The sequence below is a fragment of the Nocardiopsis sp. KDC1DS13DA1 genome, from assembly GCF_055632325.1.
In genome coordinates this window covers 1-56,828 of the sequence record NZ_JBVMUY010000030.1, presented here as the reverse complement: position 1 = coordinate 56,828, position 56,828 = coordinate 1, and the positions used below count along the sequence as shown (strand labels likewise).

Genomic DNA, 56,828 nt, shown 5'->3' with positions numbered 1-56,828 from the left:
GTCAGACGCCGGTGGATCCACGGCACCAGGAACTCGCGGGCCCAGTGCAGGTCCTCCTGGCGGGCGGTGCGCCAGTCGCGCGGCTCGGCCGGGGGCCAGGGTTCGTTCCAGTCACCCTCCACCGGGACACCGAGAACCTCGCACACACGCAGCGCGATGCGGCGGTGGCCCTCCGGGGAGAAGTGCAGCCGGTCCCAGCTCCACGCGCGCGGATCGGCGAGCGTGCGCATGCTCCATATGTCCACGACGTCGCAGCCGTACTGGTCCGCCACGTGGCGCATGTGCATGTTGTAGGTGGAGACCTTGCCCCGCAGGTGGCGCATGACCGGCAGCGCGCCGGTGTCGAAGCCCGTGAAGACGACGATCCGGGCGTCCGAGCGGCTGAGCTCGGCGACCATGGACTCGAAGACCTCGGCGGTGGCGTCCGGGTCCCCGCCGGGCCGGATGATGTCGTTGCCGCCCGCGCACAGGGTGATCAGGTCCGGCGCGAGTTCGACCGCCCGCTCCACCTGGTCCTCCTTGATCTGGCGGACGAGCTTGCCGCGCACGGCCAGGTTGGCGTAGCGCACCTCGCCCACGTGGTCGGCCAGGTGCTCGGCCACGCGGTCCGCCCAGCCGCGGTAGCGGCCGTCGGGCACGCTGCCGCTGTCCGGGTACGGGTCGCTCATGCCCTCGGTGAAGCTGTCACCGAGGGCCACGTAGGACAGGATGTCCCGGTTCGTGAGGTCACTGTTCCCAAAGCCGCTCATGGTGCACGATGATGCAACTTTGAGCCATGGTTACGCGACAGTAGGTTCATGGTTTGTCCGTTTTTGCGGGGTACGTCACACCGAACCGTGTTCCGCCCGCCCGGCCCTGTCCCGGGTGACCGGGGTCAGTTCGGGTCGCTTGGCGGTGACGTCGTCGCCGGAGGACCGGCCGGTCAGGCGGCGGCCGATCCAGGGCACCAGGGACTCGCGGGCCCAGGTCAGGTCGTCCCGGCGGGCCTGGCTCCAACTGACCTCCTCCCGCTCCGGCCACGGTTCGTCCCAGCGCCGGTCGGTGGGCACCCCGAGGACCTCGGCCACGCGCAGCGCCAGCCTGCGGTGCCCCTCCGGGGACATGTGCAGGCGGTCGGCGTCCCAGGCACGGGAGTCGGTCAGGACACGCATCGACCACTGGTCGACGAGGTGGCAGCCGTGGGCGTCGGCGATCGCGCGCACGTTCATGTAGTACCGGGCGAACAGGCCGATGCCGCCGCGCATGTACCCCGTGGAGACGTTGACGCCGGTGAACAGGACCACCTGGCTTCCGGCGGCGCGCAACCGGCCCACCGTGTGGTCCAGGATCCGCGCCATGCGCTCGGGGTCGCCGCCGGGGCGCAGCAGGTCGTTGCCGCCCGCACACAGCGAGACCAGGTCAGGCGCCATGTCCAGGGCGACGGGCAGCTGGTCCGTGACGATCTGGCGCATGAGCTTGCCGCGCACGGCCAGGTTGGCGTAGCGCACCTCGCCCACGTGGTCGGCCAGGTGCTCGGCCACGCGGTCCGCCCAGCCCCGGAAGACCGCGTCCGCCCCCGGGTAGGGGTCGCCCACACCCTCGGTGAAGCTGTCGCCCAACGCCACGTAGGACATGCCCGGCCGCACGGGCGGGGCGCCGTCCGCGTCCGTCACCGCGCTCACTCCGCCTCCCCCGGAACCGGGTTGGGCACGGCGCCTCCGTAGCGGCGGTCGCGCCGGGCGTAGATCTCGCAGGCCCGCCACAGGTCGCGGCGGTCGAAGTCGGGCCAGAGCGTGTCGAGGAAGACGAACTCGGCGTAGGCGGACTGCCAGAGGAGGAAGTTCGAGGTCCGCTGCTCGCCGGAGGAGCGCACGAACAGGTCGACGTCGGGGACCTCCGGCGCGTACAGCTCCCGCGCGATGGCGTCCTCGCTGATCTTCTCCGGGGAGATCCGCCCGTCGGCCGCCTTGCGGGCGAGCGCGCGCACGGCGTCGGTGATCTCGGCCCGGCCACCGTAGTTCACGCAGAACTGGAGGGTGAGCCGGTCGTTGTCGCGCGTCATCTCCTCGGCCTCCTGGAGCTCCTTGATGACGCTCTTCCAGAGCCGACCGGAGCGACCGGCCCACTTCACGCGGACCCCGCGGGCGTGCAGTTCGTCACGGCGGCGGCGGATGGTGTCGCGGTTGAAGCCCATGAGGAAGCGGACCTCGTCGGGTGAGCGCTTCCAGTTCTCCGTGGAGAAGGCGTAGGCCGACAGGTGGGAGACGCCCAGCTCCAGGGCCCCCTCGATGACGTCGAAGAGGGAGGACTCACCCGCCTTGTGCCCCTCGGTGCGGGGCAGGCCCCGCTCCTTGGCCCAGCGCCCGTTGCCGTCCATGACCACGGCCACGTGCTTGGGTACCAGGTCCGCGGGCAGCTCCGGCGGGCGCGCCCCGCTCGGGTGCGGGACGGGCCGGGTGTACTCCCGCCGGTTTCCGGTGTCGAAGCTGAACAGACTCAAGAACGCTCCACGTGCCGCAGTGATCGGATTCCGTTCTCCAGGTGCCACTGTAGGTAGGCCGCGACCAACCCGCTGCACTCGGAACGGTGCCCTCCCGCGCTGGCGTCCGCGCTCTCCCAGTCGCCCTCGAGCAGCGCCGTCATCAGGCGGAGCGTCTCGACGGAGGGGTGCACGGTGCCGTGGGGACGGCACACCGAGCAGACCATACCGCCTGCGTGGACCGCGAACGCGCGGTGCTCGCCCCGGCTCCCGCAGCGGGCGCACTCGCCCAGCGCCGGGGCGTACCCGGCCACGGCCAGTGACCGGAGCAGATAGGCGTCCAACACCAGCCTGGCGTCGTGCGTTCCCTCACCCAGGGCGCGCAGGGCGCCGATGAGCAGCAGGAACTGGCGCAGGGCCGGGTCCTTCTCCACGGCGACGACCTTCTCGGCGGTCTCCAGCATCGCGGCGGCCGCGGTGTAGCGGGCGTAGTCGTGCACGACCGCCTCACCGTAGGCGCGCACGGTCTCGGCCTGGGTGATCACGTCCAGGGTGCGGCCGGTGTAGAGCTGCACGTCGACGTGGGTACACGGTTCGAGGCGGGCACCGAAGCGTGACTTGGTGCGGCGCACCCCCTTGCCCACGGCGCGCACCAGTCCGGTGCGCCGGGTCAGCAGGGTGACGATCCGGTCGGCCTCGCCCAGTTTCTGGTTGCGCAGGACGACACCCTCGTCGCGGTAGAGACTCACCCTCCCATTGTCACGGATGGCACCGACCGACCGTACGCGCGGGCTCCCCGGGAGGACGGTCACGACCAGCTTTATTACGGTTTGGATTCCCTTTTCGAGACATTTGCTCTACTCTCACGCGCTAAGCGCTCCGCGACGGGCACCCCACGCCCGAGAGTGGCGCCCGGTGTCGGACACGAGGACCCGGGCGGCCCCGAGAGGCGGAGCGGCAGGACCCGGCCACACACGCACAGGTGCGGCCGAGGGGATCCCCCGGTGACCGTCCACAGGACACAACGGCCACCCCCATCCGCACCCGCACGGAAGGTACAGAGCGACATGGCACGAGGCCGCCGAGGCAGGCGCAGAGCGAACGCTCACGAACGGGGATCGGCGCGCGAAGGGCGACGGAACCCGCTTCCGCTGGTGGCGGGTCTGACCGCGGTACCGGTCGGTCTGACACTGGCCGGAGCCCTCCTGGTCACCGACCTGGGCGATCGGCTGGACCCGTCGGGGGCGGCCGACGCCGCCCCGTCCGCCGCCGGGCAGGTCGGGAGCGCCGTCGCGGACGACTCCGCCGTCCCCGACACCGCGACCGACGACGACTTCTTCGAGACCCCGACCGCGGCTCCGGAGGAGGCCGAGCGGAGCGCCTCGGCCGAGACCGCCACCGCCCAGGCCACGGCCCCCGCCGCGGCCGACGGGTCCGACTCCGGGAGCGACACGGACGCGTCGGGCGGCTCGGGAGGCGGTTCCCGGGAGGAGGAGGCCGACAGCGGGAGCGGGGGGTCCGGCTCACCGCAGGCGCCCGTGGGCGGCCCCGTGGTGAACCAGGTCGTCCAGCTGGTCAACACCGAGCGGGCCGACGCCGGATGCGGCCCGCTGCGCGTGGACGACCGCCTGGCCGCCGCCGCGCAGGAGCACAGCGAGGACATGGACGCCCGCGACTACATGGCCCACGAGAGCCCGGAGGGCGAGGGTCCCGGCGACCGGGCCGAGCGCCACGGGTACGACTCGTGGGGCGCGGAGAACGTCGCCAAGGGCCAGACCAGCGCCGAGCAGGTGATGGAGGCCTGGATGAACAGTCCGGGGCACCGCAGGAACATCCTCAACTGCGACCTGGTCGCGATCGGGGTCGGTGAGTCCGGCAACGCCTGGACGCAGCTCTTCGGCTGGGAGTAACGGCCGGACACGCGACGATCGGGCCGCGCCCCCGTGGGGTGCGGCCCGATCGCGTGTGGGCGGGAGAGCGCGGAGACTGGTGGTCCCAAGCCAGAAGGAAGCCGCCGCAGTGCCCGCCCCGGTGCGAGGAGAGCGGAACGGCTACATCCTTATGTGTGGAACGAAGAAGGAAGCCGCTCCGGTGCCTCACCGGGCCGCCAGACTAACGCACCGCCGCGACACGGTTCACGGGGTTTTCTCCGGGCTTTGCGCCGCCTCGCCCACGACGTCCGGAAGCAGGCCGGGCAGCTCCGCCCGGGTGAGCACCTCGACCCCCTCGGGCAGCCCCTCCGGGCGCTCCAGACCGACATAGGCGACCCGCCGTCCGTCGACCTCCTCCGGCACGGGCGGTTCCCGGTACTCGCGCACCTCGGAGCCGGTCTGCGCCATCAGGTCCAGCAGGTCGCCGACGGTGAGGTAGCACCGCTCGACGACGGCGCGCGCCATCAGCCGCGCGGGGGCGCCCGTGGTCTCGACCTCGTTGAACAGCTCCTCCCCCGGCAGGGACAGGTGCGTCCAGCGGGCGCTCCACGTGCCGTCCCCGCCCCGGCTGAACACCAGTGGGACCACGACCCGGGCGGTTGCCTCCAGGTCCGACTTCGTCCGCACGGTGCCCGGTTCGAAGGGCATGCCCCTCTGCTCGACGTCGCGGTCCATGTACCCGAAGTACGCCTCGGGCAGGAAGGCGAACCGGTCGCCGCCGTACACCAGCACCTCGGGCACCACGTGCCGGGCCTCGACCCGGTTCAGGTCCAGGTCGATCATCTCGGTGGCGCCGTCGGGACCGGAAGCCTCGACGATGTCCCCGGAATGGACGGCCCCCACCGACTCCAGGTTGCTCCAGGACACCTGACCGACCGGGGCGAAGTCGTCGTCGAGCAGCATCACCGACAGGTCGAGGTCGGTCTCGTCGATGCCGTCCCTCCAGTGGACGAAGAAGCGGAGGCGGTCGCCCTCCACCGGCGTGACGGTGCCGCGCGGCAGCACCCCCATGCCCCTGGCCGTGCCCTTGCCCGAGCGGGGCACGGCGACGGAGCGGACGGCCGGGTCGACCAGGACCAGGTCGAAGTACCGGAGCCGCTCGGCGATGAGGTCGTCCAGGGCCGTGACCACGGCGGCCGCGTCCTCCTTCGGCAGCGGCGGGCGGTCGTCCGCCTCGGTCCAACCGCGCGCGGTCTGGTTGGCGAACAGGCGTACCACTCCGGGGACGTCCCGGTTGGCGAGCTGCTCGCGGGCCGAGACCAGGACCCGTCCGGCGACCCTCCCGCAGCGCTGGCGGACCACCGGCGCGAGGCGTGCCCCGAACCCGGGACCGCCCGCGACCAGGAGCCGGTCCAGGGTCCGCACGAGCACGCCGGGCTGTCCGGACAGCAGGGCGAGGGCCCGCTCGACGTTCCCGTTCAGGAAGGCGGACTCGACCCTGGCGTTGAACGTGCGCACGCGTCGGTCGCCCCGCGCGACGGCGAACACCTCACGGGCGTGCTTCCACCGGGGGTACTCGTGCGGGTGCAGGCCCTCGCCGAGGCGCTTCCACGCCTCGGTGTGCCGACCGACGTCGGTGAGCTTGTCGGGGTTGTCCCCGATCACACCGTCCAGCGCGGCCAGCAGCGCCCTGCGTTCACGGCGGCGGAAGGAGCGCAGGCGTCCGGGTGCGGACAGCGTGGGGTCGCCCTCGGACAGGGCCTGGGCGAGCCGCAGCACATCCGTGGCGGTGTCGACGTCGGGGGCGCGCCCGGCCCGGACACGGGCGGCGTTGACCAGGGCGCGGTTCTCGCGCACGGGGACGCTCGGCGGCTCCCCCTCGGCGTGCTCCTGCGCGAGCCCGGCCAGGAGGGATCGGTCGGTGTCGCTCAACGGGACCGGGCTGCCCGCCAGCTCCTCGTAGAGTGCCCGGGTCTCCTCCGCCAGCGTGCGGCCCAGGTGCAGGAGGGTGAACCGGTCCTTGGCCGAGGCGACGAAGGCGTCGCGCGAGGCGGCGAGCTCGGCGTAGGTGTGCTGGTAGCGGCCGTAGCTCGGCAGGTCCAGGAGGTTGACCGAGCCGTCGGGCCGCATGACCGGCCCCCCGCGGTCGGGGTCGGTGAGCGCCTCGACCAGGCACCCGGTCCAGAACTCCAGGGTGTCGGGAACGTTGTCGGGGAAGTCGCGGAAGTAGACGTTGTGCCTCACGTGCGCGCCGACCAGCTCGCGGACCGCCCCCAGGACGATACGGGCCGTGCGCGTGACGGCGTCCGGTTCGAGTCCGACCAGGTGCGCGCGCAGTTCGGCGGTGAGTCCGAAGCCGGCCGACAGCAGAGCGGCGTCGAGCTGGCGCGTGGCCGCGGAGCCGTCGCCGGGGTCGCCCCCGGGCACGGGGACGCGGAGGGTTCGCTGGATGATCTCGGTGTGCGCCATGTCCGGAGATGGTGCCACCGGCCCCCGACATCCACCACGGGTTTTCCGGCCAGGGACGGCCGTCGGTCCCGGACACGCGTCCGCCCCGGACACCCACCGTGTGGCGGGTGTCCGGGGCGGACGCCGGTGGGTCAGGCGCGGCCGATGGCGCTGCACACGGCCTTCAGGGAGGCCGTGGTGATGCTGTTGTGGATGCCCACACCCCACACCACGTTCCCGTCGATCTCGGCCTCCACGTAGGCGGCGGCCCGGGCGTCGCCGTCCCCGCCCAGCGAGTGCTCGACGTAGTCCATGACGCGGACCTTGACGTCCACGTCGGTCAGGGCGTCGCAGAACGCCGAGATCGGGCCGTTGCCGGTGCCGGTCAGCTCGCGGATCTCGCCGTTGACGCGGGCGTCGGCCTCGATCCGGTAGGTGCCGTCCTCGGCGGTGGTGGACCGGTGGGCCAGGACCGCGACCGGCCCGGACTCGGCCAGGTAGGTGTCGGAGAAGATCTCCCAGATCCGCTCGCCCGCGAACTCGCCGCCCTCGGCGTCGGTGTGCTCCTGGATGACGCGGGAGAACTCGATCTGCAGGCGGCGCGGCAGGTCCAGGGCGTGGTCGCGCTGCATGATGTAGGACACGCCGCCCTTGCCGGACTGGCTGTTGACCCGGATGACCGCCTCGTAGTTGCGGCCCACGTCCTTGGGGTCGATGGGCAGGTAGGGCACGTCCCACGGGTACTCGTCGACCGGGGTCGAGGCCGCGTCCGCCTCGGCCTCCAGGGCCGCGAAGCCCTTCTTGATCGCGTCCTGGTGGGAGCCGGAGAAGGCGGTGTAGACCAGGTCGCCGCCGTAGGGGTGGCGCGGGGCCACGGGCAGCTGGGTGCAGTGCTCGACCGTGCGGCGGATCTCGTCGATCTCGGAGAAGTCGATCCGGGGGTCCACGCCCTGGCTGAACAGGTTCAGGCCCAGGGTGACCAGGCAGACGTTGCCGGTGCGCTCACCGTGCCCGAACAGGCAGCCCTCGACGCGGTCGGCCCCGGCCATGACGGCCAGCTCGGCGGAGGCGACCCCGGTGCCGCGGTCGTTGTGCGGGTGCACCGACACCACCACGTGCTCGCGGCGGGTCAGGGTGCGGCTCATCCACTCGATCTGGTCGGCGTAGACGTTGGGGGTGGCGCGCTCGACCGTGGCGGGCAGGTTCAGGATGATCTCGCGGCCCGGGCCGGGCTGCCAGACGTCCATGACGGCCTCGCAGACCTCCAGGGCGAAGTCCAGCTCGGTGTCGATGAAGATCTCGGGCGAGTACTCGTAGCCGAAGTACTCGGTCTCGCCCAGGTACTGCTCGGCGAAGCGCATGACGTGCCGGGTGCCCTCGACGGCGATGTCCTTGCACTGGTCGCGGTCGACCTTGAAGACCACGCGGCGGAAGGTCGGGGCGGTGGCGTTGTACAGGTGCACGGTGGAGCGTTTGGCGCCGACCAGACTCTGCACGGTGCGCTCGATCAGGTCCTCGCGGGCCTGGGTCAGGACGGAGATCTGGACGTCGTCGGGGATCAGGTCGTCCTCGATCAGGGACCGGACGAAGTCGAAGTCGGTCTGGCTGGCGGCGGGGAAGCCGACCTCGATCTCCTTGTAGCCCATCTTCACCAGCAGCAGGAACATCTCGCGCTTGCGCGCGGGGTCCATCGGCTCGATCAGCGCCTGGTTGCCGTCGCGCAGGTCGGTGGACAGCCAGCGGGGCGCCTCGGTGATGGTCCTGGACGGCCACGTGCGGTCGGGCAGGTCGACCGGAGCGAAGGGCTGGTAGCGCTGGAAGGGCATGGAGCTGGGCTGCTGCTGCGGCACCATCGGGTGTCTCCTGACAGGGTGTGCTGGCGTGAGGTCAGTGGCCGACCAGGGCAAGCCGAAGTCCCGCGGCGAGGGAGCCGACCGTCTAACGACCCCCGCCGCGGCCACTAAGGAGAAGCAGCTCGCGCAGCATAGTGGTCGTCACGCTAGCAGAGTGTTCCGGAATGCTGGTACTCAGCGTCCACATTCTGGGACACGTGTCGCGTGACCTGGTCCCCTCCGTCACATGGAAACAGCGGTACCGCCCGGGAATGGCGGCGTCGCGGCCGTACCCGTTCACTACGACCGCGACGCCCGTCTGTTCATTCCCCGGAGGGAACGGACCCCCTGGGGGCTCAGGCCTCCGGCAGGGGCTCGAACTCCTTGACCGCGTCGATCGCGGGACCGTGCGGCGTGTTGGCCTCGCGCTCGATCATGATCTCGACCAGCACCGGACGCGAGGTGGCCCTGGCCTCCTTGCGCGCCCACTCCAGGGTGTCCCGGATCTCGTTCGGGTCGGCGACCCGGCGGCCGGAGCAGCCGTAGGCCTCCATGATCTTGACGTTGTCGGTGCCGAACTCGTCGTAGTGGATGTCGACCTGGTAGTTCATCTCGTACGGGAGCGAGGCCTGGCGGATGAGGCCCAGGTACTCGTTGTTGATCATGATGATCACGTACGGGACGTCGTACTGGGCGGCGACGGCCAGTTCCTCGACCATGTACTGGAAGCCGTAGTCGCCGACGATGCCGACGACCTCGGCGTCCGGCTCGGTGTTCTTGAGCGCCTTCTTGACACCGATGGCGGCCGGGATCTCCCAGCCCAGCGGGCCCGCCTGGCCGCAGATCTGGTAGTGGCGCGGCTTGTAGGCCTTCTGGTGCTGGCCGCCCCAGATCTGGTAGAGGCCGATCGCGGTGACGAAGTAGGTGTCGGCGTCGAAGACCTCGTTGATCTCCTTGTAGACGCGCGGCGCCTTGATCGGCACGCTGTCGAAGTCCTCGCGGCGGGTCATGGTCCGCTTGAGTTCGCCGACGCGGTCCACCCACGGCTGGACCTGGGCCTTCTTGCCCCGGGCCCTGGCCGCCTCCAGCAGCGCGGACAGGAACAGCTTGGCGTCGGAGACCACGCCCAGGTCCGGCTCGAAGACCCTGCCGATCTGGGTGGGCTCGATGTCGACGTGGATGAACCTGCGGTCGCCCCGGTAGACGTCGATCTGGCCGGTGTGGCGGTCGCCGAAGCGCGCGCCGACCGCCAGGACCAGGTCCGACTCCAGGAAGGAGGCGTTGCCGTAGCGCTGGGAGGTCTGGACACCGGTCATGCCGGAGTACAGCGGGCTGTCCTCGTCGAAGGAGCCCTTGCCCATGAGCGTGACCTGGACGGGGACGTTCAGGTACTCGGCGAGCTCCTTGAGCTCCTCGGAGGCCTCGGACAGGATCACACCGCCGCCGGCCAGCAGCAGCGGGCGCTCGGCGGCCAGGAGCATGTCCAGGGCGCGCTCGACGCGGGGCTGGTGGGGCTCGACCGCGTTGATCTTCAGCGGTGCGTCGATGGCGGGGTCGTACTCGATGACCTGCTTGGCGACGTCCAGCGGGATGTCGATCAGCACGGGGCCGGGACGGCCCTCCTGGGCGACGCGGAAGGCCTCGCGGAAGATCCAGGGGGCGGTGGCCGCCTCCCTGATCTGCACGGCCCACTTGGTGACGGGCTTGGCGATCTCGACGATGTCGACCGCCTGGAAGCCCTCCTTGTCCAGCAGGGAGGTCATGGCCTGGCCGGTGATGCAGACGATCGGGACGGAGTCCGCCATCGCCGTGTACAGGCCGGTGATCATGTTGGTGCCGGCGGGGCCGGAGGTGCCGATGGCCACACCCACCTTGCCGGTGGTGCGCGACCACCCGTCCGCCATGTGGGTGGCGCCCTCCTCGTGGCGGACGGTCAGGTGCTCGATGCCGCCGACGTCCTCCATCGCCTTGTAGAGGGGCAGGATGGCGGCGCCGGGGCAGCCGAAGGCGGTGTCCACGCCCTCGTCCTTGAGGACCTCGATGACAGCGTTCATCGCGGGCATCTGTACCATTTGAAGTGAACCCTTCAGTGCTAGGGGGGTTGAACGGATTCCGCCGGCGGGACCCAGGGTGCGGCCAACACCCGAGGCCGCCGTCAGCCACGCGGATCACACGTAAGACGTGGGTACGGCAGGCCGGTACCGCCGGCGGAAGCCCTTGTGCCAGGTGGCCGTTACTCGGTGCGGCCGGAGAGCTGCTCGACGATCTTCAGCAGCGCGGAGTGGTCGAGCCCGCCGTGGCCCTGGTGCTTGAGGGCGCCGACGAACTGGGCCACCTGGGCGCCCAGCGGAATCGCCACGCCGGCCTCGCGGGCGGCGGTGGTCACGATCTTCATGTCCTTGTCGTGCAGGGCGATGCGGAAGCCCGGCTGGAACTCGCGCTTGCGCATGGCCTCGCCCTTGCGCGCCATGACGGTGCTGCCCGCGAGCCCGCCCCCGAGGACCTCCAGGCCCGCCTCGGTGTCGACGCCGTGCGCCTCCAGGAAGACGAGGGCCTCGGCCACGAGCTGGATGTTGCCCGCGACGATGAGCTGGTTGGCGGCCTTGACCGTCTGGCCGGCGCCGTTGGGGCCGACCAGGACCGGGGTGGTGCCGAGGACGTCGAAGATCGGCTTGGCCGTGTCGAAGTCCTCCTGCTTGCCGCCGACCATGATGGACAGCTTGGCCTCGATGGCGCCGGCCTCACCGCCGGAGACGGGGGCGTCCAGGACGCGGAAGCCGCGCTCGGCACCGGCCTCGGCGAGGGTGCGGGTGACGTCGGGGCGGATGCTGCTCATGTCGATGACCAGGGCGCCGGCCTTGGCGTTGTCGTAGACGCCGCCCTCACCGGCGAGGACCTCCTCGACGTGCGGGGAGTCCGGGACCATCGTGATGACGACGTCGGCGTCGGCCACGGCCTCGGCGATGCTGCCCGCGCCCTTGCCGCCGCCCGCGACGAGCTTGTCGATGGCGGCCTGGTCGAGGTTGTAGCCGGTGACGCCGTACCCGGCCCTGACCAGGTTGACGGCCATGGGCAGACCCATGATGCCGAGTCCGATGAAGGCGATGGTGCTGTTGGCGGGCATGTCCGCCCCTTTCGTGGTCTGTGGTTGGCGGGTTGTCGGAAGCGTCCTTGGGTGGCGGCCGCCCGCCCCGAGGGCGTACGGGGCGGACGGCCCGCCGGCGGTCACCGTTGGCCGGCGACCGCCCGTCTGGAACGCGCTGGTCAGCGCTTGAGCCAGCCGAAGCTCTCCGCGGAGGGCACGGTCGGCTTGTACTCCAGGCCGACCAGGCCGCGGTAGCCGCGGGCCTCGGCGTCGGTGAGGAGCTCGTCGAGGGGCAGCGACCCGGTGCCGGGCTCGCCGCGACCGGGGGCGTCGGCGATCTGGATGTGGCCGAACTCGGCGGCGTGGTCGCGCACGACCGCGGCCACGTCGTCGCCGTTGACCGCCAGGTGGAAGAAGTCGGCGAGGAGCGCGACGTTGGCGGCCCCGGCCTCCTTCACCTTGGCCACGAACGCGAGGGCGTCGGCGGCCGTCTTGAGCGGGTAGTCCTCGGAGCCGCTGATCGGCTCGACGAGGACGGTCCCGCCGACCTTGGCCACGCCGTTGGCCGCCGCGACCGTGTTCTCCAGGGCCAGGCGGTCCTGCTCGGCCGGGTCGACACCCTCCTGGCGCAGACCGTAGAGGGCGTTGAAGCCGGTGGTGCCGGTCCGCTCGGCGATGTGGGCCACGACCTCGATGTTGGCCGTGAACTCGTCACTGCGCGAGGGCTGGGACAGGACGCCGCGGTCCGGGCCGGGCAGGGCCCCGGCGAAGAAGTTGAGGCCGCTCAGCCGCACCCCGGCGTCGTCGATCGCGGAGACGAAGGCGTCGATCTCGTCCTGCGCGGGCGTCGCGCTCTCGAACGGCCACCAGAACTCCACCGCGTGGAAGCCCGCGTCGCGGGCGGCCTTGGGGCGTTCGTTGATGGGGAGCTCGGTGAACAGCAGCGAGCAGTTCACCGTGTAGCCCAGCGCGTGGCTCATGCCTGGCCTCCGTCACCTTGAATTCCGCATTGCGGAAAGTAGTTTTCACTTGAAGGAATAACCTGAGTGTGCGGCCCCGGCGTGGCCTTGTCAACCACCGGGCACGCACCGGGCCGCCGAGGCCCGCCCCCGGAGGGACGCCGCCCGAGCCCCCTCGACCCCACCCACTCCGCACGCCCCACCGGGAAGTTCTCTCGAACTTCGTACAAGCGCATGAAGTTCGGACTTTTTCGACAATCCCCCCTTGCAAGTGTTGACAAGATCACACGGTGGAGAGTTAGAGTCCCTCCATCCGTCATACGGAAACAACCATCTGCACTACGAAAAACGCCCGGTGGATCTGTAGGAACATCCCGATGACGTGAGCGGGTAGGACCCCTCACCGGAGTGACCGCACCCACCGGACACGGGAGAACAGATGCCCGAGACCAACGCGCGAGAGCCGGACGGGTCCACCGATCCGGGTCTGGCGCGCCTGAACGCCCTGTCGCGGGAGGACCTGCGCGTCGAGCTCGCCCAGTGCCTCGACATCGACCGCTGGGTCGACGCCGTGGCCGGGCAGGCGCCCTACGCCGACCGGAGCGCCCTCACCGACCTCGCCGACAAGCACGCGCGCGAGATCACCGGGGACGAGGTCGCCTCCGCGCTGGCCCGCCACCCGCGCATCGGGGAGAAGGCCCGGGGGAAGGGGACCGAGGCCCGGTGGTCGCGCGGAGAGCAGTCCGCGTTCGCCGCCGACAGCGACGACGCCTCGCTGCGCGTGCAGCGGATCTTCGAGTTCGCCCAGGGGGAGTACGAGGGCCGGTTCGGCCAGATCTACCTGGTCTGCGCCAGCGGCCGGTCCAGCCGTGAACTCCTGGCCGACCTCGTCGGGCGCCTGGACAACGACCCGACCACCGAACTGCGCGTGGTCGCGGAGGAACTCCGCAGGATCTCCGGACTCCGCCTAGCCAAACTCCTGGACGCCGCATGAGCCACGTGACCACGCACATCCTCGACGCGTCGCTGGGCCGCCCCGCCAGGGACGTCCCGGTCCGCCTGGAGGCCGCCGCCGACGCGGAACGCACCTCCTGGAAACCGGTCGCCGAGGGCCGCACCAACGACGACGGCCGGGTGCCCGACCTGGGCCCCGAGCAGCTTCCCGCCGGGTACTACCGCGTCGTCTTCGACACCGCGGCCTACTTCGCGGCCACCGGCCAGAAGGGCTTCTACCCCGAGGTCACCATCGTCTTCGACCTCGCGGACGAGGACGCGCACTACCACGTTCCGCTCCTGCTGAGCCCGTTCGCCTACTCGACCTACCGGGGCTCCTAGCCCGGCTCCGGCCACACCCCGCCAGGAAGGGGGCACGGTACGCCCGAGATCCAGCAGCCCTAGACACACGACCCTCTTCGAGTGCGTGATAGGTCCTTCCGCATGTCCACAGCGGTCCTCCCTCGTGCGCACGGCGCGGGCGCCCGGCGCCCGACGCGAAACGACGACTTCATGTACACACATGAGATGGAGTACGCCCTGATGGGTATCCGACTCGGAGACAACCAGTACGGCAAGGCCGAGGTCCGCCTCGTCCACGTCAACCGCGACACCGCGGTCCACCAGATCAAGGACGTCAACGTCACCTCGCAGCTGCGCGGCGACCTGGAGACCGTCCACACCGTCGGCGACAACAGCACGTGCCTGCCGACCGACACCCAGAAGAACACCGTCTACGCCAAGGCCAAGGAGTGGGGCGGCGTCGGCGCGATCGAGGACTTCGCGCTCAGGCTCGCGCGCCACTTCGTCGACGAGCACGAGTACGTGCACGGCGCCCGCCAGGAGGTCCAGGAGTACTCCTGGAACCGCATCGCCACCTCGCACGGCCCGCACGACCACGCCTTCGCCCGCAGCGGCGCCGAGACCCGCACCACCGTGGTCAACAAGGACGGCGACAGGGAGTGGGTGGTGTCCGGCTTCGAGGGCCTGACCGTCCTCAAGTCCACCGGGTCCGAGTTCCACGGGTTCCCGAGGACGAAGTACACCACCCTCAAGGAGACCGACGACCGGATCCTCGCCACGGACGTCACCGCCCGCTGGCGCTACGTCGGTACCGACCTGGAGTTCGACAAGCTCTACTCCTCCATCCGCGCCATCTGCCTGGAGGCGTTCGCCGAGACGCACAGCCTCGCCCTCCAGCAGACCCTGTACGAGATGGGCAGGGCCGTCCTGGAGGCGCACCCGGAGGTCGCCGAGATCAGGTTCTCCATGCCGAACAACCACCACTTCCTGGTGGACCTGTCGCCGTTCGGCCTGGACAACCCGAACGAGGTCTTCTTCGCCGCCGACCGGCCCTACGGCAAGATCGAGGCCGCGGTCGAGCGCGACGACGCTCCCGACGCCGGCGACGCCTGGAAGGCCGTCCCCGGCTTCGTGTAGGGAGCCCGAGCCCCGGGGCCCGTTCTCCTAGCCGGCCGGGCCCCGGTCCCCGCCCCGCACCGCGGGGAGCAGTGCCCGAGGCATCGACGCCTCGCTAGCCGCGTACGACAGCGGCTGCCACACCGGCCGTCGGCGTATCCGGAGACGGATCGCCGCACCGGTGGACACCACCGGGCCCGCGCCCGAGAAACCGGCCACCTCCCGCCGGTGGCCAACAATCGCAAAGGCTGGAAACTGGCCATGTCGAACAGTCCGTCCGCGAAGGACTCGGCCACAACGAATGCCTCATCCCCCCTCCGCCCGGAGGACGAGAAGCTGCCGCTGCGGTTGCTGCTCGTCTACGGGTTGCAGCACATCTTCACCATGTACGCCGGTGCGGTGGCACCGGCCCTGGTCATCGGCGCCGCCGCTGGACTCGCGAACGAGCCCGCCGCCATGGGCATCCTCGTCAGCGGAGCACTCCTGGCAGCCGGGATCGCCACCCTCCTCCAGACCGTCGGCCACAGGAGCGTCGGCGCGCAGATGCCGATCGTGGTCGCCAGCTCGTTCGTCCCGGTCAGCGCCATCACGGCGCTCGCGGCCGGGGAGGGCGGGGAGAACCTGCCCGTGGCCTTCGGCGCCTCCATGGCCGCCGGCGCCTTCGCCCTGGTCATGACGCCGTTCTTCGGCCAGTTGATCCGCTTCTTCCCACCGATCGTCACCGGGACGATCATCACCGTCATCGGGATCAGCCTGATGCCCGTCGCCGCGCGCTGGATCATGGACGGCGGGAGCCACGCCGTGGAGGGCGGCGCCGCCGTGCCCGCCGCGCCCCTCGCCAACCTCGCGCTCGCCGGGGTCACCCTGGCGATCATCCTCGTCTGCTCCCGCGTGCTCCCGGGCATCTGGGGACGCCTGTCCGTGCTCCTGGGCCTGGTCCTGGGCACGCTGGTGGCGGTGCCCTTCGGCATGGCCGACTTCAGCCGGGTCGGCGAGGCCGACATCGTCTTCAACCCGGCGTCGGTCTTCTACTTCGGGGCCCCCCGCTTCGAGCTCGCCGCCGTCCTGACCATGTGCGTCATCATGCTGGTGGTCCTGACCGAGGGCGCCTCGCACATCATCGCGGTCGGTGAGATCACCGGTTCGAAGGTGGACGCCAAGCGCATCTCCGCCGGTCTGCGCGCCGACGTCAGCGGTTCGATCATCGGCCCGATCTTCAGTGCGACGCCCACGAGCTCCTTCGCCCAGAACATCGGCCTGCTGGCGCTGACCGGCATCCGCAGCCGGTTCGTCGTCGCCACCGGCGGCGTCATCCTGCTGGCGCTGGGCCTGTTCCCGATCCTGGGCGGTGTGATGGCCGCGCTGCCCGCCCCGGTGCTGGGCGGTGCCGGGCTCGTGCTCTTCGGCAGCGTGGCGGCCAGCGGCGTCAAGACCCTCGGCAAGGTCGACTTCACCAACAACCTCAACCTGGTGCTGGTCGCGACGTCCATGGGTGTGGCGGTCATCCCGCTCGCGTACCCGACCTTCTACTCCTTCCTGCCCGAGTCCGTGGAGATGATCGCCCACTCCGGCATCATCGGCGCGGCCGTGGTGGCGGTGCTGCTGAACATCTGCTTCAACGTGATCGGGCGCGGTCCTGACGGTGCCGTTCCGGCCGGGATCGACCCCGCCGAGATCGGCAGCGCCGGTCCGGGCGAGGCCAAGTACACCGACCAGGCCGGTGCGGCCTACCGGGGTGAGGGCCCGGAGGCCGTCGACGACACCAAGGGGTGAGCGTCCCTGACACGGCGCGGCGGCGCCCGGTTCGACCGGGCGCCGCCGCGCCGTGCCGTCACCCGTCGTCCGGTGTTCAGGCGCCGAGGGCGGGGTAGTCGGTGTAGCCGCGGTGGTCGCCGCCGTAGAAGGTGGCGGAGTCGGGCTCGTTGAGGGGGCCGCCCGCCTTGATCCGGGCGTCCAGGTCGGGGTTGGCCAACCAGGCGGCGCCCAGGGCCACCGCGTCGGCCAGCCCCTCCTCCAGCACCGCGGACGCGGCGGACGTGTCCGTGCCCGCGGCCGGGTTGTAGACGAAGGTGCCCGCCCACTCCTTGCGCAGGCGCTCGGCGTGCTCACGCGGACCCATCCCCGCGACGTGCAGGAACGCCAGCTCGGACTGGTTGGGGATGGCCTCCAGGAGCGCCAGGTGCTGGCCGAGCGAGTCGGTCTCGGTGATGCCGTTGACGGTGTTCCCGGGGGAGACGCGCAGGGCGGTGCGCTCGGCGCCGATGGTGTCGGCGACGGCCGCGACGACCTCGGCCGCGAACCGGGCCCGGCCCTGCTCGCTGCCGCCGTACTCGTCGGTGCGCTGGTTGGCGCCGTCGGCGAGGAACTGGTGGATGAGGTAGCCGTTGGCTCCGTGCAGCTCCACGCCGTCGAACCCGGCGGTGACCGCGTTGCGGGCGGCGGAGGCGAAGTCGTCCAGCGCCTCGGCGATGTCGGCGGAGGTCATCTCACGCGGAACCGGGTGGGGGACCATCCCGGAGCCGTCGAACAGGGACAGGCCGGAGGCGATCGCGGAGGGAGCGACCGGCAGGCCGCCGTCGGGGTACAGGCTCGGGTGACCGATGCGGCCGGTGTGCATGATCTGCGCGTAGATGTGGCCGCCCCCGTCGTGGACGGCGTCGGTGACCTTCCGCCACGCCTCGACCTGCTCGGCGGAGTGCAGGCCCGGGGTCTGGATGTAGCCCTGCCCGCGCACGCTGGGCTGGACGCCCTCGGTGATGATCAGGCCGGCGGAGGCGCGCTGGGCGTAGTACTCGACCACCAGGTCGCCCACACGACCTTCCTCGTCCGCCCGGGATCGGGTCATCGGGGCCATGAAGAGGCGGTTGGGAAGTTCGTCGCGGCCGACGGTGACGGGCGTGAACAGGTCGCTCATGTCTGCTCCAGACTGTGTTGGGGGCGCTGCCCCCGGTGGACGTGAACCACCGTAGGAGCGGGCGCTCACCGTCCCCTTGCCGTCGGCTGTCCGCCACCTGTCCGTGCGAGGACGGCACACCCGCCGTACATGACCGCTTCGTCCGGATAGGCTGCCTCATATGCGATTCGGCGTGCTGGGACAGCTCACGGTCTGGACCGACGGGGGCGCACCGGTGACCGTTCCCGGTGCCAAGGTGCGCGCGCTCCTGGCGCACCTGCTCGTCCACCGGGGGACGCCGGTGTCCGCCGACCGGCTCAGCGCGGACCTGTGGGAGGACCCGCCGTCCGACCCGGCGGCCGCACTCCAGACGGCGGTGTCGCGGCTCCGGCGCGTCCTGGACGGAGCGGAGCCCGGCTACCGGGCCCGGGTGGAGTCCGGCCCGTCGGGTTACCGGCTGCGGGTCGACGCGGAGCAGGTGGACGCGGGCAGGTTCGAGGAGCTGGTCGCGCGGGCCCGCGGCGCCCGGCCCGCCGAGGCGGCGGACCTCCTCGGGCGGGCGCTGGAACTGTGGCGCGGCCCCGCGCTGGCCGACCACGCGGACGCCCCGTTCGCACGCGCGGCGATCGCGCGCTGGGAGGAGCAGCGGCTGTCGGCGGTGGAGGAGCGCGCACGGGCCCGGCTCGACCTGGGCGAGGACTCCTCCCTGGTCGCCGAACTCGACGACCTGGTCGACCGCGAGCCGCTGCGCGAACACCTCCGCGCCGCCCACATGCTGGCCCTGTACCGGGCCGGACGGCAGTCCGAGGCCCTGGAGAGCTACCGGCGGATGCGTGACCTGCTCTCCGAGGAGGTGGGGGTGGACCCCGGCCCTGAGCTGGTCCGGCTGCACCGGGACATCCTCGCCCAGGACCCGGCCCTGGCCCGTCCCGGCGCCGAGCGGACCGGGAGGGAGCCGGTCTCGGGCCCCCGGCCGACCGGACGGGAGAACGGGCGCACCGGGCGGGGGACACCGCCGCCCCGGCTGCCGGGAAACGTCCCCGCCCCGCTCACCGAGGTCATCGGCCGGGAGGAGTCCGTGCGGCGGGTCCGCGGCGACATGGAGCGGTTCCGGCTGGTCACGCTCGTCGGAACGGGCGGGGTCGGCAAGACGACGCTCGCGCTCGCCTCCGTGCGCCCCGCTCCCCCGCCCTCCTCCCCCGTGTGGTTCGTCGAACTCGCCGGGCGGGACGCCGACACCACCACCCCCGAGGGCGTCGCCGAGGACATCGCGACCACCGTCGGTCTGTCCGACGAGGGATGCTCCCCCGGCCAGCACTCCTCGGTACCCCGTCTCGGTCGCTGCCTGGGCTCCGGCCTGCTGGTCCTCGACAACTGCGAGCACGTGATCGGCCCCGTCGCCGAGCTGGTGACCCGGCTGCTGCGGTCGGCGCCCGACCTGCGGATCCTGGCCACCAGCCGCGAGCCCCTCGGAGTGCCCGGCGAACGCCTGCACCAGGTCCGGCCGCTGGACGTCCCCCGCGCCTCGACGCCGGAGGCACTCGCGGGTTCGGCCGCGGTCGAGCTGTTCGTCCAGCGGGTGACCGCCTCCCTGCCCGAGTTCGCCGTGGACCGCGACAACGCCAGCGCCGTCGCGGCGGTCTGCCGTCACCTGGACGGCCTGCCGCTGGCCCTGGAACTGGCCGCCGCGCGCGTGCGCTCCATCGGCGTGCGGGAGCTGGCCGCGCGACTGGACGACCGTTTCCAGATCCTCGGCGGTGGCGGCCCGGCGGTCCACGAACGCCAGCGCACCCTGCGTGCCGTGGTCGACTGGAGCTGGCAGCCGCTCGGCGCCGACGAACGCGCCGTCCTGCGCCGCCTGTCCGTGCACCTGGGGCCGTTCACCCTGGCCAGGGCGGAGGCGACCGCGGGGCTGTCCCCGCCCGGCGCGCCCGACATCCCGCGGGCGAGCGTGGTCGGGGTGCTCGCCTCGCTCGTGGACCGGTCCCTGGTCGTGGCCGAACAGGACGGACCCGGAACGCGCTACCGGCTCCTGGAGACCATCCGCGCCTACGCCCGGGAGCGTCTGGCCGAGGCAGGCGAGGAGACCGCCGCGATGCGCGGACTGGCCGTCGACCTCGCCGAGGAGGCGAGCGCCTTCGAGCCGCGCCTGTTCGGGGGCAGGGGTGACCAGGGTCAGTGTCTGGAGCAGCTGGACCTGGACTCCGCCAACCTGAGATCCGTCGTGGAGTGGGCCGCGGAGCGGGGGGAGGCGGGGCTCGCACTGCGCGTCACGGGGGCGCTGGGCTGGTACTGGTACCTGCGCGGACGCTACCGGGAGGGCATCCGGCTGCTGTCCCGGGCCCTGGCCGCCCCGGGCGGTGCCACCGACGCGGAGCGGTCCGCCGCCCTGCTCTGGCACGCCGCGCTGACCCTGGCCGACGAACCGGTCCCCGACGCGCTCACCACCGCGCGGGAGGCCGTGGACCTGGCGTCGGGCCTGTCGGATCCCGTGGCACTCGCCAGGGTCCACACGGTGCTGCTGTTCATGACGCGCGCGAGCGAGACCGACGGTACGCGGATGGGGCTGCCCGACGATGCCGTGGAGGCGGCGTTGGAGGTGTTCGAGGCCCGGTCCGACGTGTGGTGGCGGGCCTTCGCTCTGCACCTGCGCGGTTGGCGGGCGCTGCGGCGCAGCGACCTGGCGGCGGCCGGCGGGGACGGCGGGGAGAGTCTGGCTCTGTTCGAGCAGCTCGGCGAGCCGTGGGGGCGGGTCAGGGCGGCCAACCTGCTCGGCGTGCTGGCAGGGATCGAGGGCGACTACCCCCGGGCCGCCAGGCTGCACCAGGAGGCGTTGACACAGGCGGAGCACATCGGGCTGTGGCCGTCGGTGGTCGAGGAGCACACGCGGGTGGCACGGGTCCACCTGCTCAACGGTGACCTGGACGCCTCCGACAGGTCCAACCACCGCGCCATCGAGATCGCCCGGGAGTGGGCACTGTCGGAGAAGGCCCGGTTCGCCCGCGTGGGCCTGGCGCTGAGCGCACGGCGTCGCGGGTGGCTGGACGAGGCCGAACGGCTGCTCCGGGAGGTCCTGGCATCGCACCGCGAGGACGGGTACCGGGCGGGTCTGGCCTTCGCCCTGACCGAACTCGGTTTCTGCGCCGAGATGCGCGGGGACACGCGTGCCGCGCGGGAGTCGCACACCGAGGGGCTGGAGTACGCCCGGCTGAGCGACGACCCCCGAGCGGTGGCCTACGCCCTGGAGGGTCTGGCGGGTGTGGCCGCCGTCGACGGCGACGGTGTCCTGGCCGCACGGCTGCTGGGGGCCGCCTCCCGCACGCGCGAGGAGGTCGGCGTGCCGCTCCAGCCCGGCGACCGGTTCGACGCCGACCGGCTCACCCCGGCCGTGCGCGACCTGGTCGGCACCGCACGCGCGGACCAGGAGTTCGCGTTGGGACACACGGCCGGGACCGAGGCCGCGATCGGCTGGGTGTCGGCGCAGGCACCGGTCGGCTGACCGCTCCGGGTTCCGGGAACCGGCCCCGGGGTCCGTGCCCCCTTCGACGGGGGTGTGCGCCCCGTGTACGGAGTGGCCACATCCGGCCACGGTGCGTGCCCGACCGCCGGCTCCGGAAGCGGGCCTCACCTGCCGAAGGCGCCAAACCGGGCGTTCCGCTCCGCTGGACACGCAGAGTTAGACGGATTGACAGTTTTTGCGGCTTTATTTAGCAATGACGCCAAATGCCAGTTGCCTCACCCCCCACCTCCGGAGGCAGTGTCATGCGTTCCCCCACCCCCCGAAGAGTCCTCACCCCCCTGGCGATCGGCGCACTGGTCCTCGGGCTGCTCAGCCCGGCCAGCGCCGAGTCCGCCGACACCCCCGCCCTGTACGAGGTCAGCGGTGTGTCGACCGCCGCGGAGCGGACCGAGATCGCCTCGACCGGAGCGGCGATCGACGACATCGGCGACGACTCGCTGCTCGTCACCGCGACCTCCGAGAGCGTCGAGGCCATCGACGACCTCGGGTACGGGGTCACCGAGTTCACCCCGCCCACCACCCAGCTGGCCCCCGACAACGGGTACACGACGTACGCCGAGCTGCGCGACGTCGTGGACCAGGTGACCGCCCAGAACCCCGGGATCGCCGCCCAGTCGGTCTACGGGTACTCGTACCAGGGGCGTGAGCTGGTCGCGATCAAGATCAGCGACAACGTCGGCGCGGACGAGGACGAGCCCGAGGTCCTGTTCACGCACTCCCAGCACGCCCGCGAGCACCTGACGGTCGAGATGGCCGTGTACCTGATGGAGCTGCTCACCAGTGAGTACGGCTCCGACGCGCGGATCACCGACCTGGTGGACAACCGGGAGATCTGGCTCCTGCCCAACGTCAACCCCGACGGCGCCGAGTACGACATGGCGGGCTCGTCGTGGCGGAACTGGCGCAAGAACCGCCAGCCCAACGCGGGTTCGTCCTACGTCGGCACCGACCTCAACCGCAACTGGGACTACAACTGGGGCTGCTGCGGCGGCTCGTCGGGCAGCACGTCGAGCGCGACCTACCGGGGCTCCGCGCCCGAGTCGGCCCCCGAGGTCGCGGCGGTCGCCGACTTCGTGCGGAGCCGGGTGGTCGGCGGCGAGCAGCAGATCACGTCGGCGATCGACTTCCACACCTACAGCGAGCTCGTCCTGTGGCCGTTCGGCTACACCTACGACGAGGTCACGAACGGGATGAACCGCGACGAGTACGACACCCACGCGGCCCTGGGCACGTACATGGCCCAGGCCAACGGGTACACGCCCCAGCAGTCCAGCGACCTGTACGTGACGGACGGGACGATCAACGACTGGCTGTGGGGCGACCAGCGGATCGTCAACTTCACCTACGAGATGTACCCGAGCAGCTACTGGGGCGGCGGCTTCTACCCGCCGTCCTCGGTGATCGACCGGGAGACCGCGCGTAACCGGGAGGCGGTCCTGCGCCTGCTCGACTACGCCGACTGCCCGTACCGCATCATCGGCGAGGAGGCCGCGTACTGCGGCTGACCCCGCCCGCACCCGAGGCCCCGGCGCGCGTTCACGCGCCGGGGCCGTCGTGGACGGCCTCAGCCGCCGCCGGTGGGCGGCGGGTCCAGTGGCTCGCCGGCCGCCTGGACGGCGGGCAGGAGCAGGCCGACCTCCACCGGCCCGCTCCGGACCCGGATGTCCGTGACCCCCTCCCCGGACGGCCGGACGGACACCACGACGACGTCCTCCGGCCCGACCGTGGTCCCGGCCCGGCCCGGATCGACCGTCACGCTCGGCCGGGTGTCGGCCCGCGCCAGTCCCGCCCCGGCGACGACGAGGGCCCCGGCCAGCCCCGCGACCGCCATCGCCCTGCTCACGGCACGCATGTGTGCTCCCCCATGTCCGCGCCCGCGGAACCCGACCGCGGGCGCCACCTTCGGTCACCACACATGTACCCCGGGACACGACCCGGACGCGGCGCGGCGGGTGGCGATCAGGGATGCGCCCCGGCCCGGCCCCAGGGTTCGGCCCAGGCCTTCACACGGCACCCGCGCGAACAGGTCGGTCCCGGCACGCGCGCGTGCCGGGACCGTGGGGGACGGGGCCTCAGTCCCGGGTCAGCAGCCGACCGGCCGGGGCGGACAGGTCCACGTCCGCGCCGCGCAGGATCGTGCGGCGCACCCGGCCCACCAGGTCGGCGCCGTCGTAGGCGCTCACCGGGTTCTTGTGCTGGAGGTCGCGCGCGACCACGCGCAGCGCCTCCTCCGGGGCCACGACCGCGAAGTCGGCGTCGCCTCCCTCGACGATCGCGCCCTTGCCCCGGACACCGGCGACCGCGGCCGGACCGGAGGACATCCACCGCACGACGTCCGCCAGCGGCACGCCGCGCCGACGCGCCTCGGTCCACACGGCGCTGAAACCCACCTGGAGTCCGGACACCCCGCCCCAGGCCGTCCCGAAGTCACCCGTGTCCAGGTCCTTCAGGTCCGGTGTGCTCGGCGAGTGGTCGCTGACCACGCAGTCGATCAGCCCGTCCGACAGCGCCCGCCACAGCAGGTCGCGGTTGGCGTGGCCGCGGATCGGCGGGCAGCACTTGAACTGGGTGGCCCCGGCGGGGATCGCCTCGGCCTCCAGCGTCAGGTAGTGCGGGCAGGTCTCCACGGTCAGCGGCACGCCGTCGGCCCGGGCCCGGGCGATCAGCGGCAGCGCGGAGGCGCTGGACAGGTGGAGGATGTGCGCCCGGGTACCGGTGCGGCGCGCGGTCTCGATGACCAGGGCGATCGCCTCGTGCTCGGCCTCGTCCGGCCGCGAGGCCAGGAAGTCCGCGTACTCGCGGCCCTCCGCGGCGGGCGCTTCGTCCAGGACCGACGGGTCCTCGGCGTGCACGATGATCTGGCCGCCGAACGCGCCGATCGCCTCCGCCGCCGTGCGCAGCTGGTCGGGCGTCAGGTGGCCGAACTCGTCCACGCCGGACGGGGACAGGAACGCCTTGAACCCGTACACGCCCTGCTCGTGCAGCGCCCGCAACTCCTTGGTGGTGCCGGGGGTGCTGTTCTCGGGAACGGCGCCGCCCCAGAACCCGACGTCCACGCGGACCTGGTCGCGCGCGACCGCGCGCTTGGTCTCCAGCCCGTCCACGGTGGTGGTCGGGGGCACACTGTTGAGCGGCATGTCGACGATCGTGGTCACCCCGCCCAGCGCGGCGGCCCGGGTGGCGCTGGCGAAGCCCTCCCACTCGGTGCGGCCGGGTTCGTTGACGTGGACGTGGGAGTCGACCAGACCCGGCAGCAGCACCTCGTCGTCGGCCAGGGTGATCTCCCTGGTGGCGGTGGCGGCGGCGTCCGCGCCGGGAAGGACGGCGGCGATCCGGCCGTCGGTGACGGCCACGGTCACCGCCCGCTCGCCCTCGGGGGTGAGGGCGCGACGGGCGCGCAGGAGGAGGTCGTGGGTGGTCATCACTGCTCCTGTCCGACTCGGCGGGTGGCCAGGGCCAGCAGGGTGGCCGTGTCCGTCCCGGTGTGCTCCTCGACCTCGGTCTCGTCGAGTGCGCCGCAGCGCAGCCCGTTGACCAGTGCCGACGCCAGGGCCTGCGCGGTGGCGGGCTCATCCATGACGCCCCCTGCCACGGCGCCGAAGTAGGCCCTGAGACGGGCCGCCGCGGGCGCGAACGCCTCCCGGTAGAAGGCGTAGGTGGCCAGGAAGCGCATGGGCAGCTGGTTCGGGTGCAGGTCCCAACCCTGGTAGTACCCGCGTTCCAGCGAGCGGCGGACCAGCCCGGCGTGCAGCCGCCAGGCGTCGTGGACGTCGGCGCGCCCGCCCACGGGCAGGATGTTGCTCCCCCCGTCGGAGAGCCACACGCCGGTCCCGGCGGCGGCGAGCTGCATGACCGCCTTGGCGTGGTCGGCGACCGGGTGGGCCAGGCTCTGGTGGGCGGCGGTGATCCCGCAGGCCGCGCTGTAGTCGTAGGTGCCGTAGTGCAGGGCGCTCGCGCGGCCCCGGGCCGCGCCGATCATCCGGGCCACGGCGGCGGTGCCGTCCTGGAGCAGGATCGACTGGGGGGTCTCGATCTGGAGCTCGAACCGCAGGCGCCCCTCGGGCAGGTCGAAGCGGCTCTCCAGCCGCTCGCAGACCCAGGCCGTGGCCTCGACCTGATCGACCGAGGTGATCTTGGGCAGCGTGAGGACGAGGTTGTCGGGCAGGGAGCCCCGGCGCTCCAGGAGGGTCTGGAGGAACAGGGTGAGGCTGCGGACCCCGCGGTGCCGCCCGGCGGCCTCCATGCCCTTCATCCGGATGCCGAAGTAGGGGGTGGCGGTTCCCGCCTCCAGGTCGGCGCAGAAGGCGCCGGCGGCGGAGGTCACGTCGGCGTCCTCGGCCTCGTCGCCGCGGTTCCCGTACCCGTCCTCCAGGTCGGCGCGCAGGTCCTCGATCGGTTCACGGGCGAGTTTGGCGCGTACGCGCGGCAGTGCCTCGGCCACGGCGGACTCGCTCAGCCCGGTGATCTCGGCGAGGTCGGTGGGCTTGGGGGCGAACTCGTCGAGGGCGGCCAGGGCGTCGCGCCCCCAGTCCGCGGCCAGTCCCGGCCGGATCCGGTCGGCGGGGACGTAGACGGTGTGCACCGGCTGCCGGGCGTTGTTGGCCCCGGGGTACTCCCGGGCCAGGCGCGCGTCGGCGTCGGCCAGGCGGGCGTCCAACGCGGTGGTGAGTTCGTCGAGGGACAGGGGATCCTCCGCTGTCACGTTGCGGTTCCTCTCCGTGGGGGTGACGCGGCCTCCTGAGGGAAGGCCCGTCAAAATTCCTATATGCGGATGTTAACTTCTGCGATTCGGAATAACAAGAGTTCAGTAGCGCCAGGAGTGTCCCCGATCGCCCCGAGCCACACGGATTCGGGCAGCGCTCCGTGGCGGTCCCGTGCTATAGAGGACTCAGAGATGGGAAGTACTTTTCGTATCGCAGAATAAAGACCGTGACCTCAAGCGGCCTTCACATGGGAGCATGACCTTTGTCAGCCTCGCAGACCACCCAGACGGACACACCGCCCCTCACCGAGGAGACCGGTAGGCGCGGTCGTTCCGGTGGGGTGCAGTCACTCGAACGCGCCTTCGCCCTCCTGGAGATCATGGCGGAGGCGGGCGGTGAGACCTCCCTCAGCCAGCTCGCCGAGTCGTCCCAGCTGCCGCTGCCGACCATCCACCGCATCATCCGCACCCTGGTCGGCAACGGCTACGTCCGGCAGCTGCCCTCGCGCCGCTACGCCCTCGGCCCCCGGCTGATCGGCCTGGGCGACAAGGCCTCGCAGATGCTCGGCACCTGGGCCCGGCCGCACCTGGCCCACCTGGTCGAGGTCCTGGGCGAGACCGCCAACCTGGCGATGCTCGACGGCGACAAGGTCATCTACGTGGCGCAGGTGCCCTCACCGCACGCCATGCGCATGTTCACCGAGGTCGGCCGACGTGTCCTGCCGCACTCGGCCGGGGTCGGCAAGGCCCTGCTCTCACAACTGGGCGACGACGAGGCGCTGGCGACCGTGCGCCGTACGGGCATGCCCGCCGCGACCGACCGCACCATCACCAGCCCCGAGGACTTCGTCGCCGAGCTCCAGCGCATCCGCGAACGCGGCTTCGCCATCGACGACGGCGAGCAGGAGATCGGCGTGCGCTGCGTGGCGGTCCCCGTCGAGGGCGCGCCCTCGCGGATGGCCGTGTCCGTGTCGGGCCCGGACCGGCGCGTGACCTGGGAGTTCGTCGACCGCGCCGCCCCCCTGGTCCAGGAGGCCGCCCGAACCCTGGCCACCGACCTCAACAACCAGAGCTGACCCGCCGAACGCCGGAGGGGGCCGTGACCGACACCGGTCACGGCCCCCTCTCTCGTCTCTCGGAACGGCCGCCCACGGGGGTTGCCGTTCGGGCGCCGGCAGGGTCCTGCACGACGAGGCAAGCCGCGTGGCGAGGAACGAGCGACAGGCGCCGCCGAGGATGAGGAATCCCTGATCTCCGGGGCGCCCGAACACGGTCCGGAGCGCAGCGGAGGACCAGAAGGACTAGGTCTGCTGGTCGAAGCCCAGTCTGCGCAGCTGTTTGGGGTCGCGCTGCCAGTCCTTGGCCACCCGCACGCGCAGGTCCAGGAAGACCCGCTGCCCCAGCAGTCCCTCGATCTGCTTGCGCGCCCGCGAACCGACGTCCCGCAGCCGCGAGCCCTTCGACCCGATGACGATCGCCTTCTGGCTGGAGCGCTCCACGTACAGCGAGGCGTAGATGTCCACCAGCTCCTTGCCCGGCCTGGTGTTCTCCCGCTCGTTCATCTCGTCGACGACCACCGCGATCGAGTGCGGCAGTTCGTCGCGCACACCCTCCAGGGCCGCCTCGCGGACCAGTTCCGCCACGAGCATCTCGTCGGGTTCGTCCGTCAGGTCGCCGTCCGGGTAGAGCGGTGGCCCCTCGGGCAGGTGCGAGCAGAGCACGTCGGTGACGGTGTCGAGCTGGAACCCGCCCTCGGCCGACACCGGGACGATGTCGGCCCACTCGCCCAGCTCCTGCACCGCCAGCAGCTGTTTGCCGACGGTCTCCCGGTCGGCCAGGTCGGTCTTGGTGACCAGCACGACCACGGGCGTGTTGGTCTGCTCCGCCAACTCCTTGGCGATGTAGGTGTCGCCCCGCCCGATCGGCTCGTTGGCGGGCAGGCAGAACGCGATCACGTCCACCTCGACCAGCGTGGACCGCACCAGCGAGTCCAACCGCTCCCCCAACAGTGTGCGGGGCTTGTGCAGGCCGGGCGTGTCCACGATGATCAGCTGCGCGTCCGGCCGGTGGACGATCCCGCGCACCGTCCGCCGTGTCGTCTGCGGCCGGTTGCTGGTGATCGCCACCTTCTGGCCGACCAGCGCGTTCATCAGGGTGGACTTGCCCACGTTGGGGCGGCCCACGAAGCAGGCGAAGCCGCTGCGGAAACCCTCCGGGTGGGAGGGCGCGGGCAGCGGAAGCCGCAGCTTCTCCAGGTCGAGGTCGTTCATGTGTCCTTCTCAGCGCCGGGTGACGCTCGCGGGCACCCCGTCGGGGGCCGCGATCACCACCACCTGGGTCTTCAGGTCGTCCGCCACCGCGCGGTCGTCCTCGGTCAGTTCCGCGGCCTCGGTCACCACCACGGCGGCCTCCAGGGCGGAGGCCTCACTGGACACGGCCGCCGCGACGGCCGCCTGCAACGCGGTCAGCCGGAGCGAGGGCAGCTCCACCGTCGTGGCGACGTAGGTGCGCCCGGTCTCGTCGCGCACCGCCGCCCCCTCGGCCGCCGCGTTGCGGGCCCGAGAGGCCCGGGCGAGAGTGATGAGCTTGCCGTCCTCGGGGCCCAGCCCCGTCGTGTCCGTCACTGCTCCGTGCTCCTTACGTCCTCGTTCTTCCCCCGGCCGTCGCGGGCTCCGCCGTCGTCCGGCAGACGCTCCACCAACACCGTGGTCAGGCGGTTCCGGCGGCCGTTGCGGCCCTCCAGGGTGAGTCTGAGACCAGCGTATTGCGCCTGCGCCCCGCCCGTGGGAACCCGGCCCAGCACGAAGGCGACCAGACCGCCGACCGTCTCGACGTCGGGTACGTCCAGGTCCCGGTCGGGGAACAGTTCGTCGAACTCCCCCAGCGGCAGGCGCGCCGTCACCCGCACCCGGTCCGCGTCCAGCCACTGCACGGGCGGGATCTCGTGGTCGTACTCGTCGGTGATCTCACCGACGATCTCCTCCACGATGTCCTCCAGGGTCACCAGCCCCGCGGTGCCCCCGTACTCGTCGATGGCCACGGCGACGTGGTTGCGGTGCTTCTGCATCTCGCGCAGCAACTCGTCGATGGGCTTGGTGTCGGGCACGTAGGTCGCCGAGCGCATCACGTCCCCCGCGGTCAGCGGTGCCTCCCCGACCCCTCCGGCGGCGGCCGCCCAGCGGTCGCGCAACCGCTCGACGACGTCCTTGAGGTAGACGATGCCGACCACGTCGTCCTCGTCCTCACCCGTCACCGGGATCCGCGAGTAGCCGCTGGCCAGGGCGAGCGACAGGACCGCGTCGGCGTCCGCGTCCCGGTTGGTGAACACGATGTCGGGCCTGGGCACCATCACCTCGCGCACGGAGGTGTCGTCGAGTTTGAACACCGAGTGGATCATCTGGCGTTCCTCGGGGTCGATGACCTCGCCGCGCTCGGCCAGGTCCACGAGCTGGCGCAGCTCGATCTCGGTGCTGAAGGGGCCCTCGCGGTCCCCCTTCTCCCGCGGGGTGAGCGCCCGTCCCATCCCCACCAGGAGCTGGGCGACCGGGCTCACCACCACCTGCACCGGCTGGAGCACGGCGGCGCTGGCCAGGGCGATCCGCCCGGCGAACTGGCGGCCCAGGATGCGCGGGGCGATCGCGACGAAGAGCGACTCCACCACGACCAGTGTGACGAGCGTCAGGACCAGCGCGGGCCACCCCGGGCCCAGCAGGAAGAGCATGCCCAGCGCGGTGGCCAGGACCGCGCACACCTCGGCGACCACGCGCAGGAACAGCAGGACGTTGAGGTGGCGGGTGGGATCGGCGGCGACCCGCTCCCAGCGGGGACCGGCGTCGCGCTCCCCCGGGACCCCGGTCAGCCCCACCGAGCCCACCCGGGTGACCGCCACCTCGGCGGCGGCCAGGAACCCGGCCACGGCGATCAGCGACAGGGCGACGGCGAACGCGGTGCCCCACAGGGCGGGGCCGCCGGCGGCCAGCGGTACCGAAGCCGACGCGGCGCTCATCGGTCGCTCTCGTCTCCCCCGGCCGAGGCCGCCTCACCCTCACGCCAGGCGGCCAGGATCTCGCCCTGGAGACCGAACATCTCCTTGTGCTCGTCCGGCTCCGCGTGGTCGTAGCCGAGCAGGTGCAGGATGCCGTGCGTGCACAGCAGGTCGATCTCGGCCTCGGTCGGGTGGCCCGCCTTGAGCGCCTGGCGCTCGGCCACCTGGGGGCAGATGATCACGTCACCGAGGACGCCCGGCTCGCTGGTGCGGCCGGGGCCCCCGGGGCGCAGTTCGTCCATCGGGAAGGAGAGAACGTCGGTGGGGCCGGGTTCGTCCATCCACCGCACGTGCAGGTCCGCCATCGGCTCCTCGTCCACCAGCACGACGGAGAGCTCCGCCAGCGGGTGGACGCGCATGGCGTCGAGCACGTGCCGGGCCAGGCGGGAGAGTCGCTCCTCGTCCACGGTGGTGACGCCCGACTCGTTGGCGACGTCGATACTCATCGGTTGCGGATGCCTCACTTGGAAATCGTCATGGCCGAACGGGGTGACCGCCCGGCGGCGCGTCGCCGCCTGCGGCCGCGCCGGAGCGTCCGACACCGGTGGGCCCGCACCACGGCGGGCCCACCGGTTCGGACGTTGTACCACTCCAGTCTGCCCGCTATTTCGTGTGCGGGCTCCCGGAGCCGCCGTCCGCCGGAGTGTCGGTGCCGCCCCTGCGGGGCGACAGACGGCGGGGGCGGCCGCCGTCCGCTCCCGCGCGGCCGCCCTGGGCGGCGTCGTAGCGGCCGTAGGCGTCCACGATCTGCCCGACGAGCTTGTGGCGGACCACGTCCTCGCTGGACAGGCGGCAGAAGGCGATGTCGTCGATGTCACGCAGGATGTTCTCGATGGTGCGCAGGCCGCTGGCCTGTCCGCCGGGGAGGTCGACCTGCGTGACGTCACCGGTCACGACGATCTTGGACCCGAAGCCGAGCCTGGTGAGGAACATCTTCATCTGCTCGGGCGAGGTGTTCTGGGCCTCGTCCAGGATGATGAAGGAGTCGTTGAGCGTTCTGCCGCGCATGTACGCCAGGGGCGCGACCTCGATGGTCCCGGCCGACATCAGCTTGGGGATCGAGTCGGGGTCGAGCATGTCGTGCAGCGCGTCGTACAGCGGCCGCAGGTAGGGGTCGATCTTCTCGTAGAGCGTGCCCGGCAGGAAGCCCAGCCGCTCGCCCGCCTCGACCGCCGGTCGGGTGAGGATGATCCGGTTGACCTCCTTGTCCTGGAGCGCCTTGACGGCCTTGGCCATCGCCAGGTAGGTCTTGCCGGTTCCCGCCGGACCGATGCCGAACACGACCGTGTGCCGGTCGATGACGTCGACGTACCGCTTCTGGTTGACGGTCTTGGGGCGGATGGTCCTGCCCCGGCTGGACAGGATGTTGGTCGTGAGCACGTCGGCCGGGCGCTCCGAGCCGGGTGTGCGCAGCATGTGGACCATGCGATCGATGGTGTCGGGGGTGACGTGGGTACCGCTCTTGGCGAGTTCGATGAGCTCCTCGACGAGGCGGACCACGACCGCGGTCTCCTCGGGGCTGCCGCTGATCGTGAACTCGTTGCCGCGGACGTGGATGTCACTGTCGAAGGCCCGCTCCAGGGCCCTGAGGAGTTCGTCCCCCGAGCCCAGCAGGCTGACCATCGTGTGCTCGTCCGGGACCACGACCTTGACCTGGGTGTCGTGTCGCGGTTGCGTGTGCGTTGTCTCGGCCATGACGTGGCCTTGCGGCCGCTGTCCCTACCCTTCGATCCGACCCCGCCCTCGCTGGCGGGGTGCGACGCCTGCGGCACCCGAGCCGGTACCGGGCCCGTCCTTCGACCGGCGCCTCCAGCGGCACTCCGGTCCCTGGGGCCACGCCCCGAGTCTACCAACGCGCCCTTATCCGGATCGATCGCTTTTTCGACCGCACCCACGCCCTCGGACCGGCCCGGACCAGGGCCGTTGACACGGGCCGCCGTGAGGCGGGGTCCCGCGCCGGACGGCGGCTACCCGGGGGGCCAGTTCAGGCCGCGCCCGCCGAGCAGGTGACCGTGCAGGTGGAACACCGTCTGCCCGGCACCGCTGCCGGTGTTGAACACCAGCCGGTACCCCGCGTCGGCCACGCCCTCGGCCTCGGCCACCTCGCGGGCCTCCAGCGCGATCTCGTCCAGCAGCCCCGTACCCGCCGCAGCGGCGGAGGCGGCGTCCGGGTGGTGTTCGCGCGGAACGATCAGCACGTGGGTGGGGGCCTGGGGGTTGATGTCGCGGAAGGCGACGGTGCGCTTGCCCTCACGGACGATCTCGGCGGGTACCTCCCCCCGCACGATCTTGCAGAAAAGGCAGTCGGCCTCGGCCATGGGTTACCTCCGTCGGGGGACTGTCGCCCGGTTGTTCCCGCTCCCGGCCCCGCGCGGCGGGTGCCGCCGGAGCGGCCGTCTCGGATTGTCCGGTCCCCATGATGCCGCAGGTCCCGACCGCCGGGAGCGCCCGGCTCCGGGCCGAAACCCCTGGTACCGCGTCTCCCTTCGGAAGAATCACGATAGGCTTTGCACCCGTGCGCGACGGGTCGTCGGCCTCCTCCGCCGATGTCCACCCTCCAGCGTGTTCGGACCGAAACGCACCCCTACCTGGAAAAGATGAGGTATGCCCTTTCGTAAACCCCGCGACAAGGGTGTGCGTCGAACTGATGTGACGACAGAAACCATGGTGGCGGGAGCCACCACGGCTCGCCTCGCCGTGGGCTGGGACGCCGACCACGCGGTGACCGAACTCTATCGGGAGCACTACCGTCCGCTGGTCCGGCTCGCCTCACTGCTCGTCCGGGACCACGCGACCGCGGAGGAGGTCGTGCAGGACTCCTTCGTCGCCATGCACTCGGCCTGGCGGCGGCTGCGCGACCCCAACAAGGCCCTGTCCTACCTCCGGCAGGCGGTGGTGAACAAGGCGCGGTCGGTGCTGCGCCACCGGGCCGTCGTGGAGAAGCACGCACCCAAGGCGCTACCGGACGCTCCCAGCGCGGAGCACGGCGCCATGAACCAGTTGGAGCGCGAGGCCGTGATCAGGGCCCTGCGCAAACTACCCACACGTCAGCGAGAGGCCATCGTGCTCCGGTACTACGGCGACCTGTCCGAGGCGCAGATCGCGGACGCCATGGGGATCAGCAAGGGCGCGGTGAAGAGTCACACGTCCCGCGGCATCTCCGCGCTCCGCTCCGTCCTGGAGCAGACGACATGAGCAGCCCATCCGACAACGACGAGTTCGAGAGCCGGCTCCGCTCGGTCCTCAGATCCGAGGCGGACGCGTGCGAGCCCTCCGCCGAGGGGCTGAACCTGATCCGCGAACGGACCGAACACGCCCGGAACGGGTCCTGGTTCGGGCTGCCCTGGCTACGACCCGCGCTCGCGGTGGCGGGGGCGGTCCTGATCGCCGCGTCCGTGGTCATCTCCAACCCCGAGGTCCGCGACCAGATGCTGGAGATCGTCCCCGCGGGCGCCGACCGCGAGGGCACGCCCCCGGAGGAGGCCCCCTCCGAGGACGACGAGCCCTCCGCGAAGCCCGCCCCCGACACGGACACCGGGGTGGCCGCCCCCGCGCCGGAGCCCGCGGACGACCCCACCCCCACGCCGACCCCCTCGGCGGAGCCGTCCGCTCCGCAGGAGGAGGCCACCGCGACCGACGACTGCTCCCCGGTGGCGTCCCCCTCCGAGGCGGCGAGCCCCGGGAACGGCGAGGAGGGCGGGACGACGGACGGCGGCGGCGTCGCCGACGACTGCTCCACCGGCGACGGCGAGCCCACGGACGAGGGCTCCGACGGGGCCACGGACGGCACCGGTGGCGACGGCGGCGGGGACAGCGGTTCGGGGGACACCGGAGGCGGTGACGAGCCCGTCGACGACAGCACCGGCGGCAGCGGCACGGACGGCTCCGCCGCGGCGGAGACCCCGTAGGGCCGACCCCCGCTCCGGCTCTCCGTCACCAGCGGCCGGTGCGCGCCTGGAGCAGCGACAGCGCGGCCACCCCGGCGGTCGAGGTGCGCAGGACCGTCGGTCCCAGCAGTGCGCGCACGGCACCGGCCGCGGTGAAGGCGTCGATCTCGGCCTCGGAGAAGCCGCCCTCGGGCCCGACGACCAGGACGACCTTCGTCCCCTCCCCGCGGGGAAGGTCCAGTGCGGCCAGGCGCCGGGCACCGTCCTCGTGCAGGACGACGGCGAGGTCGGCCTCGGCCAGCAGCGCGGCCACCGCCGCGCGGTCGGCGAGCCCGGTCACCTCCGGCAACCGACCGCGCCGCGCCTGCTTGGCCGCCTCCCGGGCGGTGGAGCGCCACCTGCCCAGGGACTTGGCCACCCGGTCACCCTTCCACCGGGTGACGCAGCGTTCGGCCGCCCAGGGCACGACGGCGTCCACCCCGGCCTCGGTCATCATCTCCACGGCCAGTTCCCCGCGGTCGCCCTTGGGCAGGGCCTGGACGACGGTCAGGCGCGGGCTGGGTTCCGGTTCCTCCCAGCGTTCGACCACCGAGCAGACGATCCCGTCCTTGGCGACCCCGGTCACCGTGCAGCGGGCACGCCGACCGAGGCCGTCGGACAGGTCCACCGTCTCGCCCTCGCGGATCCGGCGTACGACGGCGGCGTGCCGCCCCTCCGGGCCCGTGACCTCGATCCGGTCGGCCGCCAGGTCGGCGGTGTCGACCAGGAAGACCGCCGGGGTCACTTGGCTCCGAAGGCGTCGCGGATCTTGGCGAAGAACCCGCCGTGGCCGGGGCTGAAGCGCCCGGGCGACTGGTCCTCACCGCGCAGTTCGGCGAACTTGCGCAGCAGCGCCTCCTGCTCCTCGTCGAGCTTGGAGGGGGTCTCCACGTCGACGCGGATGCGCAGGTCGCCGCGGCCGCCGCCGTCGAGGTGGGTGACGCCCTTGTTCGGCAGGGTGATGACGTGACCGGAGTTGGTACCCGGACGCAGGTCGATGTTCTCCGTGCCGTCGAGGGTGTCGAAGGCGAAGGAGGCGCCCAGCGCGGCGGCCGTCATGGGGACGGTCACGGTGCAGTGCAGGTCGTCGCCGCGCCGCTCGAAGGTGGGGTGCGGGCGCTGGACGATCTCCAGGATGATGTCGCCGCGCGGTCCCCCGTTGGGGCCCACCTCGCCCTCACCCGCGAGCTGGATGCGGGTGCCGTCGTCGACCCCGGCCGGGATCTTGACCGTGCGGGTGACCTTCTCCCGCACCCGGCCCTCGCCCGCGCAGTCGGCGCAGGGGTCGGTGATGACCGTGCCCTGGCCCGAGCACTGCGGGCAGGGGCGCGAGGTCATGACCTGTCCGAGGAAGGAGCGCGTGACCTGGGAGACCTCACCCTGGCCGTGGCACATCTCGCACGTGGTGCGGTGCGACCCCGAGGCCGTCCCCTCGCCCTGGCAGGTCTCGCACAGGATCGCCGTGGGGAAGGTGATCTCCTTGCTGACGCCGAACGCGGTCTCCTTGAGGTCCAGCTCGACGCGGATCTTGATGCTGCGTCCGCGCCGGACCCGCTCGCGCGGACCGCGCCCGCCGGGCTGTCCGCCGCCGAAGAACGCGTTCATGATGTCGTCGAACGCGAAGCCGCCCGCGCCGCCGAAGCCTCCGGCGCCGCCGCCGGCCGGAGCGAAGGGGTCCTGGCCCATGTCGAACATCCGGCGCTTGTTCTCGTCGGAGAGGACCTCGTAGGCCTGGGTCACCTCCTTGAAGCGCTCCTGTGTCGCGGGGTCGGGGTTGATGTCCGGGTGCAGCTCGCGCGCGAGCCTCCGGTACGCCTTCTTGATCTCGTCCTTGGACGCGTCACGACGCACCCCGAGAACCTGGTAATAGTCTCTGGCCACTGAGTTACTGCCCTGCCAAAATCTGTCCGACATACCGGGCAACCGCGCGTACGGCGCCCATCGTTCCCGGGTAATCCATCCGGGTGGGGCCCACGACTCCGATCTTGGCCAGCGACTGGTTTCCCACGCCGTAGTCGGCCGACACGATGGAGGTGGAGCGCAGGCCCTCGTGGAAGTTCTCCTCACCGATGCGCACGGTCAGCATCGAGGGATCCTTCGCCTCACCCAGCAAACGGATGAGGACCATGTTCTCTTCCAGCGCTTCCAGCACGTCCCGCAGACTGGCCGCGAAGTCCACCGCCGCGAGGTTGGCGGTGCCCGCCAGGACGATCTTCTCCTCGTGGCGCTCCACGAGGCTCTCCAGCAGGATCGACAGGACCGCCACCGCCATGCGGCGGTGCTCCGGGTCGACCTGCGCCGGCAGGTCGTCCACCGCGTCGGGGACGTCGCCGAGGAGGCGCCCCGCGATGGCCCGGTTCAGCATCGCCCGCAGGTCGTTGACCGCGCTCTCACTGACCGTCCCCAGCCCGTCGATGACCCTCTGCTCGACCCTACCCGTGTTGGTGATCACGACCATCATGAGCCGTGGCCCGCCCAGGGGCACCAGTTCCACGTGCTGCACCGACGAACGGGTCAGGGACGGGTACTGGACGATCGCCACCTGGCGCGTGAGCTGCGCCAGCAGACGCACCGTACGCGCGACGATCTCGTCGAGGTCCACCGCACCCGTGAGGAAGGACTCGATGGCCCTCCGTTCGGCGACCGAGAGCGGCTTGACCGAGGAGAGACGGTCCACGAAGAGCCGGTAGCCCTTGTCCGTGGGCACACGCCCCGCACTGGTGTGCGGCTGGGTGATGTAGCCGTCCTCCTCCAGGGCGACCATGTCGTTGCGGATGGTCGCGGGTGAAACCCCGAGGCGGTGCCGGTCCGCGAGGGCTTTGGAGCCAACGGGTTCGTTGGTGTTGACGAAGTCCTCGACGACGGCACGCAGGACCGCGAGCTTGCGCTCATCCAGCAACTCGCCACCTCCTGGCACTCCGTGGTCCTCAGTGCTAATTCTAAGCCCGGCCGCAAACGAGGTCCGCTACCGACGGGTAGTAGCGCTCCCGGCGGTCCCCGGCCCGCACCCGCCGGGCGCGTCCCGACCGGGTCCGGGCCGCGCCGGGAAGGGCGGCACCCCGGGCGCGGCCCCCACCAGTAGACTGCACGACCGTGGCACCTAAGGGAACCGGCCGCTACGGCCGTGACGTTCTGGCCCAGGACTGGCGGCGCCCCGGGCGGCGGGAGGTCCCCGAGACACCGCTGAGCAGGGACCTGGTCGTGGAGGACGCCGAGGAGACCTTCTGCGGCGCCGTGGTGGCCTGGGACAAGGCGACCGTGACCCTGGAGGACCGGCACGGACGGCGCCGGGTGTTCGACCTGGAACCGGCGGCCTTCCTCGTCGACGGGCGGCCGGTCACACTGGTGCGCCCCGCGGCCGCGCCGGGGGGACCGCTGCGCAGCGCGTCCGGCTCGATCGCGGTGACGGACGCCCGGGCGCGTACCGCACGGCAGAGCCGGATCTACGTCGAGGGCGCGCACGACGCCGAACTCGTGGAGAAGGTCTGGGGGCACGACCTCCGTGTGGAGGGTGTGGCCGTAGAGTTCCTGGAGGGGGTCGACGACCTTCCCTCGATCGTCGCGGACTTCTCCCCCGGTCCCGGCCGCCGGTTGGGAGTGCTGGTGGACCACCTCGTTCCCGGCTCCAAGGAGAGCAGGATCGCCGGGCGGGTGCGCGGCGATCACGTCCTGGTCGTCGGCCACCCCTACGTCGACGTCTGGCAGGCGGTACGTCCCCGGAGCCTGGGTATCAGGCGCTGGCCCGAGGTGCCCCGGGGCACGCCCTGGAAGGAGGGGGTCGTCCGCGCGCTGGGATGGCCGGTGGAGACCGGTGAGGCCTGGCGCAGGATCCTGGGGTCGGTGCGCTCCTACGCCGATCTGGAGCCGTCGCTGCTCGGTCGGGTCGAGGAGCTCATCGACTTCGTCACCGGTCCGCATCCGGACGAACACCGGGACGTGCCCGGCGGACGTACGCCCTAGGATTCACTCCAGGCGACGGCGAGGACACAGCGTCCGGTCGTGCCGGTCGCCCGTCTCGGCCCCTCCCCGGTCGTCGGCACAGCCCCCACAGACAACAACCGCCCCTCAGCAGCGGAGCCAAGGAAGAGCATGAGCGAGACCCCGACGAACCCCCCGTCCCCGGAGGACCCCCAGGGCCAGCAGCCCGCGCCTCCCCAGCAGTCTCCGCAGCAACAGGAACAGCCCCCGCAGCAGGCGAACCCGCAGTCACCTGTCCAGCCCCAGGCGTACGCCCCCCAGCCGGAGGCCGACCAGCCCTCGGGGGGTCAGCCGCCGTACGCCCCCCAACCGGAGGCCGACCAGCCCTCGGGGGGTCAGGCGGTGTTCGGACAGCCGTCGGGCGGGCAGTCCCCCCACGCCCCCGGCCCCGAACAGCAGGGCTTCCAGGCGCCCGCGCCCGACCCGGCGCAGCAGCAGTTCCAGGGCCGGCCCGGGCAGCACCAGCAGCCGTCGGGCGGCCAGCAGGGCTTCGCGCCGCCCCCGGGTCCGGGGCAGCCCCACCAGCAGGGGTACGCCCAGCAGCCGCCCGCCCCGCAGGGGTACGCCCAGCCCGCGGCCGAGCAGTCGCCGTACGCGCCCCCGCCCGGTGCGGGTCAGCCCCCCGTCCACGGCCAGTTCTCCGGCGGCCAGCCTCCCCACGCCCCCGGACAGCCCCAGGCGTACCCCCAGCATCCGGAGGCCGCCCAGCAGGCGTTCACCCCGCAACCGGGACAGCCGGGCCAGCCCGTGCAGCCCCCGTTCCCGGGCGGTCCGGCCGCCTACGGACAGCCCGGCGTCCAGGGTCGGGCACCGATGGGCGGCGGGGACGACGGCACCCTGGTGTCGATGATGGCGCACCTGTCCGGGTTCGTGATCGCGTTCCTGGGCTGGATCCCCCCGCTGGCGATCTACCTGGCCAAGCGCAACCAGTCCCCGGTCGTCCGCCACCACGCGTCCGAGGCGGCGAACTTCCAGCTCACCCTGCTCATCCCCTACGTCTTCGCCTGCGTGGTCTTCGTCGGACTGGGTATCTTCTTCCCAGGGCTGGCCTGGATCGGGTCCGTGCTGATCGCCCTGATCTGGATCCTCGCGATCGTCTTCGGGGTCACGGGCGCCTCCAGGGCCAACAAGGGAACCACGTACCGCTACCCGATGAGCATCCGTCTCCTGAAGTAGTCCCCCCGCCAGTGTCTGAGTGAGTCAGCACGAAGGGACACCGCCATGTCGCACCCGAACACACCACCTCCGGAGGAACCCGACGACCGGGGGCGGCGGCAGGAGGGCCAGGAAGGCGCCGGCGGGCAGCCGCCGCCCCCCGGCCCGCAGGGCGGCGCCCAGCCCGGGTACGGACCCGCTCCGGGCGCGTACCCGCCCGGGCAGGAGCCCGGCCACGGTCCGCCTCCCGGTGGCTACGCGCACGGCGGGTACCAGCAGGGCGGATACCCGCAGGGGGGATACCCTCCCGGCGGATACCCGCAGGGCGGCTTCGAGCCCTCCTCGGCCACGACCGGCCAACCCAACCAGGCCGAACGCCAGATGGGTCTGATCACCCACCTGGGCGGCGGTCTGGCCGGGTTCTTCTTCTCGGGGTTCGGCTGGGTCGTTCCGTTGATCGTGTTCCTCGTCAAGAAGGACGAGTCGCCGTTCGTCCGTGACCAGTCGGTCCAGGCGCTCAACTTCCAGATCCTCGTCACGATCGGCATCGTGGTGTCCTGGCTGTTGACGATCGTGCTCATCGGCATTCTGACGTGGGTGGTCGTCGCCGTGGTCTGTCTGGTCTTCGGCATCCTCGGCGGCGTGGCCGCCAACCGGGGCGAGTGGTACCGCTACCCGTTCAACGTCACCTGGGTGAAGTAGCCCGCGCCCCGCCGGGTCAGGTCAGGTCACGGACCACGGCGTCGGCGAGCAGGCGCCCCCGGCGGGTCAGGACGGCGCGTCCCGCGTCGTGGGCGGCGGCGTCGAGCAGACCCTCCGCCACGGCGCGCCGCGCCGCCACGCGCCCGTGCGGCTCCAACAGGTCCAGCGGGCACCCGTCCGCCACCCGCAGTTCCAACAGGACGCGCTCGAACCGGCGCTCCTCGGCCGTGAGGACCTCACGCGCCTGACCGGGGCTCGATCCCGCCGCGAGGCGCGCCGCGTAGGCGGCGGGGTGCTTGACGTTCCACCAGCGGGTGCCGCCGACGTGGCTGTGCGCGCCCGGGCCGACCCCCCACCAGTGGCCGCCGGTCCAGTACAGCAGGTTGTGCCGACTGCGCCCCTCGGGACTGCGCGCCCAGTTGGACACCTCGTAGGGGGTGAACCCCGCCTTGGCGAGGGCCTCGTCGGCCATGAGGTAGCGGTCGGCCATGCTGTCGTCGTCGGGCTCGGCGAGTTCGCCCCGGCGGACGCGGGCGGCCAGACGGGTCCCCTCCTCCACGATCAGCGAGTAGGCCGACACGTGGTCGGGGTCGGCCGAGACCGCGGCCTCCAGGGAGGCGGCCCAGTCGTCGTCGTCCTCGCCCGGGGTGCCGTAGATCAGATCGAGGTTGACGTGCTCGAACCCCGCCGCGCGAGCCCAGGCGACGCACTGCTCCGGCCGCCCGGGGGTGTGCCCGCGCTCCAGGATCCGCAGTACGTGCGGCCGGGCGCTCTGCATCCCGAAGGAGACCCGGGTGAACCCGGCCTCGCGCAGCCGCGCCAGGTAGCCGGGGTCGACGGTCTCCGGGTTGGCCTCCGTGGTCAGTTCGGCGTCGGCCGTGAGACCGAAACGGTCGCGGATCGCGGCGACGATCCGGCCCAGATCCTCCGCCGGAAGCAGGGTCGGTGTCCCCCCGCCGACGAACACCGTGCTCACCCGTGGGCGGTCACCGCGCAGGACGCGGTCGGCCAGTACGACCTCCGCGACCGCCTGGTCGGCGTAGGTCTCGCGGGAGGCCGTGGCGGTCCCGTCGCGTGAGACCAGTTCGTCGGCGGTGTAGGTGTTGAAGTCGCAGTAGCCGCAGCGTGTGACGCAGAACGGCACGTGGACGTAGAACCCGAGTGGCCGCTCGCCGAGCTCGGCGAGCGAGGGCGCTGGCAGGTCCCCGGTCCGCGGGACGGGATCACCGTCAAGGGCAACGGAAGGCATAACACCAGTGTCGCCGACCCGAGGGCGTGCTCATGCTGGCTCGCTGTGTCCATGCGCCCTCGCGGGCTCGGCCGGGGCTCGGAGCGCCAAGAACGGTGTTCTTCGTCCTCGGCCTCGCCTGCCGCTCGTTCCTCGCTCACGGCTCACCTCGTCCTGCACAACCCCGCACACCCCTCGCAGTGTCCACGCGCCCCCGCAGGCCCGGCCGGGGCTCGGAGCGCCAAGAACGGTGTCACACGCGCGGGGCCGCCTGCCGGGCGGTGCGCGCGCCGTCCGCGGCGTTCGCCTCGGCCGGGGCGGCCACCCGGGCCTGGAGGGGGGCGGTGGCGGGGGACGGAGCGACGGCCGTGGAGCCGCGCACGATCAGCTCGGGATCGAACAGGTACTCGGTGTGGGAGACGGGGTGCCCGGCGATCTCGTCGCACAGGGCGCGGACCGCCGCCAGCGCCATCGCGCTGACCGGTTGGCGGACCGTGGTCAGCGGCGGGTCGGTGAACGCGATGAGCTGGGAGTCGTCGAAGCCGACCACCGAGAAGTCCTCGGGGACGCGCAGTCCGCGCTGGCGGGCGGCCCGGATGGCGCCCAGGGCCATCATGTCGGAGCCGCAGACCATCGCGGTGACACCGCTCTCGACGAGCCGGGTGGCCGCGGCGTGACCGCCCTCGACGCCGAACAGGGACAGCTCCACGAGGTCGTCTCCGTCCAGGCCGTGCTGGGCCAGCGCCTGGCGGTAGCCGTCGAGCTTGCGGCGGACGGGGACGTAGCGCTCGGGTCCGCTGGTGAAGCCGATCCGCGTGTGTCCCAGCGCGACCAGGTGGTTGACGGCCTGGCGACCCGCCTCCCGGTCGTCGCAGGAGATGAACGCGGCGGGGATCGTGTCGGCGTACCCGTTCACGAGCACGATGGGCAGGCGGCGGGTGACGAGGGCCTGGTAGCGCTCGTGCGAGGCGGAGGTGTCGGCGTGGCGGCCGGAGACGAAGAGGATCCCGGAGACGTTGCGCTCCAAAAGGAGCTCCACGTACTCGTCCTCCGTTATCCCGCCGGGGGTCTGGGTGCACAGGACGGGGGTGTAGCCGCGCTGGGCGAGGGCGCCCTCGGCCGCCTGGGCGAACATCGGGAAGACCGGGTTCTCCAGTTCCGGGATGACCATGCCGACGAGTCCCGCCGAGCGCTGCCGCAGCCGTGCGGGGCGCTCGTAGCCGAGGACGTCCAGTGCCGTCAGGACAGCCTTGCGGGTGTCGCTGCCGACGCCGGGCTTGTCGTTGAGCACCCGCGAGACCGTCGCCTCGCTGACGCCTGCGTGCCGCGCGATGTCGGCAAGTCGTGGACCCATGCGGACAACTCTAGTCGAGATCACCGTCACACGATCGCAAGTAAGCGGTAATCTTGCGCAAGAAGTTGCAGACGCCCACTGGGAAGGACCCCCGTTCATGGAGTTCCAGGCACACTGGTGGCGCGACGCCGCCATCTACCAGATCTACGTGCGCAGCTTCGCCGACTCCAACGGCGACGGGGAGGGCGATCTGGCCGGCATCCGCGAGCGCCTCCCCCACCTCGTCGGACTGGGGGTCGACGCGATCTGGCTGACGCCCTTCTACGTGTCCCCGCTCGCCGACGGCGGGTACGACGTCGCCGACTACCGCGACGTGGATCCGCGCTTCGGCACACTGGAGGACTTCGACGCCCTGCTCACGGCCGCCCACGACCTCGGCGTCCGCGTGATCATCGACATCGTGCCCAACCACTCCTCCTCGGCGCACCGCTGGTTCCGCGAGGCCGTGGCGGCCGAACCGGGCGCCCCCGAGCGGGCCCGCTACCTGTTCAGGGACGGCCTGGGCCCCGACGGCGAACAGCCGCCCAACAACTGGAAGTCGATCTTCGGCGGCCCGGCGTGGACCCGCCTGAAGCGCCCCGACGGCACGCCCGAGCAGTGGTACCTGCACCTGTTCGACGCCGAACAGCCCGACTTCGACTGGACCAACCAGGAGGTCCACGACGAGTTCGACGACGTGCTGCGGTTCTGGCTGGAGCGGGGCGTGGACGGGTTCCGCATCGACGTCGCGCACGGCATGGTCAAGGACCCGGCCCTGCCCGACATCGCCGAGGACGCCAAGGCCGACCTGCTCGACGGCAGCACGACCCTGCCCTACTTCGACCAGGACGGCGTGCACGAGATCTACCGCCGCTGGGCGGCGATCGCCGCCGGGTACCCCGGCGACCGCGCCCTGGTGGCCGAGGCCTGGGTGGAGGACGCCGACCGGATCGCCCGGTACCTGCGCCCCGACGAGCTGCACCAGGCGTTCAACTTCGAGTACCTGACCGCTCCGTGGGAGGCCGCCCGCCTGCGTGAGGTCGTCGACCGCTCACTGGCCGCCAACGGTGCGGTGGGGGCCCCGACCACGTGGGTGCTGTCCAACCACGACGTGACCCGCCACGTGACCCGCTTCGGCGGGGGCGAGCAGGGTCTGCGCCGGGCGCGCGCCGCCACGCTGCTCATGCTGGCCCTGCCCGGGTCGGTCTACCTGTACCAGGGCGAGGAACTGGGGCTTCCCGAGGTCACCGACCTGCCCGAGGACGCGTTGCAGGACCCGACGTGGGAGCGCTCGGGCCGGACCGAACGCGGCCGCGACGGCTGCCGGGTGCCGCTGCCGTGGACGGAGGGATCCTCCCCCTGCGGCTTCGGCCCCGAGGGCTCCGAGCCGTGGCTGCCCATGCCGGAGGGGTGGGGCGGGCTCTCCCGCGCCGCCCAGAGCGGTGTCGAGGGTTCGACACTGGAGCTGTACACGCACGCGCTGCGGCTGCGGCGCGAGCTGGACGCGCTCGGCGACGGGTCCATGACCTGGCTGGACGCACCCGAGAACGTGCTGTACTTCGAGCGCGAACCGGGTGTGCGGTGCGCGGTCAACCTCGGCGGCGAGCCGGCGGGTATCGCGGCCGACGGTGAGGTGCTCGTCGCCAGCGGCCCGGTGGAGGGGCCCTCCGAGGGTTGCCTGACGCTGCCCGGCGACACGGCCGTGTGGCTCCGGGCCTGACCGCCGGGGAGGGGGCGGTGCCGAACGGCCGGCACCGCCCCCTCCCCACTCCCCGCCCACGACATGCGACGACACCCCGGAGCCACGGAGGCGTCACGCGCCGTCGGTACTCCACCGGTCTGTTTCCCGGACGTTTCCGCATCTTTATCCAGAGGGCCTGCAAATCCTTTCAATCTTTGCAAGTTATTGCTAATGTCACATCACCGCGCATGACGTGACACACCCGGCTCCCGGACCAGCACGTGCGCGCCCCCATCTGTACGGCCTCCCGGAGGGAACACACCATGAGATTCCGCAGCGCACCGGCGTTCGCAGGTCTCGCCGCGATCGCCCTGGCGGCGACCGCCTGCGGCGGCGACACGGGCGACGGCGGTGAGACCACGGCCCAGGGAGAACTCGTCGTCTGGACCGACCCCGAGCGCGCCGACGCCGTCCAGGCCGCGGCCGAGCAGTTCTCCGAGGCCAACGGCATCGACGTCAGTGTGGACAGCGTGGCCTTCGAGGACATGCAGGGGGACGTGCTCAACGCCCACCAGGCCGGAAACGCCCCGGACATCTTCATCGGCGCCCACGACTGGACCGGCAACCTGGTGCGCAACGGCGCCGTCCAGCCCATCGAACTGCCCCAGGACCGGGCGGCCCTGCTCGACGAGACCTCTCTGGAGGCCATGTCGTTCGACGGCCAGCTCTTCGGCGTCCCCTACGCCCAGGAGAACCTCTTCCTGCTGCGCAACACCGCGCTCGCGCCGGACGCCCCGCAGACCTTCGAGGAGATGGTCGAGGTCGGCACCCGGCTCCAGGACGACGGCGAGGTCAGCGAGGTCCTGTCCATGGCGGTCGGCCAGGAGGGCGACCCCTACCGGATGAACACCCTGTTCACCTCGGCCGGCGGATACCTGTTCGGACAGGACGACACCGGCACCTGGGACCCGGGCGACCTCGGGGTCGGCACCGACGAGTCGATCGAGGCGATGGAGCGGGTCGCCGAGTACGGCGAGGAGGGCGAGGGCGTGCTCCGCCGCTCCATCACCACCCAGAACGACGCGGCGCTGTTCTTCGACGAGGAGACCGCCTTCTTCGTCGCGGGCCCGTGGAACCTGGCCGACGCCGACGAGTCGGGCGTCGAGTACGCGATCAGCCCCGTCCCCGGGTTCGAGGACGGCGGCCCCGCCCGCCCCTACATCGGCTACCAGTCCTTCTTCGTGACCGAGGGCAGCGCCAACTCCGCGCTCGCCGAGGAGTTCGTGACCACCCTCGTCACCGACACCGACTTCATCCTCGGCCTGTACGGGGCCGACCCGCGTGTGCCGGTCCAGTCCGACGCCCTGGAGAGCGTCTCGGCGGACGACCCCAACATCTCCGCGATCGCCGAGGCGGGCGCCGAGGGCATGCCGATGCCCTCCATCCCGGAGATGGGTGAGACCTGGCAGCCGCTGGGCGTCGCGCAGGCCGAGATCATCGGCGGCGGGGACGTGCGCGAGGCGATGGAGGCCGCGGCGCAGACGATCTCCGAGCAGATCGGCGAGTAGTCGTGGCGGTCTCCGGTTCCGACAAGGAGGGCGCCCCCGTGAGCGGGGCGCCCGCCCGTCCGTCGCCCTCCACCACCCGCGACGGACGCCCCGGGCGCGGTTCCTCCCGTTCCCCGCTGCCGGGCGGGCGCTGGGCCCGCGACGGGTCGCTGGCGGGACAGGTCGTCAAGATCGGCCTGCTGGGTCTGTTCACCGCCCTGGGCGCGTGGGCGCTGCTCCCCCTCTACCTGGGCGGCAACTGGCTCGGCATCGGCCTGGTCCTCGCCGTACTGGGCCTCGTCTACTACGTCTACCTGTCCAGGCGCACGGTCCCGGCCAAGTACCTGGTGCCCGGGGTACTGTTCCTGGTCGCCTTCCAGATCCTGCCGGTGCTCTACACGATGAGCACCTCGGTGACCAACATGAGCGACGGTCACCGAGGCGGCAAGGAACAGGCGATCAGCGCCATCGAGTCCATGTCCGTGACCCGGACGGCCGACTCCCAGGAGTACGCCCTGACCGTCGCCACCACGGGCGACCCCGAGACGGGACCGCTGGTCTTCCTGCTCACCGGCCCCGAGGGCGGGACCCACGTCGGAACCACCGACGGGCTCGACGACCTCGACGGCGCCACGGTCGACCCGGCCTCCGGGCGGATCACCGAGGCGTTCGGCTACACGGTCCTCACCCCGGCCCAGGTCAACGCACGCAGCGACGAGCTGGAGGAGTTCGCGGTCCCGACCGACAGCGGTACGGGCATCCGCTCCAGCGGCCTGTCGACCGCCTTCGAGGGAAGCGCGGCGCGCGTCTACGACGCCGGGTGCGACTGCGTGACCGACACCGAGACCGGCCGGGTCTACACCGCGGACGACGAGCGGGGCGCGTTCGTCGACGGGGAGGGCGACCGGCTCCCGCAGGGCTGGCAGGTGGACGTGGGCCTGGACAACTTCGCCCGCTTCCTGCTCAACCCGTCCTTCGCCTCGTCGTTCTTCGGCATCCTGGTGTGGAACATCGTCTTCGCCGTCGCCGTGACGTCCCTGGTCTTCGTGGTGGGACTGGCCGTGGCGCTGACCCTGCACGTGCCCCGCATGCGCGGCAAGGTCGTGTACCGGATCCTGGTGGTCCTGCCCTACGCCATGAGCTCGCTGGCCATGTACCTGCTGTGGCGGGACATGTTCAACACCGACTTCGGTCTGTTCAACCGCGTGCTCGGGCTCGACGTGGACTGGTTCGGCAACCCGTGGAGCGCACGCGGCGCGGTCATCCTCGCCAACGTGTGGCTCGGCTACCCGTACATGTTCCTCGTGGCCACGGGCGCGCTCCAGGCCATCCCGCGCGAGCTGGTCCAGGCGGCGCGGATCGACGGCGCGAACGCCTGGCAGTCCTTCCGGCACGTCACGCTGCCCCTGCTCATGGTGGCGATGACCCCGATCCTGGTCGCCGTGTTCGCGTTCAACTTCAACAACTTCAACGCCGTGTGGCTGCTGACCCGCGGCGGCCCGCTCTCCGCGGACAACTCCACCGCCGGGGCGACGGACCTGCTCATCACCTACACGTACCGGTTGGCGTTCAACGAGGCCACCGCCCAGTACGGGTACGCGGCCGCGCTGTCGGTGATGATCTTCCTCATCGTCTCCGTGATCTCGGTGGTGAGCCTGTGGCGGAGCCGGGCACTCAAGGAGGTGGACTGATGACGGCGCACACCGCCGAGGCGGCGCCGCTCCGCCACCGGCGCTCCGCGGCGACGGGGTTCGCGCTGTGGGCGGCCCGTCTGGGCTGGCGGCACGCGGTCATGTGGCTGGTCGCGGGCTTCGCGCTCTTCCCCGTACTGTTCGTGGTCTCGGCCGCGCTCAACCCGCTCGGCACGCTGAGCAGCGCGGAGCTGCTGCCGACCGGGGCGAGCCTGGAGAACGCGCGGGACCTGTTCCGGAACACGCCGTTCGCCACGTGGTACGCCAACTCGCTGTTCTTCGCGCTGACCAACGCGGCCGTGACGGTGCTGCTGTCCGCGCTGGCGGCGTACGCGTTCAGCCGGATGCGGTTCCGCGGACGGCGCGTGGGGCTGATCGGGCTCCTGGTCATCCAGATGTTCCCGCAGTTCCTGGCGATCGTGGCGATCTACCTGATGTTCTCCGGCATCGGCGAGTACTACCCCTCGATCGGCTTCGACACCCGCTGGGGACTGCTGCTCGTGTACCTCGGAGGCGCGCTCAGCATCAACACGTGGCTGATGAAGGGGTTCTTCGACACCGTCCCCAAGGAACTGGACGAGTCGGCCCAGATGGACGGGGCCACACACGCGCAGGTGTTCTTCCGGATCATGCTTCCGCTGGTCACGCCGGTCCTGGCGATCGTGGCACTGCTGGTGTTCATCGCCACCATCAACGAGTTCCTGATGGCGAGCGTGTTCCTGCGCGACACGGACGCCAAGACGCTCGGGCTGGGGCTCTACCAGCTGGTGGCCTCACAGCGCAACGCCAACTTCGGGATGTTCGCGGTGGGTGCGATCATGCTGTCCCTGCCGACCCTGGCGGTGTTCTGGTTCCTCCAGCGCTACATCACCGAGGGCCTGACCTCCGGGGCGGTCAAGGGCTGACGGCCCGCGCGTAGGCGAGGAACCGGGGGCGCATCCCGCGCGGGATGCGCCCCCGGTCGTACCCGCGCTGCGTCGCGGGCTCGCGGGCACGGACCGTGCGTTCCGTGGAGCGGGTCGGCCCGACTACTTCTTCTTCTTGTCGTCGCCGCCGCCGCCGGCGTCGGTGGACAGGGCGGAGATGAAGGCCTCCTGGGGGACCTCCACGCGGCCGACCATCTTCATGCGCTTCTTGCCCTCCTTCTGCCGCTCCAGCAGCTTGCGCTTACGGCTGATGTCACCGCCGTAGCACTTGGCGAGCACGTCCTTGCGGATGGCGCGGATGTTCTCACGGGCGATCACCCGGGCGCCGATGGCCGCCTGGACGGGCACCTCGAACTGCTGCCGCGGGATGAGCTCGCGCAGCTTCTTGGTCATCTCGACGCCGTACGCGTACGCCTTCTCCTTGTGCACGATCGCCGAGAAGGCGTCCACCGCCTCGCCCTGGAGCAGGATGTCCACCTTGACCAGGTCGGCCTCCTGCTCACCGGTGGGCTCGTAGTCGAGCGAGGCGTAGCCCTTGGTACGCGACTTCAGGTGGTCGAAGAAGTCGAAGACGATCTCGGCCATGGGCAGCGTGTACCGCATCTCCACACGGTCCTCGGACAGGTAGTCCATGCCGTGGAGGGTGCCGCGCCGGTCCTGGCACAGTTCCATGATCTGGCCGATGTAGTCGGAGGGACTGAGCACGGTCCCCTTGACGACGGGCTCGAAGATCCTGTCGATCTTCCCGCTGGGGAACTCGCTGGGGTTGGTCACCACGTGCTCGGTGCCGTCCTCCATCTCCACGCGGTAGATCACGTTGGGCGCGGTGGAGATGAGGTCGAGGTTGAACTCGCGCTCCAGGCGGGCACGGGTGATCTCCAGGTGCAGCAGGCCGAGGAAGCCGCAGCGGAAGCCGAAGCCGAGCGCGGCGGAGGTCTCCGGCTCGAACACCAGTGAGGCGTCGTTGAGCTGGAGCTTCTCCAGGGCGTCGCGCAGCACCGGGTAGTCGGTGCCGTCGATCGGGTACAGGCCGGAGAAGACCATCGGCTTGGGTTCCTGGTACCCGGCGAGCATCTCGGTCGCGGGAGCGGCCAGGGAGGTGATGGTGTCACCGACCTTGGACTGGCGCACGTCCTTGACGCCCGTGATGATGTAGCCGACCTCGCCGACGCCCAGGCCGCCGCACTTCTTGGGCTCGGGCGCGCTGACGCCGATCTCCAGGATCTCGTGGGAGGCCTTGGTCGACATCATCTGGATGCGCTCGCGGGGGCTGAGCTTGCCGTCGACCACCCGGACGTAGGTGACCACACCCCGGTAGGTGTCGTAGACCGAGTCGAAGATCATCGCGCGGGCGGGCGCGTCGGCGTCGCCGACGGGCGGCGGCACCTGGTTGACGATCTCGTTGAGCAGCTCCTCGACGCCCTCACCGGTCTTGGCGCTGACCTTGAGCACGTCGGAGGGCTCGCAGCCGATGATCCCGGCGATCTCCTCGGCGTACTTCTCCGGCTGCGCGGCCGGGAGGTCGATCTTGTTGAGCACCGGGATGATGGTGAGGTCGTTCTCCAGCGCCATGTAGAGGTTGGCGAGGGTCTGCGCCTCGATGCCCTGAGCGGCGTCCACCAGCAGGAGGGCGCCCTCGCAGGCGGCCAGCGAGCGCGAGACCTCGTAGGTGAAGTCGACGTGGCCGGGGGTGTCGATCAGGTCGAGCGTGTACGTCCTGTCGTCGAGGGCGGTGAAGGGGATCCGCACCGCCTGCGACTTGATGGTGATGCCGCGCTCGCGCTCGATGTCCATGCGGTCCAGGTACTGGGCGCGCATCTGACGGTCCTCGACGACCCCGGTGATCTGGAGCATCCGGTCGGCCAGCGTCGACTTGCCATGGTCGATGTGCGCGATGATGCAGAAGTTGCGGATCAGCGCGGGATCGGTCCAGTTCGGCTGTGCCACCGTGCTCCGTTCACAGGTTGGGTCCGGGTCCCGGGCGGGCCCTGGGCGCCGCCCCGCCGCGGCTCGGTCCGACGGCGTCGTCCATCATCCCACGGGGACGGGGCCGTCCTCTCCGTGGACGGCCGCGGCCCGTACGGCAGTATGGGCCGCGGGTTCGGGACTGGTGTCCAGATTATGCGACGTGGGGCCGGGAACGGGCCGTCGGGGAGCGCGCCGGGCGCGCGGAGGCGACAACCGGGAGGAGACGGTCCGTTGAGGTGGCTTCTGACACGGGTACTGGCCGGACTGGCGGCCGTCGTGGTGGTGCTGGTGGGGGCGGCGGCGCTCCTGGGCTACCAGTTCACGGGGGATCCCGCGCCGTGGGCGGCGTCGCAGGGCGCCGACGCGGCGTGGGTGGGTTCGTGGGAGGACACCGACACGCTGGACGCCCTGCTGGCGACCGGCGGGGTGAACACGGTGTACGTGTACGCGGGCGACATCGGCTCCGACGGGAGCGTCGAACGCGAGCCCGGCACCGGTGACCTGCTGTCGTGGCTGGAGGCGGAGTACCCGGACGTGCGGGCGCTGGCGTGGCTCCGGCACGTGGCGGAGGGCTCCTCGCTGATCCGGGACCGGTTCGACGAGGAGGCCGGGGCGGCGCTCGCGGCCGGAGCCGCCGAGGTCGCCGCGGACGGTTTCGCCGGTCTGCACCTGGAGATCCGGCCCGTGACCGTCAACGACCCCTCGGTGCCGGAACTGATGGGCAGGGTGCGGGAGGCGCTGGGCGAGGACGCGGTGTTCTCGGTCCAGGCCCAGCACGTCGAACTGGTGCCGGGCGGACGCGTGCCCTCGTTCGTGGCCGAGGGCGGGGAGAAGTACTGGTCGACGGGGTACCTGGACCGGGTGACCGAGTACGCGGACGAGATCGTCCTCCCGGGCGTGGGCGCGGACATGCCCATGGGGGTCCTGTACGGGGGGTTCATGGTGCGCCAGGTGACCGAGGGGGTGGAGGCGCTCGCCGACCGGGACGGGGTGACGGTGCGGTTCGGGCTGCCGAGCCACACGAGCGGGCGCTGGGGGCCGGTCGCGGACACCGAGTCGGTCGCGACCGCGCTCACCGGGATCCGCCTGGGGATGACGCGTGTGCAGCCGCCGGAGGGGATGACCCTGGGTGTGGCGCTGTACGTGGCCGACGAGGCGGAGGCGGAGGACCTGGCGGCGTACACGGCGGGGTGGCTGCTCTCGTGAGGCGCCCCGGCCCCGACGCGGGGGCGGGGCCGCGGGGGTGCACGAAGTGGTGTGTATGTACGGCATACTGGAAGTCCGTGTCTCGGACCTCCGTGCTCGAACGAGAGCCCTGAGGACTCACACCCTGTGTCGGCGCCCACGCCGGCCGCTCGCGGTACGGCTGCCCGCGAGCTGGGCCGCTGGTCGGTCCGACGCGATGATCACGATTAACTGGAGCACGTTTTCGCATGGCGAACATCAAGTCGCAGAAGAAGCGCATTCGGCAGAACGAGAAGGCTCGTGTCCGCAACCAGGCGGTGCGCTCTTCGCTGAAGACGGCCATCCGCAGGTTCCGTGAGGCCGCCGAGGCCGGCAACGTCGAGCAGGCCGTCGTCGCCCAGCGCGCCGCCGCGCGTGCGCTGGACAAGGCGCACAGCAAGGGCGTCATCCACAAGAACCAGGCCGCGAACCGCAAGAGTGCGATCGCCCAGCGCCTGCACCAGCTTCAGTCCGCCTAGGGCTGAACCCTGACGGGCGGGGCCCGGTCCGGCGAGCACGCCGGACCGGGCCCCTCGTCGTTTCCGGGTGCGGGCCGGTCACGGGGGCCGTTCCCGTGCGGCGGCGGAGTTGTCCACAGATGGAAATCGGCTGCTGACACCGCGTAGGCACCTTTCTAGCGTTGATGGCATGACCCTTCAGCGCCGTGTCCGACGCCGTCCCTCCGCCCCCGACCCCTGCGAGCGGCTCCGCGCGCTCGCCCCTGGCACCGCCCCCGCCGACGAGTCGCGGCCGCCGGCCCCGCCCGGGGCGCACCCCACCGCCCCGGGTCCGCCTGCCGGCGATGCCGAACAGCCGCCTTTGCGGGTCCCCCCGATCCCAGGCGCCCCCTACGCGGTGGCGGCACCGGAGGCCCCGGGCGCCCGCGCGGGGACCCCTCCGGCCGCGGCGCCGCGCCCCGGGGCCGCACCGCGGGCGACGGACACCGCGTGGGAGTCGGAGGCCGCCGCTCCCACAGCGGAACGGCCCGCCGTCGAGCCCGCGTTCCCCGAGGTCGGCCCCCGGGGCTGCCCCGACCGCCCGCCGTCGGGGTACGAGGAGATCCGCCCGGAACCCCCCGGACCGCTCCTGGCGCGGATCGCCGAGCGGTGGCCGGTCGGGGCCGCCCCGTCCAGGCGTGCCGTGCTCGCCCTGACCGTCCTCGGCCTGATCGCCGTCGGAGCCGCCCTGCTCACCCTGCGCGACCGGCCCGAGGCGGTGACCGCGGAGGTGGTCGCCGCGGCCTCCGCCGCCGAGGCGGGCACCGGAACACCGGATGCGGCCGATGGGGCCCGGAGCGGTGCGGCCGGGACGGGTGGGACGGCTGGCGGTGCCCCTCGGGAGGACCTCGTCGTCCACGTGGGCGGTGAGGTCGCCGAGCCCGGCCTGTACACGGTGCCTCCGGGCTCCCGGGTGGCCGATGCCGTGGCGGAGGCGGGCGGCGCCCTTCCCGACGCCGACCTGGACACCCTCAACCTGGCCCGCCCGCTGGTGGACGGCGAACAGGTCCTGGTGGGTGTGCCGTCCGCCGGGAGCGTGGGCGAGGCTCCGGCGGCGGGGCGACCGGTGGACGTCAACCGGGCCGACGTCACCGCGTTGATGATGCTTCCCCGGATCGGCGAGGTCATCGCCGCCGAGATCGTCGCCCACCGGGAGGCGCACGGCCCCTTCGCCAGCGTCGACGCCCTGGTCGAGGTGAACGGCATCGGGGACCGGACCCTGGAGACCCTCCGACCGTACGTGACGGTGGGGTGAGTGCGGTGGCGACATGGCTCGGAACGGACGCCCTGGGCCTGCGACACCCGCCCGACCTGCGGCTGCTCCTCCCGGCTGTCGCGGCGTGGCTCGCCGCCCTGGGTGCGTTGTCGGCACCGCCGCGGGTGGCGTGGACCCTCGCGGTGGTCGCCGGGTGCGTCGCGGTGGGGGTGTACGCGCGGGCACGGCCCTCGCGGGAGGGCGCGGTCCTCAGCGTCGTGGCCGCCCTGGTCTGCGCGGCGACGGCCGCGGCGGTGACCGGCGCCCACGTGGCGCGGGAGACCGGCAGCGCGGCGGCGCGGGCGGCGGAGGGGGAACGGGAGACCGAGTTCGAGGCGGTCGTCCGCGAGGACCCGCGGTCACGGGCGGGGACGCCCCGCCCCGGGCGCGCGGAGTGGGTGGTCGGCTCCCGCACCACCTGGGTGCGGGTCGACGGTCGGGGTCACGCCTCCCGGGCGCGGGTGGTGGTGCTCGCCTCGGACGCACGGTGGCGCGGCCTGCTGCCGGGTCAGTCCTTCCGGGCCCGGGGCGTGTTCCTCCCGGCGGAGGGCGACACGCTCACCTCGGCACTCGTCCTGGTCCGCGGGCCGCCGGAGCTGGTGGCGGAGCCGAGCGGCCTCCAGTCGCTGGCCGGTCGGGTGCGCGCGGGTCTGCGCGAGGCCGCCTCCGCTCTGCCCCAACCGGAACGCGGGCTGCTCCCCGCACTGGTCGTCGGGGACGTGTCGCTCCTGCGCGAGGAGACCGCCGAGGACTTCCGGGCGACCGGGATGAGCCATCTGCTGACCGTTTCCGGAGCCAATCTCGCTGTGCTGACGGGGTTCGTGCTCGGTCTCGCCCGGTGGCTGCGGGCTCCCCGGTGGTGCTCGGTGGCGGGTGGGGCGCTGATGATCTGGCTGTTCGTCCTGGTGTGCCGACCGGAGCCCAGTGTGGTCCGGGCCGCGTTCATGGGTTCGCTCGCTCTGCTGGCACTGGCGACCGGGCGCTCCCACGCGGCCCTGGGTGCGCTGAGCGTCACCGTGGTGGGTGTCCTGTTCGTCTCCCCCGGGCTGGCGGTCTCCTTCGGGTTCGCGCTGTCGGTCCTGGCCACGGCGGGCATCCTGCTGCTGGTGCCGAACTGGACACGGATGTGGTCGCGGCGGATGCCGCATCCGCTGGCCGAGGCCGTCGCGGTCGCCGTGGCCGCCCAGGTGGCGGTAGCCCCGGTGCTGGTACTGCTGTCGGGGGAGGTGGCGTGGGTGGCGGTACCCGCCAACGTGCTCGCGGCACCGGTCGTGGCGACGGTGACCGTCGCGGGCTTCGTGCTCGCGGTGCTGTCCGTGGCCTGGCCGGCCGGGGCGGCGGTCGCAGCGCACCCGCCCGGATGGGGCGTGGCGTGGATCGCGTGGATCGCGAAGACGGGGGCCCGGGTGCCGTACGGTGCGCTGCCGTGGCGGTCGGACGTGGTGGGCGCCCTGTTCCTGGCCGGGGTCCTGATCGTCCTGGTCCTGGCGCGGGGACGGGTCCTGCGTGTGGTCGCGGCGGTGGTGGTCGCGGTGCTGCTGCTGTTCCTGGCGGCGCGGTGCGTACCCGGAGGGTGGCCGCCGACGGGCTGGGCCCTGGTCGCCTGCGACGTGGGGCAGGGGGACGCGTTCGTACTGTCGGTGGGCGACGGTGCGGCGGTGGTGGCCGACACCGGTGAGGATCCGGCCGTGATGGACGGCTGCCTGGACCGGTTGGGGGTCCGGGAGGTCCCCCTGCTCGTGCTCAGCCACGACCACGCCGACCACGTGGACGGGACACCGGGTGTCCTGCGGCACCGTCGGGTCGACGCGGCGCTGGCCCCGGCCGGGTTCGACGGCACCGCGACCGGTCGGCTGCTCACCGAGGCGGACGTGGAGCTGTGGGAGGGCGAACGCGGACGGTCCCTGCGGGTCGGCCCCTGGCTGCTGCGGGTGCTGTGGCCCCCTCCGGGCCACACCGGGTCGGTCAACGACGGCTCCGTCGTGGTGCGAGCCGACGGTGCGGCGATGTCGGTGCTGTTGACCGGGGACATCGAGGAGGAGGCCCAGGCGGGGCTGCTGGACTCACCGGAGGCCGACCTGCTGCCGGTGACCGTCCTCACCTCCCCGCACCACGGAGCGGGAACCCAGGACCCGGACTTCCTGGCGGCCACCGACCCGGTGGTGACGGTGACGTCGGTCGGCGCGGACAACCCGTACGGGCATCCCTCCCCGCACACGTGGGCGCTGTTGGAGCGGATCGGACGGATCAACCTGCGCACCGACCGCGACGGGGACGTCGCCGTCCTGGGCGGCGGCGACGCCGAGCCCGTGCGGGCCGTGCTGCGGGGGCCCGATCCCGGCCGGTGAGCACGGATGGCGTCCGGCCGGTCGGTGGGGCGTGGCATCCTCGGTGTATGCCTGCACCCGCCCCTGTCACCGTGATCGTCGGTACCGAGGAACTCCTCGTCGACCGGGCCGTGGCCGCCGCGGTCGCGGCGGTCCGCGAGACCGACCCCGACGTGGACGTCCACGACCTCGTGCCCGCCCAGGTCGGTCCGTCCACGCTCGTCGAGGTCACCTCGCCCTCCCTGTTCGGCGACCGTCGTGTGGTGGTGCTGCGTTCCGCCCAGGACCTCACCAAGGATCTGGCGGCGACCGTCACGGACTACCTCAGGGATCCGGCCGACGACGTCCACCTGGTGCTCACGCACGCCGGGGGGGCCAAGGGCAAGGCGCTGCTCCAGGCCGCGGTGAAGGCGGGCGCCCACCGGGTGGAGTGCAAGGGACCGACGAAGGGCCCGGAGCGGGTGGCGTTCGTCAGGAGCGAGTTCTCCGCGGCCGGCCGGCAGATCACGGCGGACGCCGCGCAGGCACTGGTGGACGCGGTCGGGACCGAACTGCGGGAGATCGCCGCGGCGTGCACCCAGCTGATCGCCGACACCGAGGGCCGGGTGGACGCCGCCGCGGTGGCCCGTTACCACTCCGGGAAGGCCGAGGCGTCCGGGTTCTCGGTCGCCGACCGCGCTGTCGAGGGCCGGTTGCCCGAAGCGCTGGAGCAGCTGCGCTGGTCCCTGGCCGTGGGCACCGCCCCGGTGCTGATCAACAGCGCCCTCGCGGGTGCGGTGCGCGGCATCGCCGTGGCCTCCCAGCCCCAGCGGGGCACGAGCGAGGCGGAGCTGGCCAAACGGGCCAAGGTGCCGCCGTGGAAGATGCGCACCCTGCGACAGCAGGCCCGCGGGTGGTCTCCGGCGGGGATCACCCGCGCCATGGGCGTGGTCGCCGAGACCGACGCGCTCATCAAGGGCGCGGGCCGCGACCCCGAGTACGCCCTGGAGCGCGCGGTGATCGAGATCGCCCGGGCCCGCGGCACCCGCTGACGGCGGAAGGTCCTCAGCGGTGTCGGACACCGCCGGGGTTCCTCGCGTGGGAACCGCGCCGCAGGCGTCCGTTGAGGGTGGTGGCGGGTGACGAAGAGGGAGGAACCGCGCCGCAGGCGTCCGTTGAGGGCGGT

The 56,828-nt window shown here is 72.0% G+C and carries 48 protein-coding genes (1 of these 48 running past the window's edge); 22 read left to right on the top strand and 26 right to left on the bottom strand.

Features of this window, described 5'->3' with window-relative positions:
- The 4 genes from ACTVAJ_RS19655 to recO all read right to left on the bottom strand — a co-directional run.
- Positions 1–749: the 5' portion of an SGNH/GDSL hydrolase family protein gene (locus ACTVAJ_RS19655; protein ID WP_470389661.1), read on the bottom strand. It extends 79 nt beyond the left edge of the window; 749 of the gene's 828 nt are visible here — the first part of the coding sequence; it begins with the start codon at positions 747–749; the stop codon falls past the left edge of the window.
- 75 nt (positions 750–824) lie between these two features.
- Positions 825–1,613 carry an SGNH/GDSL hydrolase family protein gene (locus tag ACTVAJ_RS19650; RefSeq protein WP_470389788.1) on the bottom strand — a complete coding sequence of 263 codons (789 nt, stop codon included), beginning with the start codon at positions 1,611–1,613 and terminating at the stop codon, positions 825–827.
- A 44-nt stretch (positions 1,614–1,657) separates the two neighbouring features.
- Positions 1,658–2,479 carry an isoprenyl transferase gene (locus ACTVAJ_RS19645; RefSeq protein ID WP_470389660.1) on the bottom strand — a complete coding sequence of 274 codons (822 nt, stop codon included), beginning with the start codon at positions 2,477–2,479 and terminating at the stop codon, positions 1,658–1,660.
- Positions 2,476–3,207 carry a DNA repair protein RecO gene (gene recO / locus ACTVAJ_RS19640; protein ID WP_470389659.1) on the bottom strand — a complete coding sequence of 244 codons (732 nt, stop codon included), beginning with the start codon at positions 3,205–3,207 and terminating at the stop codon, positions 2,476–2,478. Before recO ends, ACTVAJ_RS19645 begins: the two co-directional genes overlap by 4 nt.
- Before the next feature lie 405 nt (positions 3,208–3,612).
- Between recO and ACTVAJ_RS19635 the strand changes: the two genes are divergently transcribed.
- Positions 3,613–4,368 (top strand): CAP domain-containing protein, encoded by a 756-nt coding sequence (locus ACTVAJ_RS19635; protein WP_470389658.1) that lies wholly within the window; start codon positions 3,613–3,615, stop codon positions 4,366–4,368.
- Between the two features lie 225 nt (positions 4,369–4,593).
- On the opposite strand, the gene ACTVAJ_RS19630 is transcribed toward ACTVAJ_RS19635, so the two are convergent.
- The 5 genes from ACTVAJ_RS19630 to ACTVAJ_RS19610 all read right to left on the bottom strand — a co-directional run bounded on the left by ACTVAJ_RS19630 (position 4,594) and on the right by ACTVAJ_RS19610 (position 12,674).
- Positions 4,594–6,798, bottom strand: a complete 2,205-nt coding sequence (locus tag ACTVAJ_RS19630; RefSeq protein WP_470389657.1) for a TerD family protein — start codon at positions 6,796–6,798, stop codon at positions 4,594–4,596.
- Between the two features lie 131 nt (positions 6,799–6,929).
- Positions 6,930–8,630, bottom strand: coding sequence for a 2-isopropylmalate synthase (gene leuA / locus ACTVAJ_RS19625; protein ID WP_470389656.1), 1,701 nt, complete (start codon positions 8,628–8,630; stop codon positions 6,930–6,932).
- Between the two features lie 335 nt (positions 8,631–8,965).
- A complete protein-coding gene (gene gcl, locus ACTVAJ_RS19620; RefSeq protein WP_470389655.1) occupies positions 8,966–10,681 on the bottom strand; it encodes a glyoxylate carboligase in 1,716 nt (571 codons plus the stop codon).
- Between the two features lie 161 nt (positions 10,682–10,842).
- Positions 10,843–11,733, bottom strand: a complete 891-nt coding sequence (locus tag ACTVAJ_RS19615) for a 2-hydroxy-3-oxopropionate reductase (RefSeq protein WP_470389654.1) — start codon at positions 11,731–11,733, stop codon at positions 10,843–10,845.
- Positions 11,734–11,873: 140 nt separating this feature from the next.
- Positions 11,874–12,674 carry a hydroxypyruvate isomerase family protein gene (locus ACTVAJ_RS19610; RefSeq protein ID WP_470389653.1) on the bottom strand — a complete coding sequence of 267 codons (801 nt, stop codon included), beginning with the start codon at positions 12,672–12,674 and terminating at the stop codon, positions 11,874–11,876.
- A gap of 418 nt (positions 12,675–13,092) precedes the next feature.
- Between ACTVAJ_RS19610 and ACTVAJ_RS19605 the strand changes: the two genes are divergently transcribed.
- From ACTVAJ_RS19605 to ACTVAJ_RS19590, 4 genes are all read left to right on the top strand, one after another.
- Positions 13,093–13,647 carry a 2-oxo-4-hydroxy-4-carboxy-5-ureidoimidazoline decarboxylase gene (locus tag ACTVAJ_RS19605; RefSeq protein ID WP_470389652.1) on the top strand — a complete coding sequence of 185 codons (555 nt, stop codon included), beginning with the start codon at positions 13,093–13,095 and terminating at the stop codon, positions 13,645–13,647.
- Positions 13,644–13,988: a hydroxyisourate hydrolase gene (uraH, locus tag ACTVAJ_RS19600; protein WP_470389651.1), complete on the top strand. Its 345-nt coding sequence runs from the start codon at positions 13,644–13,646 to the stop codon at positions 13,986–13,988. The genes ACTVAJ_RS19605 and uraH overlap by 4 nt, the downstream gene beginning before the upstream one ends.
- 201 nt (positions 13,989–14,189) lie before the next feature.
- Positions 14,190–15,086, top strand: a complete 897-nt coding sequence (pucL, locus tag ACTVAJ_RS19595) for a factor-independent urate hydroxylase (protein WP_470389787.1) — start codon at positions 14,190–14,192, stop codon at positions 15,084–15,086.
- Between the two features lie 240 nt (positions 15,087–15,326).
- On the top strand, positions 15,327–16,838 hold the full coding sequence (locus ACTVAJ_RS19590) for a nucleobase:cation symporter-2 family protein (protein WP_470389650.1): 1,512 nt from the start codon (positions 15,327–15,329) through the stop codon (positions 16,836–16,838).
- Between the two features lie 76 nt (positions 16,839–16,914).
- Here the strand turns inward: ACTVAJ_RS19590 and ACTVAJ_RS19585 are convergent, their stop codons facing one another.
- Positions 16,915–17,979: an alkene reductase gene (locus tag ACTVAJ_RS19585; protein WP_470389649.1), complete on the bottom strand. Its 1,065-nt coding sequence runs from the start codon at positions 17,977–17,979 to the stop codon at positions 16,915–16,917.
- A gap of 160 nt (positions 17,980–18,139) precedes the next feature.
- Here ACTVAJ_RS19585 and ACTVAJ_RS19580 point away from each other — a divergent pair, with 160 nt between their 5' ends.
- Both ACTVAJ_RS19580 and ACTVAJ_RS19575 read left to right on the top strand, forming a co-directional pair.
- A complete protein-coding gene (locus ACTVAJ_RS19580; protein WP_470389648.1) occupies positions 18,140–21,457 on the top strand; it encodes a BTAD domain-containing putative transcriptional regulator in 3,318 nt (1,105 codons plus the stop codon).
- A gap of 263 nt (positions 21,458–21,720) precedes the next feature.
- Positions 21,721–22,983, top strand: a complete 1,263-nt coding sequence (locus tag ACTVAJ_RS19575; RefSeq protein WP_470389647.1) for a M14 family metallopeptidase — start codon at positions 21,721–21,723, stop codon at positions 22,981–22,983.
- Between the two features lie 59 nt (positions 22,984–23,042).
- Here ACTVAJ_RS19575 and ACTVAJ_RS19570 read toward each other — a convergent pair whose 3' ends face one another.
- From ACTVAJ_RS19570 to ACTVAJ_RS19560, 3 genes are all read right to left on the bottom strand, one after another.
- Positions 23,043–23,330 carry a hypothetical protein gene (locus ACTVAJ_RS19570; RefSeq protein ID WP_470389646.1) on the bottom strand — a complete coding sequence of 96 codons (288 nt, stop codon included), beginning with the start codon at positions 23,328–23,330 and terminating at the stop codon, positions 23,043–23,045.
- 220 nt (positions 23,331–23,550) lie between these two features.
- A complete protein-coding gene (gene allB, locus ACTVAJ_RS19565; protein ID WP_470389645.1) occupies positions 23,551–24,900 on the bottom strand; it encodes an allantoinase AllB in 1,350 nt (449 codons plus the stop codon).
- On the bottom strand, positions 24,900–26,180 hold the full coding sequence (locus ACTVAJ_RS19560; protein WP_470389644.1) for a DUF6986 family protein: 1,281 nt from the start codon (positions 26,178–26,180) through the stop codon (positions 24,900–24,902). The genes allB and ACTVAJ_RS19560 overlap by 1 nt, the downstream gene beginning before the upstream one ends.
- 341 nt (positions 26,181–26,521) lie before the next feature.
- Between ACTVAJ_RS19560 and ACTVAJ_RS19555 the strand changes: the two genes are divergently transcribed.
- Positions 26,522–27,256, top strand: coding sequence for an IclR family transcriptional regulator (locus ACTVAJ_RS19555; RefSeq protein WP_470389786.1), 735 nt, complete (start codon positions 26,522–26,524; stop codon positions 27,254–27,256).
- Positions 27,257–27,481: 225 nt separating this feature from the next.
- Here ACTVAJ_RS19555 and era read toward each other — a convergent pair whose 3' ends face one another.
- The 6 genes from era to ACTVAJ_RS19525 form a co-directional block, all read right to left on the bottom strand.
- Entirely contained in the window at positions 27,482–28,450 is a 969-nt protein-coding gene (gene era / locus ACTVAJ_RS19550; RefSeq protein ID WP_470389643.1) for a GTPase Era, read from the bottom strand.
- Between the two features lie 9 nt (positions 28,451–28,459).
- A complete protein-coding gene (locus ACTVAJ_RS19545; protein WP_470389642.1) occupies positions 28,460–28,804 on the bottom strand; it encodes a cytidine deaminase in 345 nt (114 codons plus the stop codon).
- Entirely contained in the window at positions 28,801–30,186 is a 1,386-nt protein-coding gene (locus ACTVAJ_RS19540) for a hemolysin family protein (protein ID WP_470389641.1), read from the bottom strand. Before ACTVAJ_RS19540 ends, ACTVAJ_RS19545 begins: the two co-directional genes overlap by 4 nt.
- Positions 30,183–30,671 (bottom strand): rRNA maturation RNase YbeY, encoded by a 489-nt coding sequence (gene ybeY / locus ACTVAJ_RS19535; protein ID WP_470389640.1) that lies wholly within the window; start codon positions 30,669–30,671, stop codon positions 30,183–30,185. Before ybeY ends, ACTVAJ_RS19540 begins: the two co-directional genes overlap by 4 nt.
- A 157-nt stretch (positions 30,672–30,828) precedes the next feature.
- A complete protein-coding gene (locus tag ACTVAJ_RS19530; protein ID WP_470389639.1) occupies positions 30,829–31,920 on the bottom strand; it encodes a PhoH family protein in 1,092 nt (363 codons plus the stop codon).
- Positions 31,921–32,192: 272 nt separating this feature from the next.
- Entirely contained in the window at positions 32,193–32,543 is a 351-nt protein-coding gene (locus tag ACTVAJ_RS19525; protein ID WP_470389638.1) for a histidine triad nucleotide-binding protein, read from the bottom strand.
- A 346-nt stretch (positions 32,544–32,889) separates the two neighbouring features.
- Between ACTVAJ_RS19525 and ACTVAJ_RS19520 the strand changes: the two genes are divergently transcribed.
- Both ACTVAJ_RS19520 and ACTVAJ_RS19515 read left to right on the top strand, forming a co-directional pair.
- The gene (locus tag ACTVAJ_RS19520) at positions 32,890–33,420 is read left to right on the top strand and encodes a SigE family RNA polymerase sigma factor (RefSeq protein ID WP_470389785.1); all 531 of its coding nucleotides are present in this window, start codon (positions 32,890–32,892) and stop codon (positions 33,418–33,420) included.
- Positions 33,417–34,133, top strand: a complete 717-nt coding sequence (locus tag ACTVAJ_RS19515; protein WP_470389637.1) for a hypothetical protein — start codon at positions 33,417–33,419, stop codon at positions 34,131–34,133. Before ACTVAJ_RS19520 ends, ACTVAJ_RS19515 begins: the two co-directional genes overlap by 4 nt.
- Before the next feature lie 25 nt (positions 34,134–34,158).
- Here ACTVAJ_RS19515 and ACTVAJ_RS19510 read toward each other — a convergent pair whose 3' ends face one another.
- From ACTVAJ_RS19510 to hrcA, 3 genes are read right to left on the bottom strand one after another with little or no spacing between them, the layout of a single operon-like run.
- Positions 34,159–34,896 carry a 16S rRNA (uracil(1498)-N(3))-methyltransferase gene (locus ACTVAJ_RS19510; protein WP_470389636.1) on the bottom strand — a complete coding sequence of 246 codons (738 nt, stop codon included), beginning with the start codon at positions 34,894–34,896 and terminating at the stop codon, positions 34,159–34,161.
- Positions 34,893–36,032, bottom strand: coding sequence for a molecular chaperone DnaJ (gene dnaJ, locus ACTVAJ_RS19505; protein ID WP_470389635.1), 1,140 nt, complete (start codon positions 36,030–36,032; stop codon positions 34,893–34,895). Before dnaJ ends, ACTVAJ_RS19510 begins: the two co-directional genes overlap by 4 nt.
- A 4-nt stretch (positions 36,033–36,036) precedes the next feature.
- Positions 36,037–37,050 carry a heat-inducible transcriptional repressor HrcA gene (gene hrcA / locus ACTVAJ_RS19500; RefSeq protein ID WP_470389634.1) on the bottom strand — a complete coding sequence of 338 codons (1,014 nt, stop codon included), beginning with the start codon at positions 37,048–37,050 and terminating at the stop codon, positions 36,037–36,039.
- A gap of 194 nt (positions 37,051–37,244) precedes the next feature.
- On the opposite strand from hrcA, the gene ACTVAJ_RS19495 reads away from it, so the two are divergent.
- Positions 37,245–38,111, top strand: coding sequence for a DUF3097 domain-containing protein (locus tag ACTVAJ_RS19495; protein WP_470389633.1), 867 nt, complete (start codon positions 37,245–37,247; stop codon positions 38,109–38,111).
- A gap of 246 nt (positions 38,112–38,357) precedes the next feature.
- Here ACTVAJ_RS19495 and ACTVAJ_RS19490 read toward each other — a convergent pair whose 3' ends face one another.
- Positions 38,358–38,987, bottom strand: coding sequence for a hypothetical protein (locus ACTVAJ_RS19490; protein WP_470389632.1), 630 nt, complete (start codon positions 38,985–38,987; stop codon positions 38,358–38,360).
- Between ACTVAJ_RS19490 and ACTVAJ_RS19485 the strand changes: the two genes are divergently transcribed.
- Positions 38,976–39,305 carry a DUF4870 domain-containing protein gene (locus ACTVAJ_RS19485; protein ID WP_470389631.1) on the top strand — a complete coding sequence of 110 codons (330 nt, stop codon included), beginning with the start codon at positions 38,976–38,978 and terminating at the stop codon, positions 39,303–39,305. The genes ACTVAJ_RS19490 and ACTVAJ_RS19485 overlap by 12 nt on opposite strands.
- A gap of 45 nt (positions 39,306–39,350) precedes the next feature.
- Positions 39,351–39,986, top strand: a complete 636-nt coding sequence (locus tag ACTVAJ_RS19480; RefSeq protein WP_470389630.1) for a DUF4870 domain-containing protein — start codon at positions 39,351–39,353, stop codon at positions 39,984–39,986.
- Between the two features lie 16 nt (positions 39,987–40,002).
- Here ACTVAJ_RS19480 and hemW read toward each other — a convergent pair whose 3' ends face one another.
- Positions 40,003–41,235: a radical SAM family heme chaperone HemW gene (gene hemW, locus ACTVAJ_RS19475; protein WP_470389629.1), complete on the bottom strand. Its 1,233-nt coding sequence runs from the start codon at positions 41,233–41,235 to the stop codon at positions 40,003–40,005.
- A 232-nt stretch (positions 41,236–41,467) separates the two neighbouring features.
- Positions 41,468–42,568 (bottom strand): LacI family DNA-binding transcriptional regulator, encoded by a 1,101-nt coding sequence (locus ACTVAJ_RS19470; protein ID WP_470389628.1) that lies wholly within the window; start codon positions 42,566–42,568, stop codon positions 41,468–41,470.
- A gap of 97 nt (positions 42,569–42,665) precedes the next feature.
- Between ACTVAJ_RS19470 and ACTVAJ_RS19465 the strand changes: the two genes are divergently transcribed.
- The 4 genes from ACTVAJ_RS19465 to ACTVAJ_RS19450 all read left to right on the top strand — a co-directional run bounded on the left by ACTVAJ_RS19465 (position 42,666) and on the right by ACTVAJ_RS19450 (position 48,371).
- Positions 42,666–44,267, top strand: a complete 1,602-nt coding sequence (locus ACTVAJ_RS19465; RefSeq protein WP_470389627.1) for a glycoside hydrolase family 13 protein — start codon at positions 42,666–42,668, stop codon at positions 44,265–44,267.
- A 284-nt stretch (positions 44,268–44,551) separates the two neighbouring features.
- Positions 44,552–45,796 carry a sugar ABC transporter substrate-binding protein gene (locus tag ACTVAJ_RS19460; RefSeq protein ID WP_470389626.1) on the top strand — a complete coding sequence of 415 codons (1,245 nt, stop codon included), beginning with the start codon at positions 44,552–44,554 and terminating at the stop codon, positions 45,794–45,796.
- Positions 45,797–45,834: 38 nt separating this feature from the next.
- Positions 45,835–47,466: an ABC transporter permease subunit gene (locus ACTVAJ_RS19455; protein WP_470389625.1), complete on the top strand. Its 1,632-nt coding sequence runs from the start codon at positions 45,835–45,837 to the stop codon at positions 47,464–47,466.
- The gene (locus ACTVAJ_RS19450; protein WP_470389624.1) at positions 47,466–48,371 is read left to right on the top strand and encodes a sugar ABC transporter permease; all 906 of its coding nucleotides are present in this window, start codon (positions 47,466–47,468) and stop codon (positions 48,369–48,371) included. Before ACTVAJ_RS19455 ends, ACTVAJ_RS19450 begins: the two co-directional genes overlap by 1 nt.
- 123 nt (positions 48,372–48,494) lie before the next feature.
- Here ACTVAJ_RS19450 and lepA read toward each other — a convergent pair whose 3' ends face one another.
- Complete coding sequence (gene lepA, locus ACTVAJ_RS19445) at positions 48,495–50,339, bottom strand: translation elongation factor 4 (RefSeq protein ID WP_470389623.1); 1,845 nt, start codon at positions 50,337–50,339, stop codon at positions 48,495–48,497.
- A gap of 252 nt (positions 50,340–50,591) precedes the next feature.
- Here lepA and ACTVAJ_RS19440 point away from each other — a divergent pair, with 252 nt between their 5' ends.
- The 5 genes from ACTVAJ_RS19440 to holA all read left to right on the top strand — a co-directional run bounded on the left by ACTVAJ_RS19440 (position 50,592) and on the right by holA (position 56,694).
- Positions 50,592–51,566: a hypothetical protein gene (locus ACTVAJ_RS19440; RefSeq protein ID WP_470389622.1), complete on the top strand. Its 975-nt coding sequence runs from the start codon at positions 50,592–50,594 to the stop codon at positions 51,564–51,566.
- 227 nt (positions 51,567–51,793) lie between these two features.
- Positions 51,794–52,063, top strand: a complete 270-nt coding sequence (gene rpsT / locus ACTVAJ_RS19435) for a 30S ribosomal protein S20 (protein WP_017599539.1) — start codon at positions 51,794–51,796, stop codon at positions 52,061–52,063.
- Positions 52,064–52,232: 169 nt separating this feature from the next.
- Complete coding sequence (locus tag ACTVAJ_RS19430) at positions 52,233–53,336, top strand: ComEA family DNA-binding protein (protein WP_470389621.1); 1,104 nt, start codon at positions 52,233–52,235, stop codon at positions 53,334–53,336.
- Positions 53,337–53,341: 5 nt separating this feature from the next.
- Positions 53,342–55,684, top strand: a complete 2,343-nt coding sequence (locus ACTVAJ_RS19425; RefSeq protein ID WP_470389620.1) for a ComEC/Rec2 family competence protein — start codon at positions 53,342–53,344, stop codon at positions 55,682–55,684.
- A gap of 47 nt (positions 55,685–55,731) precedes the next feature.
- Positions 55,732–56,694 carry a DNA polymerase III subunit delta gene (holA, locus tag ACTVAJ_RS19420; RefSeq protein WP_470389619.1) on the top strand — a complete coding sequence of 321 codons (963 nt, stop codon included), beginning with the start codon at positions 55,732–55,734 and terminating at the stop codon, positions 56,692–56,694.
- Positions 56,695–56,828: the final 134 nt, after the last annotated feature.

Excerpts from the sequence above, each read along its gene's own strand:
- ACTVAJ_RS19650 (WP_470389788.1), bottom strand. The coding sequence starts at position 1,613 with ATGTCCTACGTGGCGTTGGGCGACAGCTTCACCGAGGGTGTGGGCGAC.
- ACTVAJ_RS19630 (WP_470389657.1), bottom strand. The coding sequence starts at position 6,798 with ATGGCGCACACCGAGATCATCCAGCGAACCCTCCGCGTCCCCGTGCCC.
- leuA (WP_470389656.1), bottom strand. The coding sequence starts at position 8,630 with ATGGTGCCGCAGCAGCAGCCCAGCTCCATGCCCTTCCAGCGCTACCAG.
- gcl (WP_470389655.1), bottom strand. The coding sequence starts at position 10,681 with ATGGTACAGATGCCCGCGATGAACGCTGTCATCGAGGTCCTCAAGGAC.
- ACTVAJ_RS19615 (WP_470389654.1), bottom strand. The coding sequence starts at position 11,733 with ATGCCCGCCAACAGCACCATCGCCTTCATCGGACTCGGCATCATGGGT.
- ACTVAJ_RS19610 (WP_470389653.1), bottom strand. The coding sequence starts at position 12,674 with ATGAGCCACGCGCTGGGCTACACGGTGAACTGCTCGCTGCTGTTCACC.
- ACTVAJ_RS19605 (WP_470389652.1), top strand. The coding sequence starts at position 13,093 with ATGCCCGAGACCAACGCGCGAGAGCCGGACGGGTCCACCGATCCGGGT.
- uraH (WP_470389651.1), top strand. The coding sequence starts at position 13,644 with ATGAGCCACGTGACCACGCACATCCTCGACGCGTCGCTGGGCCGCCCC.
- pucL (WP_470389787.1), top strand. The coding sequence starts at position 14,190 with ATGGGTATCCGACTCGGAGACAACCAGTACGGCAAGGCCGAGGTCCGC.
- ACTVAJ_RS19590 (WP_470389650.1), top strand. The coding sequence starts at position 15,327 with ATGTCGAACAGTCCGTCCGCGAAGGACTCGGCCACAACGAATGCCTCA.
- ACTVAJ_RS19585 (WP_470389649.1), bottom strand. The coding sequence starts at position 17,979 with ATGAGCGACCTGTTCACGCCCGTCACCGTCGGCCGCGACGAACTTCCC.
- ACTVAJ_RS19580 (WP_470389648.1), top strand. The coding sequence starts at position 18,140 with ATGCGATTCGGCGTGCTGGGACAGCTCACGGTCTGGACCGACGGGGGC.
- ACTVAJ_RS19575 (WP_470389647.1), top strand. The coding sequence starts at position 21,721 with ATGCGTTCCCCCACCCCCCGAAGAGTCCTCACCCCCCTGGCGATCGGC.
- ACTVAJ_RS19570 (WP_470389646.1), bottom strand. The coding sequence starts at position 23,330 with ATGCGTGCCGTGAGCAGGGCGATGGCGGTCGCGGGGCTGGCCGGGGCC.
- allB (WP_470389645.1), bottom strand. The coding sequence starts at position 24,900 with ATGACCACCCACGACCTCCTCCTGCGCGCCCGTCGCGCCCTCACCCCC.
- era (WP_470389643.1), bottom strand. The coding sequence starts at position 28,450 with ATGAACGACCTCGACCTGGAGAAGCTGCGGCTTCCGCTGCCCGCGCCC.
- ACTVAJ_RS19540 (WP_470389641.1), bottom strand. The coding sequence starts at position 30,186 with ATGAGCGCCGCGTCGGCTTCGGTACCGCTGGCCGCCGGCGGCCCCGCC.
- ybeY (WP_470389640.1), bottom strand. The coding sequence starts at position 30,671 with ATGAGTATCGACGTCGCCAACGAGTCGGGCGTCACCACCGTGGACGAG.
- ACTVAJ_RS19530 (WP_470389639.1), bottom strand. The coding sequence starts at position 31,920 with ATGGCCGAGACAACGCACACGCAACCGCGACACGACACCCAGGTCAAG.
- ACTVAJ_RS19525 (WP_470389638.1), bottom strand. The coding sequence starts at position 32,543 with ATGGCCGAGGCCGACTGCCTTTTCTGCAAGATCGTGCGGGGGGAGGTA.
- ACTVAJ_RS19520 (WP_470389785.1), top strand. The coding sequence starts at position 32,890 with ATGGTGGCGGGAGCCACCACGGCTCGCCTCGCCGTGGGCTGGGACGCC.
- ACTVAJ_RS19515 (WP_470389637.1), top strand. The coding sequence starts at position 33,417 with ATGAGCAGCCCATCCGACAACGACGAGTTCGAGAGCCGGCTCCGCTCG.
- ACTVAJ_RS19485 (WP_470389631.1), top strand. The coding sequence starts at position 38,976 with ATGATGGCGCACCTGTCCGGGTTCGTGATCGCGTTCCTGGGCTGGATC.
- ACTVAJ_RS19480 (WP_470389630.1), top strand. The coding sequence starts at position 39,351 with ATGTCGCACCCGAACACACCACCTCCGGAGGAACCCGACGACCGGGGG.
- hemW (WP_470389629.1), bottom strand. The coding sequence starts at position 41,235 with ATGCCTTCCGTTGCCCTTGACGGTGATCCCGTCCCGCGGACCGGGGAC.
- ACTVAJ_RS19470 (WP_470389628.1), bottom strand. The coding sequence starts at position 42,568 with ATGGGTCCACGACTTGCCGACATCGCGCGGCACGCAGGCGTCAGCGAG.
- ACTVAJ_RS19465 (WP_470389627.1), top strand. The coding sequence starts at position 42,666 with ATGGAGTTCCAGGCACACTGGTGGCGCGACGCCGCCATCTACCAGATC.
- ACTVAJ_RS19460 (WP_470389626.1), top strand. The coding sequence starts at position 44,552 with ATGAGATTCCGCAGCGCACCGGCGTTCGCAGGTCTCGCCGCGATCGCC.
- ACTVAJ_RS19450 (WP_470389624.1), top strand. The coding sequence starts at position 47,466 with ATGACGGCGCACACCGCCGAGGCGGCGCCGCTCCGCCACCGGCGCTCC.
- rpsT (WP_017599539.1), top strand. The coding sequence starts at position 51,794 with ATGGCGAACATCAAGTCGCAGAAGAAGCGCATTCGGCAGAACGAGAAG.
- ACTVAJ_RS19430 (WP_470389621.1), top strand. The coding sequence starts at position 52,233 with ATGACCCTTCAGCGCCGTGTCCGACGCCGTCCCTCCGCCCCCGACCCC.
- holA (WP_470389619.1), top strand. The coding sequence starts at position 55,732 with ATGCCTGCACCCGCCCCTGTCACCGTGATCGTCGGTACCGAGGAACTC.